We start from the raw sequence: 57,671 nt of genomic DNA, 5'->3' as shown, positions 1-57,671 counted from the left end.
TCCGGTAGCGATTTTCATTCGTATCAAAAGTTTAACAAAAAAATAAATTAAAGATGGATAATCAACACAAGGACTTAAAAAAGATTATTACAAATGATGGAAAGATTTGTTATCTGAAAATTGATCGACCTACATGTATAGGCGCTGGAAGTTGTGCTGCGCTAGCTCCTGCGACTTTTGGACTTGACGAGGAAAACTTGGTTTACCTCAAAGAAGACGGTACTCAATATGATAGTTTGGAAGATGTATTGGCTGGAGCTCAGAGCTGCCCAGTTTTTGCTATAGAAGTGTTTGATGAGAATATGCAAAGGATCTGGCCAGAATAATTCTCCAATATCTAGTATAGATAATAGATACAAATTACTGGAAAATTTAGTCTCTTAAGTGAATGTAAATCGTCGTAAATCCTTTTGTACAGCTTTTGTCCTCACAAATTCTTACATAATTAGCACCACCATTGTTACAGGCAATTGGAAATCCTGGTATGCAATTATACTTACCTCTTTGGATGTATCCATCGTGAGCTGCAAGAATGGCATTTCCTCTTGGTCCAACAATATCTATACCATCATGATAGTAACCTAAAGATGAGTTGGAATATTCTTGTGTCATTATAGGATTTCTAAGTTCAGGTAGTCCCAAAGTACCATTTCCATAATTACAAGTCATTCCGGCATTTGATACTATTCCACTAGCAGGTAAATATTTGCAAGGATTCACTTTTGTACCATTTAAGATGACAGTGAAATGCAAGTGTTCTCCAGTAGAGTTCCCAGTATTCCCTTGATAACCGACTATATCGCCTTTTTTCACTTCTGCACCTGAGACTATGACTTGAGAATTTATATAAGCTATAAGTTCACTTTCATATTGATTCAGTAGAGATTCGGCCTGTTTTTCTTTCTCACTTAGTACACCTTGTTGATTTGACGCAGTGCTAATTTGTACACCCAAAACTTCAATCTGATTTGCAAGAAAACTTTTTCTTTGTTCTAAAGACGCCTTTGCAGTTTCTAGTTGTTGCTTTTGATCATTTAGAGAAAAATTTACTTTCTCTTGTTCTGACTTGTTTTCTTGAATTTGAAAAGTCTTTTGGTCTTGCAATGTCTTAAGCCTTGATAGTTCTTCAATAATCAATCTATCTTTCTTTGTCAAAATCTCGTCAAAGCTTTTTGAATTCAGAAAATTATTTGAATCAACCATGTTCAGTATGCTAGTTGAACTGGTGACTTTTAATTTTTTGTAAATTTGTCTTGTTTGATATTCAGCTATTTGTGAAATTTTGTCAATTTGCTCATTTGTCAACTTGAGTTCCATCTCTGCAATTCCCAATGCCATTCCCAAGGTTTTCAAATTGTCTTCTGAGCTTGCAATTTGAGTTTGCAAAGATTCAATCTCCAGTTCTTGAAGTTCAATCTCTTGTGAAATAACATCAATCTGTTGTTCATTACTAGATATCTGCTTTTTATTGTTTGCAATTTGAGTAGTAAGAGATTTTTTTTGTGCTTCAATAATTTCTAATTCCTTTTTGTACTTACTTATCTGTTCTTCCAATTCTTCGATAGTAACGGCACTTACATTCTCTATATGCAATTTAAATACTAGGCTATTGAAAATAAGAAATGACAGTGATGTAGTTACAATAAAAAAAAGTTTTACTACTCGTGTTTTATAAGTCATATTATAATTTTTTTTCATAACAATCTTTGTATGATAAGATAAAAACATCTTCCTCTTTGATTATTCCACTTTTAAACTGAAAATCATATAACATTAGATTTTTTGCTAATCTACGATTTCCATAGTTCATTAAACTGTTCGCCCAAATAGCTAAGATATAATTGTAAAAATCTTTTTGTGAAAGCGAGACTCTAACTTTCCTAGCAAAATTAGCAAGATCTGCTTCTCGATATTCTAACAAATTTTGCGGTGACATTTCAAAGCTAGATGATAAGTATGATTGTACATTAGATTCATTAAGTTCCCTTTTATCATTTTTAAGCACAAACAGCTTTTTCATTTCGTTCAATATAGTAAATTTGTCATATCCAATATAATCAGTAACCTTTTGAACCATAGACAAGTCAAAGTCCAATTCAAACTTTAGGTTCAGTTTTGAAACAAGTTGCTTAGCTTCTTTAGCAGAATTTGTTGATAGTGGAAAAAAATATGTAGTTACTTTATTTTCCCATAGAGGATGCTCATTTTTTATAGTTACCTCCTCCCAAATTATTGCAATATTATCTACATCTTCTTTACTGTTGTTGTTTGCAAATTTATGCTTTAGCAAGTCATAAAAGATGCTAAAAAATTTTTTATCAAGATCTGAAATCCTTTTGAATATATAAAGATGCTTGTTCGAAAAAAACTCTTCTGAACTTTGGTAGATAGTATTTATGATAGATTCGTCTAGAATGTCTAAGTCGATAGATTTCAGAGTATACCCTTTGCTCTTTGCTGCCTTTTTCAGACTATTCAGTTTTACTATAGAATTGAAGTTATCTTCTCCGTGGATAATTATTAGCATAGGTACTAATTATTTTATATATCACATCAAAAACTTATTACTTCACCAAAATTTATATGCTGCTTCTTCTTGTGATCGAAACATCCATCTCCTTATTTTTCAAAACAACTCTATCTATATTCCATTTACCATCAAAAAGCAGAGTTTCAATATCTTCATGAATTTTTTCAAAATCATAATTACCTATACCTAGTGGTAATTTCCCAACTTTGTCACGAAAGTCTTTTATTGATAAGTCAATTGTTGCTATCTTACCACCATCTATTCGAAACTTACCCAGTGAATTCGTTCCTATATATGCATGTCCGGCGATGATATCTTTGACTTTTATTTCAACATCGATTTTCTCTGGAAAGATCTTAAGTATAGTTTCGGTTTTATAATTTCTTACCTTAATATCCTTTGATGAAATAAATGAATTTATCTCATCTTCTGTCAATGTTAGAACGATCACTTGATCATTGTTATTTGTAGCATTAGCAACTTTTGAGATGAAAGATGACAAATACTCGTTGCTTATATTGCTAGAGTCTTTTTTGAGAAATGGTAGGTCCAAGTTTATGCCCTGAAATTTCTGTTCTAAAGTAGGAGAAATGTTACTAGAAATAAAACTATCTACCTTTTCTTTGACAGATGGAAATTGTGTTGTTAAGAAGTATATAAATGCAAAAATAATGAATATAACAAGAATTATTGATGTTAGACACCCTGATAATGAAAATTTATGATTGACTAAGTCAATTCGAATGGGATCTTGTTTATAGGAATCATTGTTGATTTCCTTGTTTCGTGACTTATTTCCTTCTGAGGTTAAGACATTCTTGTAAGTAAATATAGAATCTTTGGCTTGAGGTTCTAATTCATGAAACTTTCTTATCTTTTCCTTTATTTCGTTTTTATTGCCATTGATTTCATTTGGATAAGTCATAATAAATTAAGCTTACCAAATAATCAAAATCAATTCAAGTTCCAAAGTTCAAGGTTGTAGTAAATACTCTGAGGAGAAACGAGATTATCAAGTGGCATAGTGAGTGCTTTATTAGATATTATGTTGATATTTGGCTGATAAAGAAAAATTACCGGTGAATCCTTGTCTATGATCTTCTCAAAATCTTTATACAACTTTATCCTTGTTTCTTTGTCCTCTATGCTTCTTGCACGATTCAAGGCATCATCAACCCTAGAAATTTCACTACCAGTTATTATATCTTGAACTTTTTCACTACTTCTGTAACTAGATATATTCAACCCATCTTGGGATATTTGACTTTCCAGCCAAAGTCGAGATCTATCTGGATCTATATATGTTTCTGTTCCGAGCAATACCACTTCAAATTGTTTTGTTTTGAGAATTTGATCATTCAAATGAGATGCATCCGATATTGGATCTGCTACTGCTTGAATACCTATACTTTTTAACTGTTCTATAATTAAGTTTATTACCTCGTTCGAGGTTTCGTTTTGGAAGTAAGTAATTTTGAACTCAAGTACTTGCTGGTTTTTTTGCCTTTTTCCTTCTACCATTAGCCATCCAGATTCATTTAATAGTGTATCGGATTTGGAATTATCAAACAAATATGGGTTACTATTCCCCAAATTTACCCAACTCAACTCTGAGAGAGCTCTTTGCATAGGCTGAGATTTGGTTGATATCGATGATGCTATTATTGATTTGTTTATCCCGAGATTTATCGCTCTTCGAACATTATTATCTTGAAATACTTTCAAAGTATCTTTTTCAGTATCATTCATAAGTGCCTCATCTTTTAGGTTAAAATAAAGACTCCAATATCTGTTTGCAAAAACATTTGATTCGTAATTTGTTAAATAGTAATTATCATTTTTCAAAACATCCCCATCTATTACTTTCAATTTATTTAACCTAATATTCTTTGTGAAAGTAACACTTTTGCCAAGTAAACTTCTCTCAAGTTGTGTTTGAGATTTGAAAAACTTAAATATATATTTATCAATTTTTATGTTTTCTGCACTTCTAAAAAATTCATTTTTTACCAACACATATTCTTTTTCGCTCGAAGAATTTTTTTTCATCGGTCCAGTTCCAATGGGATTTCTAGATATTTCAAGTCCAATAAATTTATCTGCGACTTTGTCAAGTTCACTTGCAGGCATTATGCCAAAAGATAAATCTTCAAAAAGAGTAGGTATATATTTGCCTACATCCAAAGTTATAGTGAAATCATCGGGAGCATCGTACTTCAACTCATCAAATATTGTTTTTGTAGCACTGTCATTAAATTTTGTTCTAATTGCATTGATAGTAGAAATAACATCGTTAGCAGTCATTGATTGACCGTTTGAAAACTTTATATTTTGTTTGAGATTGATTGTGTACTTGTAATTTTCTTGACTAAAATTTTCTGCAAGTACTGGAATTATATTTTCGTCTTGATCAACTCTGAAAAGTGGTTCATAAATCAAGCTAGATATAGATCTGTCAAGATCTGAAGTATTATAATTTGTTGGAAATACTCTTTGTATACCGATAAAGCTTTTGTCAACCAAAACACCTTCGGTAATCTCCTTTTTTAGGGAGAATAAATCCTTCCCAATGTTTCCTGAACTTATCACAGAATAAAGTATGAAAATTATCAATACTAAAGCTAAGAAAACGAAAGCGAGACTTCCATTTTTCAAAAATTTGTTTTTGCTGAATTTCAAATTCATTTATTATTCAAAAAACCGTGATATTCTAAATTATCAAATTTAGTTATCAAACTAAATCATCTTAATGTTTGTGGATGATTTAGGATTTCCTAACTATGAAGTAGAAGTAAGCTAGTTTTTACATCTACTTAGACTATATAACTAGAGATGCTACGCACAAAGCAACAAGAATGATTGCAGAAATCACTGTCAAATAATACAAGAACTTTTCAAGTCCTCTTCTAGACCTGTACATTTCACCTCCACCACTTCCTCCCCCAAACATACTACCAAGTCCTGAACCTCTTGCTTGTAGAAGAATAGAAATGGACAAGATTACCGAAATCGCAATGATTAAGTAGTTTAGAATTTGATCTGTTGACATAAAATTTGTTCTTTAAAAATTATTAAGTACTTTTGAGTTCGACATTGGTGGACGCGGCGAGATTCGAACTCGCTTCCAAAAGTCGTTTCCTAAATCTTTATAACATGCTTTTATAGATTTAGTTTCTATTTGAATGTCAATCTATAAAAGTATTTCAAATAGTATATGCTTCATAGTTTTGTACCTCTGAGCATATAAAAAACAGAGATATTACATATGGTGTTTTTGAAACATAGATCAATTCTCCACCATCAAGGAATTAATTCTATGGAAATGCATGGCATTTCTTCGCTCAATTATTATGCAAAATTTAGTAAGCCACTATAATATAGGGCACTTTTTACATTTTTTGCAAATTGAGCAAATTGTGTTTTGATGTTTGCATTTATGTATGCTAGTGAAAATCACTACCAAATTTATTTTGAAGTGTCAATAATGGTAAAACACTGCATGAGATTTTTGGATCAGTACTTCTGTCGAAATCCTTTCGCGCCCAATAAATCTTCTTCTGCCTATTTTTGGTTAGTTAAACAATTTGAAAAGTACTACACTATTGCCTTGTTTGTTGCTGTTTTATATAGTACAACCTTAGGTACCCCAATATAAGCTCGAGAAGAATTATAACACAATTTTTGAATTCTCTTTATATTTTGATAGAATTTATGACAAATAATGTTAAAATCATTTTCTGTTTATAACTCGTGGTAAACTATTTTTACTGTTACTAATTATATTAATTCATGTAATGTACAAATTATTACCTTATCAAACTTCATTTATAATGTAGTGAAGTGCTAAGTAGTTATATATAGTTATTCATTTAAATTGAAACGAATATAGATATGGACATATTACACACACTTATATATCAACCACTTTTCAATGTTTTAGTGATACTTTACAATACACTGGGTAGTAACTTAGGATTGGCAATAATCGCGCTTTCAATAGTTTTCAAACTTGTAACTTCCCCAATCACTAGTTTTCAAAACAAGATGGCAACAGGAAACAAAGAGCAAATGGATAAAATTAATGAAATTCAAAAGAAATATAAAGATGATCCAGATAAACTTGCTTCTGAGATGATGAAGTATCAACCTGCTGTTATGAAATCTGTAGGTAAGGGCTGTGCATTTACTATAATTCTGATATTGATGTTCGTTCAGCTAAGGCATGTGATTGTTGATTTTTCAGCTACAGAAGTCATAAATGAAAATAATCAAACTGTCGAGAGAAATATTGGTTGGAAAAATTTCAATAAGGTAGCTTATACTGATAAATTACAGCATGGAGACTATGATACTGTAAATCCTATGTTTCTTGGTTTGGATATAGGTAAAACTGCCAGAGACTTCATGGGTGGTGGTATCGAAAGTTTATTCACTATTCAAATTTTACCATACTTGCTTTTGGCTTTGCTGGTAGGTGCAACTCAATTTTGGCTAATGAAACTCTCTGTTCAAAATTCTGCCGATTTAGCCAAAGATCAGAAGCTCGGTATTGAAGATGCCGAAATAGTTAGTATTGCAAAGAAGGAAAAAAACAAAGATGGAAAGAAAAATTTGTCTGCGGTGGAATTGGACTCAACGAAACCAGAAGCGGTATCTCCAGAGAATATGGCAAATATATTTGGTGGACAGATGAATATAATGTTTTCAGTTCTGACAACAGTAACTTCACTTGGGTTTCTAGGTGGTGCACAGTTTTTCCCATCTGGCCTTAGTATATTCTGGACAATTCAGAATATTGGTAGTATAATCGAAAAATTATTCCAAAATAGGAAGAAATAGCAAGTTTGTTTACATTCAGTTTAAAAAATATTTAGGTGACGATAGCTCAAGTATTGCTGTATTTGAAATCAGTCACAATAACTTAAATATATGAAATCAAATACATCATTAAATCTTACAAATAGAGACATTTATACTAGATCAAACCGAGCCTTGAGAAAAGAAGGGAATTTACCAGGATCTGTTTATAGTGCAAAAGAAAAGTCAATATCTGTTGAAATGAATCTGAAAGAGTTTGCAAGTGCGTTTAAAGAACATGGATATTCTGGAGTTATCAAATTTCAAGTTGGGGATATTTTTTTTGATGGCATTATTCGCGAAGTTCAAATACATCCAGTCTCAATGGGGTTGACTTCGTTTGAGATTATGAAGCTTGATCAAGATAGGAAGATTAAGGTCAATGTTCCTTTTGAGATCACTGGGGTTTCATTGGCTGTTAAAAATAATTTAGGGTTTTTGGTTACCCCTATAGATAGTATTCCGCTTGAAGGTTTGCCAAAGAATTTGCCTGAAACCTTAACTATAGATATCTCTGAGTTGGATAATGTTGGGGAATCTATACTTATGAAAGATATCAATCTTCCTGAGGGTGTTGAATTCCAGCCAGGAACCGATATATATATTGCAATTGCAACAATAGTTCCACCACAAAAAGAAACAGCCACAAAAACTACTATTTCAGAAAATGTAGTTGAGCAATCGGATGGAAGCGTTGCAGGATCAAATGATGGACTGTCGGAATAGGTCTAGTTCGCATGTTTCTATATCTGTTGACATTTGCTTTTTATTTTGATAAAATGGTCAAGTTTTACATTCTAAATGAATGGAGTGTTAGCTTGTCTACTGGCAACAGTAGTCTTGTCATTGAATAAAAATAGTTTAAATTTTAGCTAAATTATAACTTTTATGAACAAAGGTAGAGTATCACTATCAACTTCTCCCCTTAAAGGTATTCAAAAGAATCTTTTGGAATCTCAATTTAAGTCCTATAGGTGGCTTAAGGAATTCGGCTTAAAGGCATTGTTCGAAGAAATTTCTCCTGTCGAAGATTATACAGGCAAATCATGGGAGATAAGTTTTGGTGAAATTCGTTTTGGTGAGCCTACAAATACTTTCAAATCAGCATTAAATAGAGGAGGCACTTTGGATATACCTGTTTATATAAAGGTATCCTTGCTAAACAAAAAAACGAAGGAAATCAAAGAACAAGAAATATATCTGATGGATCTTCCTGTGATGAGTGAGCGTGGAACATTCGCAGTTTCTGGTAATGAGAGATCTATAGTTCAACAAATAGTTCGCTCTGAAGGCGTTCTTTTCATTGAAACTAAAAACGATGGTCAAAAAAGTTTGTATGGAGTAAAAGTCATACCTCAACATGGTAAATGGTATACTTTTGAAACAAATAAACAAGGCGTAATGACAGTCAAATTGCTTGAAGGAAGACCTAGAATACATCTAACTACGATTTTAAGGGCCTTAGGATATTCAACGGATGATATGCAAAAGATGTTCAAAGAAGTTGATAATGGTGAAATTTCATTTATTGAAGCTACTCTTGCTAAAGATAAATCTAAATCATCGGAAGATGCTATTATCAAGATTTTTCAAGCTTTGCGCCCTGAAGATTCTATCTCCATAGAGTCAGCAAGGGCTTTTTTTAACTCTTTGTTTTTTGGCAAAAGAAGATTTTATTTAGGTAAAGTTGGTAGATACCAGATTGCCAAAAAATTATTTGGGAAAAAGCTTTCTTTTGATGAAATCAAAGACGAAGATTTGCTGATGAACAAAGGAGATATAGTTGCAATTGTCAGAGCTTTGATAGAGATGAATAATGGATATAGGAATGTTGATGATATCGACCATTTGTCAAATAGAAGAATCAGGGGTGTAGGTGAATTGATAGCTGAAGAACTAAGAAAAGGTGTTTTGAGAATGGAGAAAAATTTGAAAGATAAGATGGGTACATTTTCTACTGACGAATTGGTGACACCTTCTATGATTGTTAATGCAAGGCCAATATCAGCTGCAATAACTCAGTTTTTTGGAAGTTCAGAAATTTCAAGGTACATGGATCAGCAGAATATACTTTCAGAAATTGAAGCAAAAAGAAGAATTACAGCTGGTGGTCCTGGTGGATTGACTACTGAGAGTGCTACGATATCTGTTAGAGACATTCATTACTCTCATTACTCAAGAATTGATCCAGTCGAAACTCCTGAAGGACCTCAGGTCGGTATAGTTTCTCATATGGCATTGTATGCAAAGGTTAATGACTTCGGTTTTTTGGAAGCTCCATATAGACGAGTTGTAGATGGCAAAACTTATGAAGAAGTGTTGAAAAAGTCAAATAATAAAGTAGATACTAAAGTAGACAAAAACAAGATGTATGTTACTGAGGAAATAGTATATTTAGATCCAGAGGAGGAATTTGACAAAGTTATTGCTCCAGCTGATATTTCTATTTCAGAAGATATGTCTTTGCAAGATACTTATGTATTTTGTCGAACAAAGGGAAACTATGCGAATATGGCTGTCACATCGATCAATTTTATTGATGTCGTTCCTATGCAAATTGGAGGTGCGTCGATATCTATAGTTCCTTTTATTATGAATGATGATTCAAACAGAGCTTTGATGGCAGCAAATATGCAACGACAAGCAGTCCCACTTTTGAAAGCAGAATCAGCAATTGTTGGTACAGGAACCGAAAGATTGTTAGCTGAAGCTTCTGGTAGGGCAGTATTTGCTGAAGAAAATGGTGAGGTGAAGTATGTTGATGCAAAGAAGGTTTTTGTTTCATATGATAAGCCTGTAAGAGAATATAAATCAAACATTACAACAAAAAAACGTGATATATTGGAAGAATCGGATACAGATGTAGTTTATGAATTGACAAAGTTTTTGGGTACGAATCAAAATACTTGTTTTGACCAACAACCATTAGTTAAAGTTGGACAAAAATTCAAAAAGGGCGATATTTTGATTCAGGGACCTTCAATGCAAAACGATGAGATTGCTTTAGGTACAAACTTAGTGGCTGCTTATATACCTTGGTATGGATATTCATTTGAAGATGGAATAGTCGTATCAGAAAGATTGGTCAAAGAAGACCTTTTAACATCAATACATATAAGAGAATATTCGCAAGATATCAGAGAGACAAAATTGGGAAATGAAGAAATGACTAGAGATATTCCAAACTTATCTGATTTTTCACTGAGAAATTTGGATGAAGATGGCTTAGTAAGAGTTGGGTCTTATGTAAATTCAAGTGATATCTTGGTTGGGATAGTTGCACCAAAAGGTGAAGTAGAAATGAGTGCTGAAGAGAAATTGCTTAGGGTGATATTTGGAGAATCTGCAAAAGATGTTCGTGATAATTCATTAAGGTTACCTCATGGTGACAAAGGAATAGTAATGGATGTACAGGTTTTGGATAGAAACAAGGGAGATAAATTGGCACCGGGTGTTTTGAAGCAAGTGAAGGTGTTCGTTGCAAAGACACACAAAATTGGTGTAGGCGATAAATTGACAGGTAGACATGGAGATAAGGGTATAATCACAAAAGTGCTTCCACAAGAGGATATGCCATTTTTGGAAGATGGAACTCCAGTAGATATAGTTTTGAATACATTATCTATAGTGAGGCGTATGAATTTGGGACAATTACACGAAGCACATTTGGGTTATGCTGCTTCAAAACTTGGTGTCAAGGTCTCAGCTCCAATATTTAGTCCAATTGACACAGATCAAATATACGAAGAAGCAAAAAAGAAGGGTTATGATGCTTTACAAAAGGTGAAACTTTATGATGGAAGGACAGGAGAGCCATTTGATAATGATATAGTTGTTGGTATAAGATATATGATGAAGTTGGATCATTTGGCAGAAGACAAGATCCACGCAAGGTCTGTTGGAGCATATACAATCGTGACTCAACAACCATTGGGTGGTAAAGCCCAGTTTGGAGGACAAAGATTTGGAGAAATGGAAGTTTGGGCGCTTGAAGCTCATGCAGTTCCTTATCTTCTTCACGAAACGTTGACTACAAGATCTGATGATGTAGTTAGTAGGGTGATGGCTTATAGGGCAATAATTACAGGAGCACCTATTCCAGAATCTCAAACTACTGCCTCTTTTGGTGTGTTGCAAAAAGAACTTGCTGCTTTGGCATTGAATCTAACTCCACAGGGTGTCGTTCAAGACAAGATAGATGTAAATGAACTTGTTGAGACAGGTGGACTTTTGCAACAGGAAGAAAATGTAGCGAAGGCAACAGAAGAAAATCTAGGTGAAACAGAAGGTATGGAAGTGAAGGAAGGTATTGAGGAGATGGAGGCATTGTAACGGGTAAATTCTAAATTTTATTATAAGCATACATATTACTTACTTGTAAGATAGTGCTTATTAAATACATAGTAATTTGTCAGTAAATAAAGTTGTGTTGTATCAATCATAAAATTTTTGTAGTTAATTATAAAGAATACTTTTATGCTAAAAGATTTTTCATCCTTAAAAATTTCAATTTCATCGCCACAAGATATTCTTGCAAATTCACACGGTGAAGTTACTAGGGCAGAAACGATAAATTACCGCACTCAAAGAGCAGAACCAGATGGTCTGATGTGTGAGAAAATTTTTGGTCCTACAAAAAATTTTGAATGCTATTGCGGAAAATATAAAAAAATCAGATACAAAGGTATCATCTGCGATAAATGTGGAGTAGAAGTTACTCACAAAAGAGTTCGAAGAGAAAGGATGGGTCACATCAAACTTGCATCTCCAGTTGTTCACGTATGGTATGCTCATGGCACTCCAAACAAACTCGCTATTATTCTTGATATTCCTCCAAAAAAACTTGAGGGAGTGATTTATTTCTCAAGACATTTGGTAGTTGCAGTTGACGAAGACAAAAGAGTTGAAAAAATTGAAAAACTAGAAGAAAAACTACAAGAAAGACTTGCTGATATGAAAAGTAGTAGAGAACAGGATATAGAGAATTTGCGAGAAGAGTATGAAATAGAGTTGAAACAAATAAAAAAGGAAAAGAACGAATTGAAGTTGGTCCAAAAGAATGCAGAATTAAATAAAGAGATTGCAAATTTGAAAGCTGAATATGATATGCAAGAAAAAGATCTGAGAGATGCAAATTCAGCTATCAAGGAAATTTTGGAAAATATTTCTGTAGGTGATGTTTTGGCAGAAGATGAACTTGATCAAATAGAGTCAGCAAATGCAAAATTTTTCAAGACAGAAATAGGTGCTGAAGCTGTCATTACTATGTTGAAAAAAGTGCATGAAGATATGGATGCAATATTGAAAAACTTGGAAAAACAAAAAGAAAAGGCAAAGTCTGTCATAACTTTGAAAAAATTGGTAGATAGATATAGGATTTTGAAAGGAATGAAAGATTCGAACTTAAATCCTGAGTGGCTTGTGATGGAGCACCTTCCCGTGATTCCACCAGAACTTAGACCAATAGTTCAATTACAGGGAGGAAGATTTGCTACATCAGATCTGAATGATCTATATAGAAGAGTGATAAATAGAAATAATAGATTGAAAAAGTTGATTGACCTTGGAGCTCCTGAAATCATTATCCGTAATGAGAAAAGAATGCTTCAAGAATCAGTAGATGCTCTTCTTGACAACAACCATAGAGTCGGAAATCCCGTTCTAAATACTAGACAACAGCCATACAAATCTCTCTCGGATATGTTGAGAGGAAAAACTGGTAGATTTCGACAAAATCTACTTGGAAAAAGGGTTGATTACTCTGCTAGAGCTGTTATTGTTGGAGGTCCAGAACTCTATGTGAACCAATGTGGATTACCTCAAGATATGGCTTTAGAGTTATTCAAACCATTTATAATTAGAGAGCTTATAGCTCGAGGTATTGTGGCTAATGCCAAATCAGGAAAAACTTATATTGACGAAAAAAATGCAGAAGTATATGAAATACTGGAGGAAGTCATTCAAGGTAGGCCTGTATTGTTAAATAGAGCTCCTACATTGCACAAACAAGGAATTCAAGCATTTTACCCAGTTCTTATTTCTGGTAATGCTATACAAATACCTCCAGTAGTTTGCAAAGGATTTAATGCTGACTTTGACGGTGATCAAATGTCTGTTCATGTGCCTTTATCAAAAGCTGCAGTTGATGAAGCTATTGCAAAAATGATGCCTGATTCAAATGTTCTTTTGATGAGAGATGGATCTCCAATTATTTTTGCTGACAAAGATATGATTGCAGGCAATTATTACCTGACTCGAGATGCTGATACAGATAATGTTGTGGTAGTTTCAGATTATCTTGAACTTATGAAGATGTTGGATTTAAATCAAATAACATCAAACGCGAAGGTAAAGCTCAATTATAAAGGAGACTTGGTAGAAACAACTGCGGGTCGGATACTATTCAATGAATCTTTGCCTCAAGAATATGAATTCATAAATAAACAAGCTAACAAAGGGTTGATTTCTGATGTTGTTTCTGACATTTATTCAAAATATGGTGCAAATGTAGCTCTCGAAACAATCGATAAGATCCAAAAACTTGGATTCAAATGGTTGACAAATTCTGGCGTATCTATATCTATTTCCGACTATAAGCAAGCTCCGAATAGAGAAGAGATAATTGCAGAAGCAAACAAAAGAGAAGATGCTTTGAACAAACTTTTGGACAATGGTCTAGTATCTGCTAGTGAAAAACTTAGATTATCAGCTCAACTGTGGACAGAAGTGAACGATAATTTAGCAGAAATGACACTAAAGTTGTATGATCAAACCAATCCGATTACTCTGATAAATAAATCTGGTGCTATTGCCATAACCGAACCGCTCAAATCGTCTGCATCTATGAAAGGTTTGATCCTAGACCTTCATGGAAGTATTGTGCCATTGCCACTAAGGTCAAACTATGTAAAAGGCTTTACAACCTTTGAATATTTTGCATCTTCTAGAGGTACTAGAAAAGGAGAAGCTGACAAAAAGTTGAAAACTCCAATATCTGGATATATTACTAGAAAATTGTGCGATGTATCACAAGATATGATAACTAGAATTGACGATTGTGGAACTAAGAAAGGTATATATATATACAAAGATGTAAATCGTCGATTGAGTTTTGAAAGAAGGATATCTGGTCGGGTAGTAGCTGAGGACATCATTTTAGATGATAAGGTGATATTGAATTCTGGTGAAATTATCAATGAAGAATTATCAAAGTTAATTGCAGAAAAATTTGACAAGGTAAAAGTTAGATCAGTTTTGACATGTGAAGCCAAAGACGGTCTATGCACAAAATGTTATGGAGCAAATCTTGGAACTAGAAAATTAGTTGAAAAGGGTGTTGCAGTTGGTATCATAGCTGGACAAGCTATGGGAGAATCAACCACTCAATTGACTATCGACTCAAAACATACAGGAGCGAAGGCTGGAACGAAGGATATCACTCAAGGTATTCCTCGTTTACAAGAATTATTTGAATGTAGAGTGCCAAAAATGAAAGCACTTATAGCCGAGATATCTGGGACTGTAAAAATTTTGGAAGATGATGTTTCTGGTATATATAAATTGAGAATTGAAAATACCGAGGAAATTAATAAAGAATACAAAATTCAAGACGATGATGAAGTTCAATTTTCTAGGTCTAAGAAAGTGAAAAAGGCAGAAGTATTGATTATCAAGAAAGATGGAACGAAAATGGCTGCGCCAACAAATGGGGAAGTCAGTAAAAAAGATGGAGTAATGTATTTCACTGGTACTAAAAATAATGAGGTAGAATACAAATTGGATAAGAAAGTTATTTTGAGAGTGAAGGATGGTGACAGTGTAGTCCAGGGTCAACAATTATCAGAGGGCTCAATCTATCCACCTGACTTACTAAACTTTGGTGATTTGCAAAAGGCTGAGCAATACTTGATAGACAATATTCAAGAGGTATATGGAGTTCAAGGTATCGCAATTGATGATAAGCATGTAGAAATAGTGGTAAGAAAAATGGGAGGCTTAGTAAAAATAGTTGATGCTGGTGATTCATTTTTCATACCTGGTGAATTTGAATCATACAATACTATAAGGGACGAAAATGAGAAATTAAAATCAGAAGGTAAAGATCCTATCAAGTATACAAGGCAGCTTTTAGGTATATCACAAGTTGCAGTGAAGTCCGAATCATTCTTGTCAGCAGCATCTTTCCAAGAGCAAGTGCGTGTTCTTTCGGATTCAGCTTTGGTTGGTTCTGTAGATCACTTGAAAGGTCTTAAGGAGAATGTTATAATCGGTAGGGTTGTACCTCTAGGTAGCAATGTATGGTAATAATTATAAATAATATATGTCACGAATAAATCAAATACTCAGAAAACCACGAAAACTTAAGAGAGGAAGTGCAAAGTACAAAGGGATAGAATTTTCTCAAACAACAAAGTACAAACAATTGCAATTCAACTATAACTCGAAGAGTCAAAAATTTACGAAAGCAAATAATCCTTTCAAAAGAGGTGTTTGTATATCAGTAACAACAAGAACTCCCAAAAAACCAAACTCTGCTGTTCGTAAGATTGCCAAAGTTAGACTTTCCAATAAGCAGGAAGTTATTGCTTATATCCCAGGTATAGGACATAGTTTGCAAGAACATGCTGTGGTTTTGGTCAGAGGTGGTAGAGTCAAAGATCTTCCTGGTGTAAAATATCATATAGTTCGTGGAAAATTTGATGCAACTGGAGTTGCGAATAGAAAGCAAGAGAGATCAAAGTATGGTGCAAAACGACCTAAAGTCAAAAAAGATTAAATATACTTTATTAAAATTGATAAATAAAAATTATGAGAGGAAAAAAAGCTCCGGTTAGAAAAATAGAACCGGATTACAAATACAATTCAGTAGACATATCAAAATTCATTAATTATGTGATGTATGACGGTGAAAAAAGTGTGGCAAGAATTTTGGTATATAAGGCACTAGATAAACTTGCAGAATTCACGGGTGAAGGACAAGTAATTTCTTTTGAAAAAGCTATAAACAGTGTAAGACCGAATATAGAAGTAAGGTCTAGGAGGGTTGGTGGTGCTACATATCAAGTTCCGACTCCTGTGAGAGAAAACAGAAGTAAATCGCTAGCTTATAGATGGATCATAAATTCTGCTAGAGACAAGAGGAATAATACTAGACACGAAACATGGGAAACCTTGGCTCAAGAACTTCATGACGCATACAAAGGTGAAGGTAGTGCTATGAAGAAGAGAGATGAGATGCATAGAATGGCTGATGCAAATAAAGCTTTTGCACATTTAGCTTGGTAATTTTTTATTAATGAACCTGCCCTTACTGCCGATATATTTTTATGCCAGAAACAGATGTTTTACATGTAAATGTGTATCAAGAATTATCTGATGAATATATCGTCTTGTTAATGCGGCAATCCCGACAGGGAGGTAATTCTCCAGATAATTGTGAATACTGTTCAGTCAATCCACTTGTTGTTACAGAAATTACAAGGCTTGAGAAATTCTGTGGGAAAGTTCAGAAAGCTGGAGGTTATCAATTATTGAAATCGACAGATAGACGGTATGAGTTTATTGTTGGTTTTATGACCACAGGTCTAGCTCAAATACTAACTAAGGAAGAATACTGGAAATTGCATCGTGCTGGAGTGCCAAACAATAAAAGCAATAATTCATCATCAAAATAAAATATTATTGATCTACTATTTGGATATCTGCTCCTAGACTTTTCAGACTACTAACTAGGTCTGGATATCTTCTCATCAAAGATTCAATTCTATTCAAAGTTGTTTCCCCAGTTGCAGCAAGTGCCGCAAGTACTAGTGCGTGAGCTGCTTGAATTATTTCCGGACAATTTATGTTAGCTCCACGAAATTGACTCGGTCCTAAAGTTACCACGGTATGAGGATTGGAAAGATGTACCTTCCCATTCATTTTCATCAACTCCTCGATAAAAAACAACTGTGTTTCATACATGATTGAGTGAATCCTGATATTACCTGCTGCTGAGCAAGCTAGTACAATAGCTGGAGGGATGAGATCAACCGGAAAACCCGGCCAAACCTGATCTGGAATCTTGTCCATATCTCCTTTGAAATTTGGCTTGCAAATAAGCTCTTGATTTTTCGGAATCTTTATAGAATTACCTATAATTTCATATTTTAAATTTATTTTTTCAAAATATTGCAAAATTCCGATCATATGTTCAGGGATTGCGTCAGTTATTTCAATTTCTCCACCTGTAATTGCAGCTGCAATTATAAGTCCTCCAATATCCATATGATCTGAAATGATACTCCATTCAAAGTTTTCTGGCGCTATAAGTTCTTCTACACCATGTATCATAAGCTTATTTGAACCAATACCAGCAATCTTTGCACCACAAGCAACTAAAAAATTGCACAAGTCTTGAGTATGAGGTTCACAAGCTGCATTGTAAATCTCAGTTTCTCCGACTGCTTTAACTGCTGCTAAAATCAAATTTTCAGTTCCTGTAACACTTGCTTCTATCATCCATACTTTTTGTCCAACTAACTTTTCAGTTGAAAGTGAGTACTTCTTTGTTCCTTCAATTTTAACTCCTAAACCTTGAAGCCCTTTGAACATAGCATCAAGTGGTCGTACTCCAAGTTTGCAACCTCCAGAATCTCGAATTTCAGCTTTATGAAACCTAGAAACTAGTGGTCCAAGAAACATTAGACCAGCTCTTTCTTTACTGGCAAGTTCATCATCGATTGAGAACTTATTGAGGTTTGTTGAATCAAGTTTAACTACATTGTTTTCTAAATATTGGACTTGTCCTCCTAAATCTTTGAATATATCAAGCATAACTTTGACGCTGCTTGAATGGGGTACATTTTTCAATGTAACTTGACCTTGAATCAATACAGAAGCAGGAATCAATTTCAAAATTGAGTTTTTGTTTGCAACTGGTTTAATTTTGCCAGTTAGAGGAATTCCTCCTTTGATAATAAGTTTTTGCATGCTGTTTAATTAAAAAAGTGATTTTTGATAAATTTATATTCCCCTGAATCTTGAAGCCAGGAAAAATAGTTAGTAAGTTCTTCAAAACCTACAAATTTACAAGACAAAATTGCTAATGCACCAGTTTCTGTAGGCTTAAAGTCATAATCTAATGATGATTTATCTAATCTCAGTAAAAATCTAACTTGCAAATATTCATCAACTAGTTTATTTTCGTCAAATTGTTCAATTACATAATATCCGAATTGATACTTTTCTGTAAGATTAAACATTTCTTTTTCCATTCCAATTTCTTCATACAGTTCTCGTTCTAATGTTTGCAAATTTGTTTCAGTGTTGTCTACTGTACCACCAGGAAAATTAAATTTAGTTTTATCATCTACAATTAAAACTTTTGAATCATTTGAAATAATCCACGACCATACTTGATGAGTTTTTAGGTTTCTATGTTCATTATTAACCTGGGAACTTTGAAACCAATTTCTTGTATAAGTTTTCATAAAATTTATATTTTAATTTTCTCAACTTCGAACTCTTCAAAATATTTTCTAAACCAAGTATATTGCCTTTTAGCATAATTTCTATAGCTAACTTTCACTTTTTCTTTGCAAGTTTCAAGATCCAAAATATATTTTTGCCTAAATCTTGGAACTATTTCAACTTTTCTTCCTGAATTTAATATTTCTTGAGTGTCTAGATATTCAAGAATTTGTTTATATCCAGCACCTTGCAAAATTGCTGGTAAACCTCTTCGGTCTCGTTTATTGTCAAATAAGTTTTGCTTGACACCTTCTAAAGTAGAAGAGTCAAACAAATTTATTAAATGCCTTACTTCATCTACAAAACCCATTTCAAACATTTCTTCAACTCTATTGTTTATATTTTCATAAACTTGATTTCTTTCAATATCTGGAGTCAAAAACAAAATATTATCTTTACAAAACGGTTGTAAGTCATTTCCATATTCTCTATTATAAAGCAAAGAATCTATATAAAGTCCAGTTCCACCAATTATTATACAAACTTTACCTTGGCATTTGATTCGTTCGACTAATTCATAAGCTGACTTTTGCCACATTGAAACTGAATAATCCTCATTTGGTTCTAAAAACTCAGTCAAATGCAATTTTATGCCAAATTCTTCAAATATTTTATTATCAATACTTCCAGTTCCTATTTGACAACTTTTGTAAACTTGCCTAGAATCTGCTGAAATCGCTTCAACATTATTATTCAAATGCTTTGCAACTTCAAAAGCTAGTTTCGTTTTTCCTGAACTTGTCGGACCAAATATTATTATAGTTTTCATCTACAAGTACAGAATTTACTTTTCTGCTTCAATTGTGTCTAGTACATATTCACCATCATCCGTTACTCTGACAATTTTATATTCAATTCCACAAAATGGACATTCTACTACATCACCTGTGACATATACTTTTTCTGATAAATCAACTTCATTTTTGCACTCAGTGCAAGTGAATTTGTGTCCAGTTGTGATAATTTGATTTTCATTGATTTCAGCAATTGGAGTTTGTTGTGGTTGATCCATGGTATAAAATCATTTTCCAACCTTCTTGAGGTGAAGTTTGAAAAATCAAATATTTAAATATATTTGTAGCCATAATAGCTAACACGAAAAATTATACCACTTCAAAAAATACTTGACAAAAATTTCTGCAATAAATATAATTAGCAAAACTCAAACTTAACTGCTAAAGTTTGGGCTGAATCTTACTAAAATTCTTTTTGCTTCATTAAGTTTATAACTTAATGAAGGATCTTTAATCTATGAATATAAAACTTTTGAATAATCATATCTTGGTCAAACCAGTGGAACAAGAAAGCAAGGCTGGTTCTTTTTATCTTCCAGATACTGCAAGTAAAGATAGAAAACGAGTTGCTGAAGTTGTTGCAGTTGGTCCTGGAAGAATGAATGATGAAGGGAAAAGGTTGGAACTTGAAGTGAAAGTAGGTGATAAAGTAATGTACAAACATAGTGAATATGGAAGTGAAGAAATTGAAATCGAAAAAGAAAAATATGTACTTATAGAGGAAACTGATGTTTTGATGGTCTTATAAAATTAGCAACGCACTATTTAAATGGCAGAATGCATATTCGGTTAGGCATTCAAACTAATATTTAATATTTTTAATTCTAAAATTCTTATGGCAAAACAAATTATATACTCAACACAAGCAAGAAAAGCATTGAAAGCAGGAGTTGATGCTGCTGCGAATGCTGTCAAAAAGACTCTCGGACCAAAAGGTCGAGGAGTTGTTTTAGTCAAATCTTATGGGGCTCCTCATATTACAAACGATGGTGTTACCATTGCAAAAGAAATCGAACTTGAAGACAAAGCAATGAATGCTGGAGCGCAGCTTATCAAAGAAGTTGCTACCAAGACTGTAGATAATGTTGGAGATGGTACAACTACTGCAACAGTTTTGGCTCAATCAATTTTAACTGAAGGTCTTAGAGTTGTAGAAGCTGGTGCAAATCCAATCGCAATTCGAAATGGATTGCATAAAGCTGTAAATGTATTGGTGGATGAATTGAACAATATGAGTACAAAAATTGAAGGAAAGGAAGATATCAGAAGAGTCGCTTTGATTTCTTCAAACGGAGATACAGCAATTGCTGATGCATTGGCCGAGATATTTGACAAGATTGGCAAAGATGGAGTTTTGACAGTAGAAGATGGCAATACATTTGGAATTACTACTAAATATGTAGATGGTATGGTGTTTGACAAAGGCTATATCTCACCATACTTCATGACAAATACTGACAAAATGGAAGCTGTTGCAGAAGATGCATATATCATTATTACTGATCAAAAAATTAGTAATATCAAAGAATTATTACCGGTAATGGAGAAAATAGTTCAAGCTGGTAGTAAAAATATAGTAATAATCGCTGAAGATATAGATGGCGAAGCATTGGCTACATTGATTGTAAACAAATTGAAAGGAATTTTGAATGTAGTTGCTGTGAAGGCTCCTGCGTTTGGAGATAGAAGAAAAGCTATGTTGCAAGATATCGCGACACTTACTGGAGGGCAAGTGATAACTCCGGATATTGGCAAAAAGCTCGAAAATGCTGAACTAAATGATTTAGGTCGAGCTAAGAAAGTTATAGCTAAAAAAGATGAAACAGTTATAGTTGATGGACAAGGTGAGAAATCAGCTTTGGAAGAGAGAATACAACTTATCAAGCAGGAAATTGAAAATACTAAATCAGATTATGATAAAGAAAAATTGTTTGAAAGACTTGCAAAATTATCAGGTGGAGTTGCAGTTCTTCAAGTTGGAGCAGCTACTGAAGTCGAACAAAAGGCTATGAAAGATGCTGTGGATGATGCAAAATCTGCAGTTGTTGCTGCAATTGCTGAAGGTATCGTTGCTGGAGGTGGGGTCGCACTGCTTGAAGCAAGGGAAGTTTTGAAGACTTTAGAACTGATTGGTGATGAGAAAGTTGCATCTGAAATTCTCTATAGAGCTTTGGAAGAGCCAACAAGACAAATCGCAGAAAATGCAGGGAAAGATGGCGCAGTTGTTGTTATGGAGAAAATGTCAAAAGGTAATGGAATCGGCTATGATGCAAAAGCTGATAAATATGTAAATATGATGGAAGAGGGTATCATAGATCCAGTCAAAGTAACTAGACTAGCTTTGCAAAATGCGATTTCAGTTGTAGAAGTCGCTGTCACAACAGAGGCAATAGTCGTCGATCTTCCCGAAAAGAAAGAAGATACTCCAGTACGAGGTGGTGGTATGGGAGGCATGGATGATATGGATTATTAAAAATTTATATGGTCAAAAACCATATAAATTTGCACTAGGCGATAAAAGTAATTGAAATAGTCCCGCTTCAGCGGGACTAAACTTTCATGAATAATACTTTCATCCAACAAAACATAATTGACCATTATAAAAACCCAAGGTACTTCAATAAATTACATAAATACACACATCATTCAAAACTTACAAACTACTCATGTGGTGATGAAATTGAGCTTTGGCTGAATGTTGAAAATGGTATTATTACAAATATTGGTTTCCAAGGTAGTGGTTGTTCAGTTTCAATAGCTGCAACTTCACTGCTTTGTGAAGAATTAGTTGGTAAAAATATTTCAGAAATTGAGAAAATTGATGAAGTATATATAAAGAATCTACTTCAGTTTGAACCAAATCCGAGTAGAATGAAATGTGCAATGCTTAGTGCTGAATCATTGAAAAAGTTGGAGGCCACAAACTAAGTACCAAAGTAAAATTTGCTCAAAAGTGTTTCAATCCAAAATTACAAAAATCTTCAAATATCTAATCTTGAATTAGGAGATAGATTGAATCTTTTTGTTGCTGAAAATGGTTATGGCAAAACAAATTTACTTGAAGCGATTTACTACCTCACAAATGGGTTTGCATTTCGAAAAGTTTCAGATGAAGTAAGTATAAACTTGGACTTTGACAGTTCAATTTATACACATAAGTTTTTCAATGTAACTGGAGAATATTCTTCACACAATGAAGTAATTCAGAAACAAGTTTATTTTGAAAAGGGAGAAAGAATCAAGAAACTAACCAGAATAAATGAAAAGCATAAAACTAAATCCGAATTTAGATCAAAAATTGTAGCGACTATATTTTCTCCAGAATCAATTGATCTCATATCAGATTCAGCTGAAGTTCGAAGATCGGAAATTGATGATTTTGCAAAATTGTATTATCCAGATTACGAAGAAAAGTTGATAAAGTTTAATCTAACTCTGAGAAATAGAAATAAAGTTTTGAAACTTGCTTCAAAGTCAGATGTGCCAGAAAATTTCAGTAACGATATAAAATTTTGGACAGAACAATTTCTTGAGATTAGTGAAGAAGTTATCAAAACTAGGTTGCAAGTTTTGGACCTCATTAAACCAAAAGTTGGTGAAATTGCAAAACAAATTTATCATTTTGAAAATAACATTTTTGAATTAAATTATATTTCAAGATACAAAGCCGACAAACTTGAACTTAAAAAATTATTAAATACTTCAACAGAAAAAGAGAAAGTACTTGGACAAACTATGTATGGTCCGCAAAAAGATGATGTGCAAGTTTTACTTAATTCTCAAGATCTGCGAAGTTTTGGGTCAAGAGGACAAATGCGACTTGCAAGTTTTATAATCAAGGTTGCATTTTATGAGTTATTTCAAGAAGCTGGGTATAGCTCAATATTATTACTGGACGATTTGCCTTCAGAACTTGATGAAAAGCATTTGAGAAATGTAGAAGATTTCCTTCTAAATAACTTAACTTCGCAAGCAATCTTGACAGCGGCAAGTGGGATAGAATATTCAGATGAGTTTAAGAAAAGGTCTAATATACTTGTAATACACGGTATCTAAAAGGTCATTCTCTTACGAGTATACTTTTCGGACAAACATATAATTCAAAACTTACGAAGAAACCCTGTGCATGTTGTGAGTAAAATACTTGAAACTCTTTTTCCGAGTCAAGATGCACTGCTTGTTTGCCATATCCTCCGTCGTATACAGCAATCAACACTTGATCTATTCTAATTTCTCTAAGTAGATCTGTATAACTGCGATTTGCTCCGAATAACAAGTGTCTGCCATTTGTAGACACTTCAGTAGCATCAGTGTAATGATCTGAATTAGGCAAGGCTACATTAGGTTTATATCGATCAGGCGAATCTGGCATGATATTTTTCTCACGCAAAACGCAATATTTTGCGTCTAATTTAAATAATAATACAATTATCTATCTATCTATCTATCATGTCAAGTATTTTTTAGTTAAAAAACAAAGAATTGTGTTTTGATATATAGTAAAATTTGTTATGCAATTTACCTCAACTTTCAAAAAATTACTTCAAGTTCGAAATATTTCAGAATCTCAAGTTGAAGAATTTGTAAATCCAAAGTTTGAATTCCAAAATCCTTTCAAAATTCCAAATATGGAAAAAGCAGTTGAGAAAATTCAATCTCAAATACAAACCGGAGGTTGGATTTTCATACATGGAGATTTTGATGTAGATGGAGTTTGTGCAACTTCAACACTATTCAATTTCATATATTATGACTTGAATTACAAACAGATTTATCCATATATTCCTTCAAGGTTTGATGAAGGTTATGGTCTTTCTGAAAATTCCTTAACAAATATTTATGATATTTACAAAATTAAAGTTCAAAATGTAGATTTAAATAATAACCAAAAACCACTTTTGATTAGCGTGGATTGTGGAATCAAAGATGCAAAATTGATTGATGAGAAATGGCACGATTACTTTGAGTTTATAATTACAGATCATCATACAATTCCTGAAATATTACCAAAACAGGCAATTGTAGTTCATCCAAAATTGAAAGATTCAAAACTAGAGTTTCAAGAAATTTCTGGAACTACTGTAGTTTGGTACTTAGTGAGAGCGATGGGTGAAAGATTAAACCTCCCTGCCTACGGCGTCCCTCCTTACCAAGGCGGGCAAAAGTATCTTCCACTTGTTGCGCTTGCGACAAATTGCGACATAATGCCATTGATTGATGAAAATAGAAAAATTGTTAAATTTGGATTAGAGGAGATTAGAAATATGAATGTTTTAAACCTCCCTGCCTACGGCATCCCTCCTTATCAAGGCGGGCTTTTAGGTTTGTTTGAGCTTTGCAAAGTTTCTGGAGTTGAAACGAAGAGCATTAGTTCATATGATTTAGGTTTCAAGTTAGGTCCAAGGATAAATGCTGCTGGAAGATTGACTGCAGCAATTGATGCAGTTAGACTTTTCACCACGCTAGACCTAAAAGTTGCTAAACAAATCGCAATTGATCTAAACTCATTGAATTCAACTCGTCAGCAAATAACTGAAACTAGACTTCAAGAAGCAAAAGCTCAAGTAACTCCTCAAGTTAAAAATAATAATAAGATTTTGATTATAATTGGGGAAGATTGGGAAGAAGGAATTATAGGTTTGGTTGCGGGAAAACTTTGTGAGGAATATTTCAGACCAACTATAGTTTTATCGAAGTCAGAGTTGGACTCAGTTGGAAGTTGTAGATCAACGAAGCACCTAAATATTACTGAGACTTTGAATGAAGTTAGTTCCTTTTTAACTCGCTATGGAGGTCATGCTCAAGCTGCGGGACTTTCTATTGAAAATGATAAACTAGATGAGTTTCAAAATGCAATTTTGAAACTTGTAAATGAAAAACTAAGTGATGAACTTATAATTAAACCAGAAAATATAGATCTAGAACTTGAAGCAGATGAAATTACTCTTGAATTTGCAAAAGAATTGGAATTGTTTGAACCATTTGGAATGGGAAATTCAAAGCCGAAGTTCAGTTGTAAAAATTTGAAGATTAACAGTATTGAAACAATTTCTGGTAAACATTTGAAACTATATTTTGATAAGTTTTCTGCAATTGGATTCAATCTTGCAAATAGTAATTATTCAAAATTTAAACAAGGTGATAAAATAGACCTGAAATTTAATTTAGATATTGATACTTGGAATGGAAACTTAAAACTTAGTTTGAAAATTGTAAAGCAAGGAATTATTAATTCAAACGTGAAAGGTTCCTGCTAAAAGTATTAAAAGTATAGATTACAAAATATAATTTATGAATAATGTAAATTACCAAACTAAACCTAAAATTCTGATTTTATTTGGAGGTCCATCAGATGAACACGATGTTTCTATCTCGTCTGCTAAAGCAATTTCCAAAGAAATAGATTCTGATAAGTTTGATGTAGCTTATTTATATATTACAAGAGACTTAAAAGCAAAGCTATTTAATATTTTTTCAGATGAGATATTTGGTACTGAGATAAGAACCGGTTTTGAGCAATTACTTAAGGTCATAAAAACTTACAATTTAGCTTTCATTGGATGCTTGCATGGAAGTTTTGGCGAAGATGGTCAGATTCAGAAACTATTTGAAATGCACAATATTGCATATAATGGTTCAAACTCAATTTCTTCACAGCGTTGTATGAACAAGTTTCAATCATCAAGGGTAATTTTAAATTCTGACATCCAAAATTCTATTTCAAATTTGAAAATACCCAAATCCGCATTGTGCGAAAACATATACGAAATTGAAGATTTTTTGCAGTTAGCTAATTTAAGTTTTCCTGTTGTTATAAAACCAAATGATTCTGGCTCTTCGGTTGGAGTAAAAATATGCAACAATATTCGTGATGTTGAAAATTATTTCCAAAATGGATTAGAAAAGAAAATTTTGATTGAAGAATTTATAAATGGTATTGAACTTACTTGTGGAGTTTTAGAGACTAGAGAGTCTAGATTTATTAAGTTACCACCAGTTGAAATTAGACCGAAGTTAGGAAAATTCTTTAACTATAATTCAAAGTACAAAGCAGACGGATCAGATGAACTTTGTCCTCCAGTATCTATCTTAAAAGAGATGTCAGACGAAATCGCAAACATATCAGCTCAAATACACAAGAAGCTAAATTGTAAGTTGTACTCAAGATCAGATTTTATACTCAAAAATAACAAATTATATTATTTAGAAACGAATACTTTACCAGGACTTACTGTGACCTCATTATTGCCTAAGGAAGCTGATGTGATAGGATTGCCCTATAAGGAATTGATATCCTTTTTAATCGAGAATAGTTTATAACCAACTTTATGCCTCAAGATCAAAAAATAACGAAGCTTCTACGAGAAATAAATATAAAACTTGAAAACAATCAAGTTGCAAATCCTCACGATACTATTTCAAAAATTGCTAGAGTATTTGGAAAGTCTGTTGATGAGCTCTTGGATTTTTTGCCTAACTTAAATAACTATAAGTCATTAAATATAATAGAATTGAACTCAGAGCAACTAATAACTAACTTTAAAAACATTCAAAATCATTTAGATGGAAAGATCGTTTTCCCGGTTTTGAAATCAAATGCCTATGGTCATGGGATTACTCATACTTATAAAAAATTACAAGCCTATGTCATAAACACCTATGTTTGTGTAGATAGTTTGGCGGAGGCTTTTGAAATATACAAAATAAATAATCAGCAAAAAGTCTTGATAATGGGTTATGTAGATCCAAATAATCTCAACATAAAAAAGTTACCATTTGATTATGCTGTTTGGAGTAAATCGCAAGTAAAGCTAATTTCAAAATTTCAACCAACTGCCAAGTTTCATGCTTTCGTAGATACTGGTATGAACAGAGAAGGTCTCAAGATGTTTGAGGTGCAAAGCTTTTTGGATTCATTGACAAAATCAGAAAAACAAAAAATTGTAGGCTTGATGTCTCACTTTTCCTCTGCAGATGAAAATAATGACAAATCAACTGACTTGCAAATAAAAAACTACGCATTTGCAAAAGATTTATTTGTGAAAGAGTGTCTTGATATAAAGTACTTTCATATAGGTGCAAGTGCAGCAATTGAGAAGAAGCTAGCTTATGATATCTCGAATTCGTATAGAGTCGGCTTATTGTTATATGGCTATTCACCAATAAACTTAGTTTCAAAGATAACTTCACCTATTCTTGACTTGTATTCGTGTATAACCCAAATCAAATTTGTTTGGCAAGACGAACCAATAGGTTACAACTCTCAATACAAAGCTGATAAGAATACAGTAATTGCAACATTGCCAATTGGGTATAATGACGGTATTGATAGAAGATTGTCAAATAAAGGGTTTGTTTTTGTTCAAGGTGAAGCATGTCCTATTGTTGGTAACATTTCAATGAATATAATGACTGTAGATATTACAAAAGTTTATAAGGAATTTGATATTCAAATTGGTCAGAAAGTGAAAGTAATTTCTTCAAATCCAAACGAAGTAAACTCAGTAACAAATAACGCAAAGTTAATAGGCGAATCAGTATATGTCAATCTTGTTGGACTTAATTCATTAACAAGAAGAGAAGCAAAATAACATTCTTTTACTGTTTATCCTTAAAAAACTGGCATAACAAATTACACTTTCATTGAAAATAGTTTATAATTCATTATGTCAGACGAACAATTTCAACTTCTGCAAAGTATAGATAAAAAATTATCCAAGCTAACTTCTATCAAGAGGTCAATGTTAGATGCATTTATCAAAGCTGTACTTACTATTATTGGAACACTTGTGGCTTGGTCTGTAATATTTTATGTCGGTGCAATCTTTTTACAGAATTATACAAATGATATTTTGGATGCAATAAATAATTCAAATCCACTAAATTCGATTTTCAACAAGGAATAGTTATTATCCTCTAGCCAGTACAAGTCCATAAACTTTTGAATTCTTGAAATGTTTCTTAATAACTTTGCTACATTCTTCCATAGTTGTTCCAGTTGTATATATATCATCAACTAGGATAAAAGTAGGGTTTTCAATTAGTATTACAAAATTCCAAATTTTCTGATTTGATGTAAGGTCAAAAACATCTTGAAGATTTTTTATCCTTTCTAATTTATTCATACCAACTTGGGTTTTGGTATTCTTGGTACGGATAATTAGATCTATGTTTTGCAAATCTTTTTGTGTGTCAAATGGAGATAAAATTTGATTCCTCAATTCATCTACAATAAGTTTTGCTTGATTGAATCCGCGGGAATTTAATTTTCTTTTATGCAAAGGTACCGGTATAAACAAGGCGTTGGGGATGTTGTTTTTGACAATATCAACGAAAATCTTTCCTTGTTCGGATTCTTTTATCAAAGTAGCTATAGTGTTTGCAGTTTGTGTATGTCCGTGATACTTCAAATCCTGCACAATAAGTTCTATTGCTTTTGAGTATTTATATCCTACAAACAAACCGTCAAGATGTGAGAAATGCTTACAATCTTTGTGCATTATGTCAAAACAAAGCTTTTTGCATACATGGCATTCGTGCTTTTGTTGTTTGTTCAATAAACTTTGCTTACACTCTGGACAAATCTTGGATCCGACTTTATTGCAAATGACACAAACGGGAGGAAATAAGAAGTCAAAGAAGTCAAATGCTAGTAGTTTGTAAGTATTGTAGATTTTTGTCAACAAATACATTCTAAGATTTAGTATAATACAACTATATTCAGTGCAAGTATAAAATTACGAAAGTGAAGTTACATTTCAAAATATTTAACAGAACTTATCATGAATAATATCAAGTATAAACTCAAACTTCTAGATGCGACGGATGTTCTTGTCGCAATAAATATTTTGATGTTTGCACTAACGCTTTTGTACTCGCGAGGATTGCAGCCAAATACTCAAGCTCTTGTTGATTTTGGTGGGAATGCTACTTCATATATGAAGTATGGGCATGAGTATTGGAGATTTTTTACTTCAATGTTTTTGCATGCAAATATCATACATCTTTTGGTAAATATGTATTCATTGAAGATACTTGGTAGCACTGTAGAGAAAATATTTGGAAGACGGAACTTTATGATTGTCTACTTGTTTTCAGGTATCACAGGTTCGGCGGCAAGTTATCTTGTCAATACAATTATGAATGCAAATAGTCTCTCTGTTGGTGCAAGTGGTGCCATATTTGGATTACTGGGTTTACTTCTTTCTCAAAAATTCATTGAGAAAAGAAATATTATGAAAGGAAAGCTCAAAAGATATGTAAACATTGACTATAATAATTTGATCGTAATAATTCTTGTGAATCTAGTGATAGGTTTTTCAATATCAAATATTGATAATTCTGCTCATATAGGTGGTTTGATAGGTGGTTTTTTGCTAGGTCTAATACTATGAACAAAGCTATTGAATATTTCAAAAGATATTTCAGCACAAAGAACATGATTTATTACTTGCTGTTTGTTGACTTAGTGATATTTCTCTTGCTTCTCTTTTTTATGATTCAAAATATCCAGTTACTAAATTGGGATCAAGATTTCTATGCGCATCAATCGGATTTTGTCTCTACATTATCATTATCGCTAACGAAAACTGCCGCAACGAAAGTGAGCAATACTCCTGAGGTACAGTCAAACAATTCAACTAGCAGTCTGACTCAAGTTACAAGTAGTTCTATTACATTCACTTCAAGATCCGATGAACAATTGAAGTTTCCGATAGTGATGTACCATTACATAAATGATGAGAAAAATGACTATAAAACAGATCCAGTTGGTTATAACCTGACAACTCCTACATCTGCTTTTGAAAACGATATATCAAATTTGGTGAACAGTAACTATAAATCATACTTTTTGAAAGAGTTGAATTCCTTTTCAAATGAAGATAATCCTGTAGTCTTGACGTTTGATGATGGATACAAAGACTTTTATACAAACGCTTTTCCTATATTGAAAAAGTATAAGTTCAAAAGCACTATATTTATTATTACTGACAAGGTTGGACAAAATGGCTATATGACTTGGGAAGACTTAAGTGAACTTTCAGAATCAGGATTAGTCGAAATAGGATCTCATAGTATCTCTCATCCTGATTTATCAAAAACTTCAGAGAGTTTGCAAAAAGAACAATTATTGAAAAGTAAATCTGAAATAGAAACTAATCTAGGGATAGAAGTTGTATCATTTTGTTATCCATCTGGTAAGTATAATGAGACAACTCTGAGACTGTTACCCATAACTGGTTATAAGTATGCAGTTACTACGAGAGCAGGTTTGTATGAAAAAAAAGATGGAGTTTTTGAAATGAAAAGAATTAGAGCTGATCACGAAGGATTGACTAATAAAAATATTGTTAGACAGTAGACAGAAGATCCATTAAATCTAAAATTGTTGATTAGATACGAATTTAAATCCAATAAACCTCTTGAAACATACATTTCACTTTGTTACTATTTTTGTTGTTACTTGAAATGTAATAAAGCGATAAGTAATTATATTATTTTTTAGTCTAGAGCAATATTTGTTAAACTTGCTAGATTTTGAATAAATATGAATATTAAAATCATCTAATGCTTACATGAAAATATATACAAAAACTGGAGATAAAGGGCAAACATCACTTTTGAATGGAGTAAGGGTAGACAAGTTAGATGTCAGGATAAGGTTACTTGGACAAATTGATAAACTAAACGCTTATGTTGGTATGAATATCGCAAACTTTGATGAGATTGATATTGCAAAAGAAAATTTGTTGAAGCAAGTGAAATTGTTAAGACAGATTCAAAACTTACTTTTTGAAGTTGGGACAGAGATTGCTAGATCTAATTCAGAAGCTATTAATTCTAACATAGTAGATAATATTTCATATACTACAACTGATATGGAAATTCAGATAGATGACATGAGTTTATCAACTTCTGAATTGAAAAACTTTATCCTTCCAGGTGGAACCAAAATAGCAAGTTTTGCACATTTGACAAGAACTATAGTAAGAGAAATTGAAATTTTCTTCATAGCACACGGAGATACTTTTGAGATTGAAGAGTTTAATATTTTCTTAAATAGATTAAGTGATTACTTTTTCTCGCTCGCAAGATATCTAAATTTATTGGGAGGTCTTGAAGATATAGTTTGGAAACCATAATTTCATATTTAGCTAACATTATAATTATTCTTGTCTTGATGACTTTATTAGGAATGTTGCAAAAGTTATATATATAGCATGCCATCACAAAGCCAACAACCACAAATTTTACAATGCCAAACATGTAATGCTACTGGGAAAGTTGGATCTGGAATTTGTAACGAATGTTTGGGCGTAGGGTATACCGCAACTGATGGAACTTATGAATATTATCTTGAAATACAAGGTGAGAATGTTGCAATTTTTGATATAAAAAATCCTGTACAGTATAGGGGTGCCTTGAAACAACAAGCCCAGTTTTTGCAAAACATCCAAGCAAATAGTTCAAATGCCTCTCAACAGGTACCACAATTCAATCAACAAAATGTTGCTCAGGAAAGAAAACAAAAAAGGGAAGTAGCTCAAAAAGTGAAAAGCCTTACTCAAGAAGAAGTGAAAGCAATTACTACGAAATTTATGTCAAATCTTGCTTTATTCATTATCCTTTTTACCTTGCTTGGTTTGCTGCTTGTTTACTCTTTCAAAGTTTTTGGCCATGTTTTCACAGAAAGTAGGATAATTTACTTAATAATAGTTATGACCATAATTTTGTTTATATATTTATTTTTCAGAAGCAGATTCGCTCGCTCGATCAAGATATACTTAAGTGGATTACTTTCAACTCCAAGTGATTATAGGAAGTGGTTGAATGATAAACGAAAACATGAGGATTAATATAATCACAGCATTTCCAAAGATCTTTGATTCTTTTTTTTCTGAATCAATTATTAGTAGAGCTCAAAAAAAAGAATTACTAAGTATAAATATATTGAACCTAAGGGACTTCACTTACGATAATCATCAAACAATAGACATGAGACCTTTTGGTGGCGGGCCAGGAATGATACTCATGGTAGAGCCAATCTATAAAGCTCTGCTCAGTATTTACCCTGATGCAGTTAATGATGTCAAGAAGTTTCGAAATAGAGATAGAAACAAGATCGTTTTAACTTCACCTAAAGGTCGGAAATATCACCAAACTATAGCTATGGACTATTCAAAACTAGATACTTTGACCATAATTTGTGGTCATTATGAAGGTGTTGATAGTAGAGTATCAGAAAATTTTGTTGATGAGGAGGTTTCTATAGGTGATTTTATTCTTTCAGGTGGAGAAGCTGCGACCATTGTGATAGTTGATAGTATAACAAGATTGTTACCAGGATCACTTGGAAATCCGAATAGTCTAATGCACGAAACTGATCAACAGAAGGGTATCCATGAATATTCGCAATATACAAGGCCACAAAAATTCATAACAAAGGACAAGAAGACCCTCAGTGTACCAAAAATTCTACTATCTGGAAATCATAAAGAAATCGAGAAATGGAGGAACTTCGATAGTGCAAAGGCTTCTAACTAGATAGGTTCTATAGCTGGATTTGCAAGAGATTGATATGAACTAGATTATTTGTTAATATAGATAAATCAACATTATCAATGTCAAATATAGTATCAGACTGATATATTATGCTAAATAAGATTTCTCATAAATTATCTTTCATAAGTTCACACAAGTTTATAAATACTATTACAGTATCTTTGGTATTGTTTAACTTACTATTTCCTTTGGTAGGTTTGCCTAGTGTAAATGCTGGAAATATTTCTCCAAACGGCTTGATTTCATTGACTAATCAAGCAAGAAGTAATGCTGGACTTGCTACACTGTCATACAATTCAGCTTTGACAAATGCAGCTTGTGCAAAGGCTGATGATATGTTTGCAAAAGATTACTGGGCGCATTTCGGACCAAACGGAGAAACCCCATGGCAGTTTATAAGAGGTGCTGGATATAATTATTTGTATGCAGGTGAAAATCTCGGCAAAGGTTTTTCTTCGGATTCTGCATTATTTAATGCTTGGATGGGAAGTAGTTCACATAAAGCAAATATAATGAAACCCGAATTTAGAGATATAGGCATTTGTGCAAAAGATGGCATTTTGCTTGGGGAAGAGACTACTTTGGTTGTCCAAATGTTTGGAGCATTACCAGGTTCTCAGACAACGGTGACATCTGCTACTGTAAGTTCGCAAGTCACAAGTGCAAATGCTGTGGTAGTAACACAACCTCAACCATTATCTCAAAATACATCCAAAACAAATGTAACTACGAAATCTACTGCAAGTATTGCACCAGTTATTGTGAAAGATACAACTCCCCCTGATAAACCGAGAATCAATTCTCCGATACCAGGAACATATACAAACAATGAAAATATCCCAATTATTGGCACAGCTGAGGCATTATCAAAAGTTCAAGTTTATCAAGATGAAAGAAAATTAGGTGAATCTATAGCGGAAAATGGCACTTGGATATATGATCTCCATGAGGAGTTTGTTGAAGGCGTTGTAAATATTTCTGCAGATGCAATTGATAAGGCAGGAAATCTATCAGAGAAATCAGATATAGTTTCATTTTCACTTGATAAAACAATTCCATTTGTAGAATTAGCTAAACTTGAAGTTTTCGCAAAAGATGGATGTGAAAGTTGCTCAATATATTCAATTCGTGTACCAGTTGGTGATAATATGAAGCTTGAAAAGATTGCAGCTACCCTAAATAATGACCCTTTGGGTGAATTGCTAGACAATAATTTTCAGTTCTCATACGATCTGGAAAATGGATTCGATGTGGAAATCAAACTTTCTGATGCAGCTGGCAATCAAAATACAGTCGTACTTGAAAACAGTGTTTTGAAATCAAAAATCCTTGAGTATGAAAAGAAAATGCTAAATATGATTAATTCGATTGAATTAGAAGATGAAACAAATATTACCGGTATTTTGTCAAGCATAGGATTGGATCTTAGGGACTTAATAATGCGAGTTCAAGATATCACTTTTCAAAACAGAGTAAATCTTTTAGTAGGAATGTTTTTGGTAGTAATTTTTCTTCTTGACGGGACGATAGTTTATTCTGGAGGTTTGAAGACTGGTCGAAGCAAATCAGGGGTACATTTCACCAAGTTATTCTTGGTGCTTATTGTAATAACCTTTTCTGGGTTTGGAGGAAGTATATTGACTGGATTATAAATATATTTTTAAGTTAAAACAAGATATTCAATTTGAATTAATGGATCATATAGTATATAATTCACAAAATTCGTTTTAAGTCTCTATCAAAGGCAAGAATTTGGGAAGAAAAGTTTAAACACTTATTAGAACCTGACAACAAACAAGTTGTAAAAATGAAAAAGTCTGAAACATTCAGAGAATCAGGACGGTACGAGTTAAAATTTTGACTCCCTGCATTAGATAATTTCTAGTGTGGGGAGTTTTTTAATAATTTGGTTAAAATTAAGAATTAAAACAAGATTCAGATATGAAACAAATAAATGTTATGAAAAGTATTTTCATACTTTGTGGATGTCCAATGACTGGAAATACAACTATTATGTTAAGTTTAGCTTACATCAAACAAGCTGGAATTGTCAGTGGATCACTTCGACCAGTTGCAAGAAAGCTTGAATTAGAAGATCATGGTGAAGAATTCGACAAATTAATGGGTTCGAAGTTAGCTGAACTAATTGACCCAATAAATGATAAGTACTTGATTGAAGCTGCGAAATTAAGTCAAGAAAAGTATAAAAATGCAGTTATTGAATCAAAACCCGGAGCAAGATTTAGAAAATATAAGTCAGATCTAAATAATGAACAAAATCTTAATTTAGATTTTGGAGAAAGTTCAACTGCAATATTTCTTTTCGCAAATTGGAAAGTTATACAAAAAAGGGCTGAGATAAATGGGAGAACTAAAGATTTACTTAAGCAAAAGGAGCGAATGGTATCAGATAATTCTCATTACTTGACAAATTATAATTTTGAACCGTATGAGTTTCGAGATTGGAGTAGGTATGTAGATATACCGATAAACAATAGTGATATTTCAGTTAAAAGTACTTTAGAAGTTATATTTAAATACTTGAATTATGAACTTACTGCAGAAGAAAAAGAAAGATTGGATTGGATTCATAGTTTATATGGTGAAAATGCGGAAAATGCAAAAGTTGCAGGAGAGGTGATATTACAAAAGCTAAAAAGTAATGATCAGTTTTTTGATCCAGATTGGATTTCAGATAATGTAGTTAGGGAACTTGAAGAAAAGTATGGGGTTACAAGAGATAATTATCAAGGTTATTTTGAGAAATGATATCTTGGGCAAATTTTTTCAAAACGCAAACAGATGAATTCTATCAGAGCTTAGGTTTCGAAATTGTGAAAGTCAATATTGGAGAGCAAAAAAGTAGAATTTGCATCCATGAAGATTTCTACCATATTCAAGAAAATCACTCTGAAATATTTGAGTGTCCTCATGGTCAAGTGAGAGATAAAGTTAGAGATATACTAATTCAATATCAAACAGATTTGTTGAAAGTACGGCTTAAGGCATTTGATATATGTGAAAGGTTGGATATAGACAGTGAAACATTTCTAAATATCAAGACAAACAGTCTAGAGTTGCTACATACTTTGGTAGCTTTGCCTACTCACTTTGATAATGATGGGCTATGGCAAAGTTTTCCAATTGATTTTACTGAGTATATAGAACAAATGAAGTATGTAAAAATTTCAAGTGAAGGTAGGATTTTGGCTTCAGATAAATTTAGAAGTTTAAAGTATATTGAAACAGACAAAGACGGAAAAGAATATTGGGATCCAATAATTGACGGAGTTAGAAGAGGACATGACTATTTTTCTTATGCAAAGTGCTTAGTAAGTTCTGGTCATTTTAATTCAGTAAATACTTTAATGAATTCAAAAGTAAATCATGAAGGATTGCATGATGCTATAGATGATCTACTATCTTGGGAATTAAAAATATATATAAATGGAGGAGTTGAAGATTTTCAAAAAAGTAAGGATTATAATTATACGTCCTTTATTGATGAATGCTTGTCGAAAGTTTTCGACTCAACCGCCAATAAAATTAAACTTAGCTATAATTTATCTTTGGAACAGTTAAACAAATATGTAAAAATGCCGCAACAACAAAATTATGATGTAAATTATGTATATGGACCTAAAGTATTGGAGAACATTGCAAAAAGCTATTTTGATACTGCAAAATTATTTATTGATATTGATAGAGATGAAATATTCGAGTTTTTACGGTTCTTGTTTGATAGTGCAAAAGAATTTAAGCACAAATCAACTGCAAAAGATGATTTCTTAAAGCAAATAGAGTTTTTGCTTTACTTAGATAAAATATCACACAAATTTTAAAATGTCAAAACAAATACAATTACCAAACAAAACATTACCGGAAATAGAAGCTGAAGTTACTAAATTCTGGAAAGAAAATCAAATTTTTGAGAAAGTTACAAAACTGCGAGAAAATGCTCCGAAATACAGGTTTGTAGATGGGCCGCCTTTTCCTAACGATGTTCCACATTATGGTCATATGCTTTGTTCGGTTGCAAAAGATGTGATACCTCGCTACCAAACTATGAAAGGTAAATCAGTTCGACGTGTTTTTGGTTGGGATTGTCATGGACTTGCTGTTGAAGAAAAGCTAAATTCTAAACTTGGCATCAAGGGAGAAGAGTCAAAAGACAAAATCGAAAATGAAATAGGTATCAAAAACTACATACAAATGTGTCGTGACTTTGTAGGTACGAACATTGATGCATGGAGGTGGTATATGGACAAACTAGGTCGATGGTCTGATATGGATCATGCATACAAAACTATGGATCAAAAGTTTGGAGAATCTGTAGTTTGGGCATTCAAACAACTTTGGGATAAAGGATTAATTTATAAAGGCAAACGAACTTCATTATATTCTACGGATTCAGGTACCCCAGTTTCAGAATTTGAAGTAAATATGGACCCTGATAATTATCAAGAAACTGAAGATGTGTCAGTTTATATGAAATTTAGATTGATCAATCCATTTGAGTTATCTAGTAAAGTTTTCGAAAGAAGTAATGTTTTTGTTTTGGCTTGGACTACAACTCCTTGGACACTTTATGCCAACTTTGCTTTGGCTGTGAATGAAGCTGAAGATTATCTTTTAGTCAAATATGATGAGAATAAGGAAGAACACTTGGTACTTGCAGACAAATTATTTGATCAATTAAAACAAAGTTTATCAAAAGAATTCGTAAATCCTCAAGTTATAGATAAATTCAAAGGAAAAGAACTGCTGAATTTAAATTATGAGCAATACTTGCCTGATATTCCAACTCAGAATTCTAATGATTTCAAAATCTATCATGGAGATCATGTGTCAATGGAGGATGGGACCGGTATAGTTCATATAGCACCAGCATATGGTGCAGAAGACTTCGAAATGGGCAAAAAGTTTGAACTAAGTGACTATGGATCTATAGATAATACAGGACATTTACTAGTGGGAAGTTATAAAGGTAAATACCTTCGGGATGCAAATTTGGAAATAGCAAAAGAATTACTTCGAGATGAAAAAGTCTTGAAAATCAAAAGTTACAAACATAGACTTCCTTATTATAGAGGTGTAAATCCACTTATTTACAAAACTCAAGATGCTTGGTTTATAGATGTACAAAAAATCAAACCAAGAATGCTTGAACTTATAGATCAAACGAATTGGATTCCAGAATCCATAAGGGATGGTAGATGGAAAAATACCATAGAATCTTCCCCGGATTGGTGTATTTCTCGTGAAAGATACTGGAATACGATTATGCCAATTTGGGTGAACCTAGAAGATGAAAATGATATGTGGGTAATAGGTTCAATTCAAGAAATGATGGACAATTCAAATGATCAAATATACAAAAAGGATGATAAATATTACCTTCAAGTAAATGACAACGAGGTAACTATGCACCGGGACATATGTGACGATATCATTCTACATAGAGATGGAAAACATTACAAAAGAATCTCTCAAGTACTAGATAATTGGATGGATGCCGGGTCAGTTCCATTCGCTGAGTACCATTATCCGTTTGAAAACACAGAGGTTTTCAAATCGAAGCCATCAGCTGACTTTATAGTTGAGTATGTTGGTCAAGTTCGAGCGTGGTTCAATGTTTTATATAGGATGTCAGTTGGAGTTTTTGATGATATTGCTTTTGATAATGTGATTTGTACAGGTGTAGTTGCTGGAAATGATGGAAGGAAGATGAGTAAAAGCTACGGGAATTATCCAGATAGTACAAAAGTTTTAAATGAAGTAGGTGGCGAAGCTGTTAGACTATTTCTCATGAATTCACCTTTACTTCTTGGTGGAGATGCAGAATGTAAAGAGGAAACAATTAAAGATCAAGTCAAGATCATTCTCTTGCCACTTTTGAATAGTTTAAAATACTTTGTTTTATACGCGGAAGATTTCAAATATGATGGGAACTTTGTTTCAGATAACTTTTCGGACACGTGGATTTTGACAAAACTATCACAGTTAATTGTAGGTACTGATACAAACTTGTCAAATTACAACATACCAAATGTAGCAAAAGATTTGCAGACATTTATAAATGAACTGTCCAGTTGGTACATCAAAACAAACAGGGATAGATTTGTATCGAAAGATAATTCAGCTTTGCAAACGCTCTACAGAGTGCTGTTGAATCTGACTTTCAGTATGTCGCCATTGATTCCTTTTGTAACTGAGTATAGTTGGCAAGTTTTGAAAGATTACCAAGATAAATTTAACTTTGAATCAGTTCATATGGTTGAATGGGAGAATATTGAAACGACTACAACCTTGCAGGCAACTTCAACAGTGGAGCAATTCCCAGATGTTTTTTCTAAAATGGAAGAGGTTAGAGATATAATTTCAGCTGGTTTGAAGATTCGAGATGAAAACAAAATCCCTGTTAAACAGGTATTGTCAAGTGTTGAAGTAAGCAAAAAACTAACTAAAGAACAAATTGAGCTAATTAAGCAAGAATTAAATGTGTTTGAATTAGTGAATGACAAATTAAATGATGATTTGAAAATTAAACTTGATTTAAATATCACAAATGAACTCAGATTATTGGGTTTGGTTAGGGAGATTACATCTTTCTTTCAGCTTGAAAGGAAACAAATTGGACTTAACTTGGAAGATGAGGTCAATATACTTTACAATGGTTCCAATCTTGTTTTAGACTCAATTGAAGCAAATTTGGAGCAACTTTCATCTAAGATTAAAGCACAAAGTATGAAGAGAAGCTCCTCGAGAGAGTTATTGCAAAGGAAAACTTTTGGAAGTGAAGAGCTTTGGTTCGCTATTTCCAAGGTTGACTAAAGTATTTCTAGTTGGAGGCGAGTATAGCTTTGCTTCCAACTTTTGGATGAAAAACAATCCAAACTGTAAAAGTATTTTTATCTAGCAAGGAAAATCATTCCCCAAAGTAATAATTCAAAGCTAATATATTCAACGATTACTCTTTTAGTCAGACTTTCGTCCAATTTGTGCCGTAATATTGATATCATGAGGTAGAAAGTACTAAATATCAATATACTAATCGCAAGCATATTTAAGTTAAAGCTTATAAGTAGTAATGAAATAATTCCAATTAACAATCCTGCAAGTATTGAAACTAGTTTCAGATCCGTATACTTATTTGACTCTTTTGAACTTCTTTGGATTGATGATAATAGAGCTAGTGTTGAAACTGTGAATACACTAGCAATAAACACGATTATATTTACAAAACCCAAAGTATAAAAATGCAAAAGATTGTATATCAGCAAAAAGTAAATTATTGACTTTACTAAATCATAGACAACATGAGTCTTCGCTTCTAGTTGAAATTTGTTGTCATAATAAGCAAAAATATTTGTTAGTAAAAGATAATGTAAAGCAGAGGTAATAGTAAGAATGATCAATTCAAAAGGTCGATCATAATCAATCGCAACAAAGGAAATTTGAACGAGAACAATGATAATTGGATACAAATAATGCTTTGTCATTTGAATTATATATCCCTTTTTATCAAACAAAAGCAAAGACCTCATATCTACATTCTTTTTTCCAATAACTGACACAAAGTGATAGATCAATATAGTCAATACTATGAGGAATAGAGAGTAAAGTGCTAAATAATTATGAAAGTATGGTAAAAGTATAGTTAAAACGACAATAGGTGTAGTAAGTATTGGAATAAGTAACTTGGACATTTATTTTGGTGTAGTCATAAAATGATTGAATTTCTCAAAAAGATATGGTATATGCAAAGCTGTTTCTTCAATAGAATTGCTTTTCGAAAACTATGAATATAATGTATCAAAAAATTTCTCAAATTGCAAAAAATCAGGGATATATAACTTTTAGCCAATTTCTAGATGTAATCCCATATCCAGAAGAAAATTTAGAAGAGTTGGACAGTTTGATTAGTCAATTAAATAAATCTGCGTTTGAAATAATCGACGATCCAGAACGAGATTTTACAGATTACAAAGACAAAGACTTGACTACTAGAGAAAAATTTAAAATTCTTGAACAAATACGGTCTCACTCTTCTACTGATCCATTGCGTTCATATTTGCACGAAATTGGCAAAATCCCTCTGCTAAACAATGAAGAAGAGGTAATTCTAGCCAAGAGGATAAAGAAAGATGATAAAAAGGCATATGATCTACTTGCCATAGCCAATCTAAGATTGGTTGTTGCTATTGCTAGAAAGTATGCTCATAGAGGTCTAGATTTTCTGGATTTGATTCAAGAAGGGAATATCGGATTGATGAAGGCTGTTGAAAAGTTTGAATATGACAAAGGGTTCAAATTTTCCACTTATGCAACTTGGTGGATAAGACAAGCAGTTACAAGGGCTATAGCGGATCAAGCAAGAACGGTGAGAGTTCCTGTTCATATGATTGAGACTATAAATAAGTTATCAAAAGTAACTAGCGAACTTGCAATAAAGCATGGTAGAAGACCTACAACAAAAGAAATCGCAAGAGCTATGAAACTAAGCATTGATAAAGTAAATGAAATCGTTCAGATAGCTCAAAGACCACAAAGCTTGGATATGAAAATTGGAGGTGGAAAGGATGGAAACAGTGATACTACACTAGGTGAACTTGTTGCTGATGAATATGCAGAAAACCCAGCTGAAATGGCAAACTTAAACTACTTAAAAAAGCAGTTAGATGAAATTTTGTCTGGACTTACAGATCGCGAAAGAAAAGTGGTTGAACTTAGATTTGGGCTTAAAGATGGCGTTGCAAGAACGCTGGAAGAAGTTGGTGCTGAATTCAAGGTGACTAGAGAAAGAATTAGGCAGATTGAAGCCAAAGCTATCAGAAGGTTGAAATCACCTGAAATAGAGGCTGCTTTGATGGATTATCTGACCTAATTAACTACTAGAGCCTACAATTTAAATTATGAAGATATCCTTTTATTACTCAGTTATTTCAATTATTACTCAACTTACTCAACCACTAACACTCTTGTTTTGAATAGACGATTTAGTAATAGCAATAATATCGCAATTACAAATAAGTTTATACCAATATATGTATTACTAATGTTATTTCCTGTAACTGCCAAGATATTTCCGTTTTTTAGATTCAATTTTAAATTTACTTCGACTGAACTAATGGAAATGCCATTTATAGACTTAGCTGTTGCATAGGCAACATTAGTAATGCTTTTGTTTTTTACATCATCTTGTGTCACAAAATATTCACCATTGCACACTACGGATTCGTTTACAATCAACGCAACTTTTGGACATTTTATATCTAAGATTTTGTTATCAAAGACTTTCAAATCAGAAATATCATAATTTCCTAAATTTGTAACCTTGTATAGATAGTCCAGTTTATCACCTGATTTTGTGAAGTAAGATTGGTTACTAGTCTTTTCGATCTTCAAATTATTTGATATGTAAGTATTGGTGACATTACATTTTGCAATTTCACCTGGCAAAATTTCAAATTCATTTCCATAAGTAGTTATTCTAGTTGTGAAGACTAACTCTTCATCTTGATCAATATAATTGCCAATTGTACATACATAAGTTGGATTGTAGTTTACTGCATTATTTTCATCAATCGTATAATTTCCACCAACGATTTCGATTTGCTCATCAATATGTATGTTTTTCGGATTAACAATTGTTTGAGTATCTATAGAATTTGTTAGATTGAAACTAAAGTCATTTGGTAAATTTGATCCCCCAACAACTTGTTTAGTAAAAATTATGTGTGCTGGGTTAAATGTATTTGTTAGATCACAGCTAGTTGTGCTATTGGCCTCTAAGATAGGCAGATCGTAAGTTGACTCAAAAGTATTTACGCCAAATATATCTTCTTCACTTGACCAAGCTTCATACTCACTTGAGTTCGAACAATAAATAGAACCAGTATAATTTGAATTTGTGGTTTCTACTAATTTCCATTCACCAACTGGCAAGTAATAGAGTTGTCCGCTGATTATATTGACTTCTTCAGAAGTTATATTGTTCACTAGTTTCAATGGAAAATTAGTTACATCCAAAGTTCCAAGGCTACCATTTTCAACAATTTTATTTATCGTGATTTTTGGCTGATTGAAAAAACCAAAATCAACAGTAAGGTTTGATGTACTATCATTATCATGACCTAACAATATAGGGACTCCATTAAGCAAAGTATCTTGATCGTTTACAGGCTCATTTCTAAGAGAAAGATTAATTGCATTTGATGAATAATTTGGCATAAATGTGGTTCCAAATAGTCCGTTGTTATCATTGTTTATATCATTATCTGAATCAGTGAAAATTGAGCTAATGCCATATTGCATAGGTACGGTCGATTTATCTATGCTTACTATGTAGTTTCCACTCAATAAATTTTCAAACAAATACTTCCCGTTTGAATCAGTTTGTATTGAACTCACTAAGTTTCCATTTAAATCACTTGCGATCATGTCTGCTGAGCTTATGGAGTTTGAATTGTCCAAATCATTATATAAATTTAAAGTAACTCCAGGTATTCCTAGTTCACCTGATTCATAAATGCCATTATTGTTTGTATCATTCCATACCTGATTACCTACACTATATCCACAATTATTCGGAATCATTGGACCTATAAAAGAAAGCCTCTCTGAGTAGCCATTTCCACCTACATCATCGTCACCAACTACAACTAATACTTTGTAAACATTATCAGAAGGTAAGCTCCAAAATCCTACAAATCTAGTTGTAGAATTACCACAACCTACAAATGATCCTCCACAGCTACCAGGTACACCAGATATAGATGTATCTGCTGGAATAGCATGGTCAGGTCCAATTTGATTTCCCGCATTGTCAAATACTCTGATAATAGCCTCAGTACCTAAGTTACTAGTCTCAAGATCGCCAAACCAAGCACCAAATCCTCTGATAGGTGAAGTGAATTCAAATAATACTGCATTTCTAGTAGTTGCATTACCTGCTGTATCTGCCCAGTAAGGTGGTTGAGATGATGTATTATAAAAATTGGCGGGTCGTGGTGAATTTGACTGTAAAGTAGCGCTAGTGAAAATATCTACATTATTTCCTAAAGTGCCATAAAAATTATCATTTTGATTTCTTGTCGTAATAGTCATGGGAATACCATTTGAACTTATATTCATAGTATTTCCTATAAATGGACTTGAAATACTAGCTGGCCCAATATCGCATCCTAGCCTATCTGCTTCACTGCTCCATGAATTCATCAGGTTTTGAGTTTCCAATCTAGATGTAGTGCTATTTCCTCCAACTTCTCCTGAAATAAAGTAATTTATTGCAGCAGAGGCATTAACATTAAAAAAAACAAACAAAAGTATCAATGTCATAATAATATCTGATGATTTTTTTATCGTTCTCATGGTAATATATTTGGGTATTTTATACTTAACTAGTATAAAATTAATGATGTTAATGTTTTATTAGATGAAAATTTTAGAAGAAATTGCAATTCACTTCAAGGAGAAAATAATTGAAGAATGGATAAAAAAAATCATTTAGATAAAAATTATGAAGGAATAGTTGAACAGATAATTCGACCTACCGGTCTTCTTGATCCCGAGATTGAGATTAGGCCAATTGATTCTCAAAACTTTTCCACTTTGAGATTTGAAATAGAAAATTCTACTTTGATAGAAAATGTAAAACATAGAATTATTAAACCTCAAAGAGACTTGTTTTCACAAATCATTGACTTAATATCTGAAATTACTTTAGTTGTAGAAAAGAAACAAAGGGTGTTTGTAACTACTTTGACCAAAAGAATGTCAGAAGAATTGACAGAATATTTGAAGGAGAAGAATATCAAGGTTCAGTATCTCCATTCTGATCTAGATGCAATAGAGAGAGTTGAAATTTTACGAGATCTTAGGTTGGGAGTATATGATGTGGTTGTTGGGATAAATTTGCTCAGAGAAGGGCTGGATGTACCTGAAGTTTCATTAGTTGCAATTTTGGATGCAGACAAGGAAGGGTTCCTTAGGTCAAAAACAAGTCTGATTCAAACTATAGGTCGTGCTGCAAGACATGAGTCGGGCAAAGTTTTGATGTATGCAGATCATTTGACAGATTCGATGATCTTTGCGATTAATGAAACTTATAGAAGAAGAGAAATTCAAGAGAATTACAATATTCAGCATCATATTGTTCCAAAGTCAGTTATGAAGGAAATAAATTCCACTGCGATTTTGACTCGATCGGAAAATCCTGTAGACATTGAAGCAAAAGTGATGAACATCGATCCGAATGAAATTATAGCTAAGTACAAGGTTATGAATAACAAGGAAAAGAGGCTTTTGAAAACCGAATTGAAGTTGCAGATGGAGCTTTTTGCTGATCAAATGTATTTTGAAAAAGCAGCCATACTTAGAGATGTCTTGAAAGAAATGTAATTGTCAAAAATTAGCTTTTGTTGATTTGATATAATTAGTCAATACATTAGTAGATGAATATAATCATCTAATTTGACAATTCTAAGAAATGGAAACTAAACAGCAAGAAAAAACAAACTTTGATGAATCTATCTTTCGTAACGATAGAGGTTGGATAGTTCTTTTTGCTATCATAGTGGTGATGATGTTTTTGATGTTTTTTTTTGGTAATAAAAAATCTGACTCTATGATTTTGGTAAATAATGCTATATCTTCTATGAATGCTGATTTGCCGAAATCGACTGATAATAACGGGGTTACTGTTACTGTAAAAGAAGCAAAGCTGATTAAACAAGATACATTGCAAATAGTGACAGTGATCCAATCAAATGGTGTAGATATAAAAAGGGAAACTTTGGAATCAAATAAAGAGCTACTTGCAAAAACAGTGAAATTAGATACAAATCTAGTTTCAATACGCGACAAAGATATGAATGTTGAATATAGGTATGAAGATGAGAATGGGAATGAATTGGCAACAGTTTTGATAAAAAAGGAAGATTATAGATAGTTGGAGTGCTAAATTCTCAAAATATTTCAAACACAGATCACAAGAATGGCTATATTATCGATTGATTATGGAAAAAGAAAAATTGGAGTTGCATTTTCAGACGAGGGTGAAAGCATTGCTTTTGTTGACAAAGATTTGCATATAGTGAATGATAATAATTTATTTGCAAACTTGAAGGAAATTGTAATTGAAAAAAGAATTGATAAATTGTTAGTTGGACTTCCTTATAATAATGGAAGTGAAACTGCATTCACTCACGAGGTTCGTAAGTTTGCAAAAGATTTTGCAAACTTTATCAAGCAACAATATGCAATTACATTACAAGTAGATTTTGTTGATGAAATTATGACAAGTAGGATTGGGAGTCAATTTATAGTGCAGAAAAGAGGTAAGAATAAGAAAGTCAAAAAGTTTGATACGAAAGATGATAATTTCGCAGCTTGGGTGATGTTGTCTGCGCAGCTATAAGCTTTAGGTATTAAAACATGCTGTATAGTTTAGTGTTTTATTATAAAAACTTTGCAAGACTTAAATTTCCAAACAGAATATAAAGAAGGCTTTTCTATGCCTGAAAATTATGTCTATAAACCTGAAAAAGGTTTGTCTGAAGATATAGTTAGAAAGATTTCTGGAATGAAACAAGAACCATCTTGGATGCTTGAATATAGATTGAAAGCTTTTGAACATTTCACAGCTCGCCAAATTCCAAGCTGGGGTGCTGATCTATCTGCAATTGATTTTGAAGATATTTATTACTATATCAAGCCAACTGATGCACAGGTTGGCAATTGGGATTTACTTCCAGATGAAATAAAAGAAACTTACGAAAAGTTGAAAATTCCTCAAGTTGAAAGAGAAATGCTAGCCGGAGTCAAAGCTCAGTATGAATCTGAGGTTATTTATGGAAGTTTAATGAAAAAACTGAAAGATATTGGTGTTGTTTTTTTAGACACTGATTCAGGGTTGAGAGAACATGAAGAATTGTTCAAAAAGTATTTTGGAACTGTAATTCCTTACTCAGATAATAAATTCGCAAGTTTGAATAGTGCAGTTTGGTCAGGAGGAAGTTTCATCTATATACCAAAAGGCGTTAAAGTTGAATTGCCACTTCAAGCATATTTCAGAATTAATGCAAAGAATATGGGACAATTTGAAAGAACTTTGATAATTGCTGATGAAGGTTCGGAATTGCATTATATAGAGGGATGCAGTGCACCAGTTTATAGTTCAGATTCTTTGCACGCAGCTGTAGTAGAAATAATTTGTCTACCAAATAGTAAAGTTCGATATACTACAATCCAAAATTGAAGTAAAAATGTATATAATCTAGTAACAAAAAGGGCTTTTGTTTACGAGAATGCGAAGATGGAATGGATAGATGGAAATCTAGGTAGTAAAGTTACGATGAAATATCCAAGTTGTGTACTCCTTGGAGAAAAGGCTCATGGTGAGGTTTTGAGTTTGGCAATTGCAAGAGGTGAAATAAAAAATAATAATATAATAAATAGACAGATTTTAGATAATGGTGCAAAGATGATTCATGCTGCTCGAAATACTAGCTCAATCATAAATTCAAAATCAGTTTGTTTGCTTGGAGGTAAAACAAGCTACCGAGGACTTGTTAGAATAAATAAAAATGCAGAAAATGCTAAAGTTAAAGTAAATTGTGACGCACTTATACTTGACAATATTTCAGAAACTGATACTTATCCAAGTATGAAAATCGATAATGATACTGCAACTATTGCTCATGAAGCAACAACTGGAAAGGTAAACGAAAGTCAGATTTATTACCTGATGTCACGAGGATTATCTGAAAAAGATGCGCAAAATCTGATAGTTGCAGGATTTCTTGAACCAATTACAAAAACTCTCCCTATGGAATACGCTGTTGAACTAAATAGGTTAATTGAACTTAGTATGGAAGGAAGTGTTGGATAAATTGCTTTTTTTATTACAAATTACTGTTATTTTGAAAAAGTTATTACAAAAGTATTATAATTTTTGTATGTTTGATTATAAATTTTACAAAGAGATAGTTGTTACTTATCAGCATGATGCAACAGATATGTATGACAAAGGCTTCAAATATACTAGAAAAGCTCATGGTCTGATGCAATCTACGAAACTTTTACGAATTGATTTATCTAAGTTTACTTTCACTTCTGAAAATCGAAGAATTTTGGCAAAGTTTCCTGATACGGAAATGAATCTAATAAAATTACCTTACCAAAGCTATGATTATAGTCTCGGAAAATGGATGAAAGATTTCTATTTGACAAAGTTTGGAGAGAATTTATTCTCAGTTCAGGTTATAAAAAAGTTATTTCAAGGGCAATTAAATATGAATTCACTTATTCTGTTTACAAATGCCAATAAAATTGCTGGAATGTGTCTATGTTTTGAAAACACGGAAATATTACACTATGCATACCCTTTCTATGAGCAAGGGTTAGTAAATACATCTTTTGGAATGTTTATGATGACAAGTTCCATAAAGTTGGCACATCAAACAAAAAGAAAGTACTTTTATTTGGGGAGTTATAGCTCGAAAAAAGATAATTATAAATTGCAATTTAAGGGTTTGGAATGGTGGAACCCAAACCATGATGCTTGGGAATCTGATATAAACGCTTTAAAAATGACAGATTAAATTTACAAAATATACAATATTTGAGCTTGTTATTATATATCTATCTTTGCTATAATAACTCGGTTAAATCAAAAGTATTCAATCTACTTAAAGTAAATTTACAAAGATCAACACTATGGCAAATACAAAATCAGCGAAAAAAGCAATAAGAGTTTCTGCTAGAAAAAGAAACATAAATCTAGCAAGAGCAAAAAAAGTCAAGGCAGCTATAAAAGATGTCAGAAATTTTGAAGGTACAAAAACTGAGAGCTTAGTCTTGAATTCAAAACTTCAAAAGGAATTAGACAAGGCTGTGAAAAAAGGTTTCTTGCATAAAAACACTGCTAATAGAATGAAATCTAAAACTTCAAAAAACTTGAAATCGCAAGTTTCATAACTTTAAAATATTTTTATTGATGATAAATTGATTCTGGCAATTTATCCAAATTTTGGATAATTCAGAATGATATTTCAAAAAAATGTCAGGACACAGTAAATGGGCAAAAATTAAACGATCAAAGGGACTAGCAGATGCTAAACGTGGTGCAACTTTCACAAAGATAGGCAATCAAATAACTATAGCGGCAAAGCAAGGTGGTGGAGATCCGTCGATGAATTTCATATTGAGGCTGGCAATTGACAAGGCAAAAGTTGAAAATATGCCAAAGGACAATATTCAAAAGGCAATTGATAGAGGTACTGGGAAAGGAGGTGAAAATATAGTCTTTGAAAATGCTAGTTATGAAGGGATGATGGGCGGAGATGTTATGTTTGTTATAGATACTTTGACTGATAGCAAGAATAGAACAGTAGCTGAATTGAAGAAAATCATTGAATCATCTGGAGGTACATTGGGTGCAGTAGGTTCTGTTCTATGGCAATTTGATCAATATGGTAGAGTCAATATTTTTTTAGCCAAAACTGAGAAATCTGAAAAGTATGGTGGTATTGATACTTTGAAAAGAGACAATGAAAATTTAGACGATATCATTCTGCAGATTCTAGATATTCAAGGAGTGCATGATGTAAAAGAGACAGAGTTTGAGTTTGATGGTCAAGATGATTTGAAAAATGATGGTAGCTCAGAGTACAAGGGTCTTGAGATATATACGGATCCTGCGGCACTTTCTCAAGCTACAAAATCAGTTGAGTCTTTGGGTTATAAAATCGAAAGCTCTGAGCTTGTTCAACTGCCAAAAAATCAAATAGAGATTGGTGGGGAGAGAATTAATAAACTAGAAAATCTTTTGGGAAATCTGGACGAACAAGATGATGTTCAGAATGTATGGACGAATGTTGCTGGGTATTGAAATTACTTTCTATATTAGATAAGATTACTTTTACTTATGAAAGTTAATAGTACACAGCAATTTAGAAAAATTAAAATTAGATATATATTTATCTTTATCCCCATATTACTATCGTTTGTGATTCTGAGCTTCTTTTTAACTTCATTTTTTCATCTTTCTAACACAAATGCCGATGAAAGCTTGTTTTACTCAATAAGTACATCACTATCTTCAACTACTTATCAAAACAATGTCAATTCTATCTCAGCTTATGACACATCTGCCAGTTCCACAAATGAGGTACTAGGGCTTGATATAGATTGTGCATTGATAAATCTCAATGTTGACAAAGAAATTGGATTAGATCCAAAGTTTGTACCTTCAAATTTAGTAGAATTAGTCGAAGTGAAAACAAACAAAGCTATACTTATCAAAAAAGAGCTAATTTCTGATCTAATTGCTTTGTTTGCAGATGCAAAAAAGCAAGGTCTTGAACTTCAAGTAATATCAGGCTATAGGTCCTATGAAACACAATTAGAGCTATTTTCAAGTTATGTTCAACAAGAACAATCTAAAGGTTTAAGTTATAAAGAAGCTATCAATGTAGCCAACATTTACTCTGCAAAGGCTGGACATAGCGAACATCAATTAGGAACAGTAGTTGATCTTGCTAATACTTATTCTACAAATCCTTTTGATTTAGTTGATGCAGAAAATAAAGAGTTATTTAGGTACCTTGAAAAAAATGCCAATAAGTTTGGCTTTTACATAAGTTATCCGGAAAATAATAATAAAGGATACCAGTATGAACCATGGCATTTGAGGTGGTTTGATTCTGCTTGTATCTGATTTTCAACTTAATTCTTCGTTTTTCATTATAATTGTTTTGTGTATTTAATGTTTAAAGAACTGATCTCCAAAATTGAAGAAATTATCAAAAAAAAAGATTTTGATAAGTTAAATATTGAGCTGCTAAGTCTTGAAAAGCAAACCTTGGAGTCAAACTTTTGGTCAGACCAATCTAAAGCTAGAAAAGTAAATCAACGAATTGCGGAGATCAACTCTGAACTTAAGACACAGGGGATTTTGAATGAGCTAAATAGTTTGCAAGAGTTGGAAGATCTGAATAAAGATGTAGATGACTCTTTGCTCCGGGAACAAATTCTTGAAGATTATCAACATTATGTAAGTTTAGTAAGTAATCTTGAAATTGAGACTTACTTATCAGGTAAATTTGACAATCTTCCAGCATTATTTTCTATCCATGCAGGTCAGGGAGGAACCGAAGCATGCGATTGGTCTGCAATGCTTGAGCGAATGTATATAAAGTATTTTGAAAAAAAAGGTTTTAAATATGAAATTGTTGATAAGGTCTATGGAACTGAAGCAGGAATTAGTTCAGTATATTTTGAAGTTTATGGAAAGTTTGCTTATGGATTACTCAAAAATGAGCTTGGTACTCATAGGTTAGTTCGCGTATCACCATTCAATGCACAGGGACTTAGACAAACGAGTTTTGCTGGAGTGGAAGTCGCCCCATTGTTCGACGAGGATAACTCTACAGAAAATGATATAGATATTCCAGAGTCAGACATAGAATTTAGTGCTGTTCGTTCCGGTGGAGCAGGTGGTCAGAATGTAAACAAGGTTGCTACTACAGTGAGATTGATTCACAAGCCAAGTGGTATAGTTGTCACATGTTCAACAGGTAGATCACAACTAGCAAACAAAAAATCAGCAATGGCAATGTTGAAAGCAAAGTTATTCCTACTGGAAGAGCAAAAAAGGCAGGAGGAACTATCAGGAATCAAGGGTGAGCATAAGATAGCTGGTTGGGGCAATCAAATAAGAAATTATGTTCTACATCCTTATAAATTGGTCAAAGATTTGAGAACTGATGTAGAAACTAGTGATGCAGAATCTGTGCTTGATGGAGAATTGGATTTGTTTGTGGAAGCATTAGTCAGAATGTAAAAGTTATGCAAGTAATTACGAGTACACAAAACTCAGAGATAAAGGATTTAGCAAAACTTAAACAAAAAGAATATAGAGATAGTAAGAAGCAGTTTTTGATAGAAGGGTATTGGCTAGTTAAATTGGCTATAGAATCAAATTTTCCAATTTCTAAACTTTATATCTGCAAAGAGTTATTTCATAAAAAGTTTGATAATGAAAGTTTGATAAAACTTGTCATCAATCAAAATGTCGAAGTTCAGGAAATAAGTACGCAAGTGTTCCAAAAGCTAAGTACAATCCAAAGCAGTATGGAAGGACTTATGGCACTTGCTAGCAAAGAAGTGAGTGATATTGATGATATTCAAGTTACAGACAACTCAATTTTCATTGTTGCAGAATCAATTGAAGAAAGTTCAAATCTAGGAGGTATTTTGAGGCTCGCTGATAATGTTGGTGCAGATGGTGTGATAGTAACTGATATAAGAACAGATATTTTTTCTCCAGTTGTTATCCGAAGTAGCCTGGGTGCATTTTTCACAGTAAATTTCTACATTGATTCAAGCGTGAATTTTATTGACTGGGCTAGAAAACAAAATGTCTTGACAGTCGCAACTTCACCAAATGCTTCAGAGTATTATAATGACATTCAATATCCAAGGCCACTTGCTGTAATGGTTGGTTCTGAATATCAAGGATTGAGTCGAGTTCTGATTGATGGTGCGGATCGTATAGTCAAAATTCCGATGAAGGGCAAAATAAATTCGATGGGGATAATACCAAGTTTGGCAGTGATGATGTATATGTTGTAAAGACAAGTGCTACTTTCATAAAAAAATTAATCATAGTAGAAGGAATAAAGTTTTGAATTAGAGTATCGTCATAAATCAAGTACATCAATAGTTGGAGGGTTGAAAAGTCTTGCAGGAATTCCAAATTCACCTAAACCACAAGTTATAAATAACTTGTGAGATTTATAATAACCTTTATCAAACTGAATCCCATCATTATTTTCTACGTGCAAAATCATCTTATATAAAATTGGTAACCTGATTTGTCCGCAATGTGTGTGGCCTGCAAGTGTAAGATCAACATTATCCAAACTTAGATAATCTCTCACTGAATCTGGGTTATGAGCTAAAACTAAAACTTTATCTTCAATAGTCAAAGTATTCAAAATAGTAGAATGATTATTTCCTACATATCTATCCCCAAGTCCAACAATTTGGATGTTTTCAAAGTCAAGAGTTTCATTAGTCAAAACATTCACTTTATTACTTTCCAAAACCTCGACAATCTGATTTTTCATGTCTGCTGCACTTCCAAGTACATCATGATTTCCCACAACCGCAAAAGTTGGATATCTTATCTCGGATAACGGCTTGAAGTATTCTGACAGCTTAGTATTGTCTTGTTTATAAACAAAGTCACCAGCTATAAGCACAGCATCAACATTTTCTACGCTATTTATTTTCTTTACTACCAAAGCCAAGTAACTTGCATCTTTGAATTTACCTAAATGTAAGTCAGAAATCAAAATAAACCTCTTCTCAAAACCTAAGTTTATTTTTGTATATTGAATTTGGGTATTGAACCTTTCAATATAAACTGAGTAAAATATAATGATCAAAACTAGTACAAATAATACTCCAAGTGCTTTCAAAATTATTTTAGCAAATTTATTAATTAGCATTATTTAACTTTTTAATCAAAATATCAATCATTCCTCGAAATGGTTCCGAACCCATAAATAAAACTACGTGATTTTCACTTATAGTTTCTATTTTACTCAATAAACATTCAATGAATTTGTCATCTTCCTTTTCGACTTTCACCTTGTTTAGATTGAGAAACTGTGCAAAATAATTTTCACTTGCATAAGTTTCACTATCTTCTGCAATTTTTGTACTCCAACGAGGAATTATAACTTCGTCAATAACTACATTATCAAATACTCCTTGATATTGACTTAAACTAACTTTTGTAATATTTCCTAGATTTGGCAATATTATGCAAGTAATTTTATGATCTTTGAATTTATCAGCAACTGCTGAAATACTTGCTTTGAATTTTTCAGGATTATGTGCAAAATCATCAATTATAACTAAATGATTGTCTAAACTAGTTTGAGATTTGATTACATTATCAAATTTTATTTGAAGTCTGCGAGTAGGTCCAGGGTAAGTATTTATTGAATTTATAATTGAGTCGATATTAGCTTTCAAAAAATCATTATCAAAACATTGTTTCAAAAGTTCTAAAGCTAAACTTATATTTTCGAGATTATGTTTACCAAATATTTTAGGGTTTATAGGTTTATCTAGAAATATTAAACTATTAGTGTGTGTTTCTAAGTAATTACTTAAATTTGAATAAATAATTTCTGATTTTATACTTTGATCTTCTTGCAACTTAGAAAATTTAGAATTTTTTAAAAACAATTCATCCTCGGCGTTGACTATAATAATTCCACCTTCTGGAACTGATTGCATCAAATTCAAAAAATTGACTTTATAATCTTCTTCAGTTTTGAAAATATCTGTATGATCCCATTTCACTGAAGTTACAATCAGATACTTCGGATGATAATAAAAAAACTTTGATTTACCATTTTTTTCAGCTGGATATTCATCACCTTCAATGATACTCCAATCTGAGCTTGTAATTTTCACTGACTCAAGTTCTGGAACTTCACCACCAATCATATAACTTGGATTTAAACCTAGGTCAGTAAATATTTTAACCAATAAACCCGTTATAGTAGTTTTTCCATAATTTCCGGTTATAACAATCGAATTTTTTTTGATCACAAACTTTTCAAGTAATTCAGTTGGAGAACAAGTCTCAATATTCAACTTTTTTGCTTTTATAACTTCAATATTATCTTCACCGATTGCAGCACCATAAGTAACTAAATCTGGCAAATTATTTTCATCTAAATGTTCTTCTTTATAGCCAACCAAGATTGGCAAATTATTCTTTTCAAGCAAAGTTGACATTGGTGGATAAAATGCTTTGTCAGAACCTGTAACTTCATGACCTAAATTCTTCAATTCTATTGCAAGTCCTGCGTTGAGTTTTCCACAAATACCGATAAAGTGAATTTTCATAAATTTAAAATTAATATAAACTTGTTGCTACTATAAATCTTCCATCGACTAAATTTTTATCAATATCTTTATTTTCTGAATAGTATCTATGTGAAAATGTAAGTTTGTTTTTTGCAGATTCGTAAGTATCAACCTCATATACTTCAATATTATCTGGACTTATACCAGCATCTAAATATTGATTAATAACAAAATTCAATATATCGACTTCAAAGTAATCCCCCTCTTTTGAAATAAAACTGCCCCAAACTTCAGCTTGAATATTTTCTAAATTTTGAGATTTATAATTAACTTTACTTATACTTGGAACAATTCCAATTTTTATAGTTTCAAGATTTACATTTTGTTGCTTTACCAAACAATCAATTGACTTCTTTGCAAGTAAAAGTTCAGCACTTCTACGACCAGTATGAACAATTCCAGTAATTTCTATATTATCAAAAGTTTTTGCATATAAAATAGCAGTAGTACAATCAGCAACACGAATTGAAATTGGTAAAGCTTGTATATTTGTAAAAAGTGCGTCACAAGAAATTGGAATACCGATTTTACCTTTTGGAAATAAATCAAGATTTCCCTCATTGACAAATACAATATTATCCTTATGTCCATCAGGCAATAACACTAAAGAATCTTCAAGTTCTGTAAGTTCAATTGAATCAAAGAAATATTGGATATTCTTCTTTGCATTGCTATTCTTATTTTTTGAAGACATATTTGCTTGATTTCCCCATGAAAATCCATGTTTAACAAAATTATTCAACCTAGGGAAATATCCAATATTTACCTTTAAGTATTTAATTTCATTCAAAATATTTGATTGACTAGGACTATTCATTTATTACTTTGAAAAAGAAAATAGTTATAATGGTTCCCAAAAGTATCAATGCTCCTATCAGATATGTAGAAGTCAAATTCATTCTTATATTTATCAAAGAATATACAACTATAAAATAAAAAAATATCATCCAAGTGAAAATTTTCCAAAAGTTCTCAAATGGTGTTTTGATAAGTCCAACAAACTTTGAGTTCATAAGTTTTGTTGCTGATTTAGGAGAAATTTGTTCGGAATTGAATTTGAGTGCTTGAAAGAATCTAATTCCAATTATTCCTGAGAATACAATCAAAATAATCAACAAAGAAAAGGTATTTACTTGTACAAGGTCAGGTAATGTAGGAAAAGAAAATCCAGCTGAGAATATCTTGAACTGTTCTGTATCATGAAAAATGGTGTAATTCACATTCAAAATTTCAGATAATCCTATAAGTGTAATTACTCTAAGCGTAAGTAATAAAGCCGCTGGAGACCAAATAGCCTCAATAATTTTTGATAATGCAGAATTCATTAGAAGATTATAGCAAAAGATTTTTATATATTCGGTAAATATACGGTTTCTTCTATACCATCATCGTGCACTATATAAGTAAACAAACCTATCTTTGTTTCATCTATTACATTGCTAAATATTTGTGGATTTACAATTGGTTTTATTTCTATAGCCATGAGATTAGGAGAGCTTTTTATGTGTATTCCTGGCATTGATAGTATAAATTGGGCATTTGGAAGGTTTTGTTTTGCAATCTCAATGAACTGCAATAGAGATAACTCATATTTATCACCAAACTTCTCCAAGATGCTAACTATTTCATCTAGTTGACATACATATACTCTAGAAGAAGAAGCATTATTTACTTCCTTCGATAATTCTTTTAGCATGTTCTCAATATTCAAATCTCGGAAGTGTATCCCCTCTATTACTGGTGCGAAATAAAATTCACTTTGAGGGTTGTTAGCGGACCTAAAATGCAATTCATTCATTATCGAACTTTTGCCAACTCTTTTATCCCCACATAAGAATACAAATTGATACTGCTCTAAAGCCTCAAATATTTCTGCAATTTCACTTTCGCGTCCAAAAAAATACTCTCCACTTACTGGCACATTTAACAATCTAATTTCAGTGTATTCACCTGAAGGTCCTTCTATTACTAAATGCTTACAGCCACGCTGAATGGTCTTTTCAAGCAAATATAGCTCTTTTAGATCTTTTGGAGCTCTTGTTTCTTTTACTTTAAGATCTATTTCTCTTATTTCAGGAACTATGCTTGTTGTGCATGCTTCACCTTTATTTGTCATAAAAACTTATAATTTGTTTCCATTTTTTGCAAACAAGTGGTTTTGGAATCTAGCCAGAATTTAGTTAGTATGTTTAGTCAAATTTTGAAAGTATTGTACTGATAGTTACTGATGAATTGATAGGATAAATAATTTTATCATAAATCAAGTATATGATACTAACTAATTTTCTCTTAATGCCTGTTGTACGAGAGTGAATGTAGCAAAGTAGAGTGAAAAGCGTAGTCGCCCCTTGAGTTGAAAACTAGCGTCACTATTGATTCAAAAGAAAAATTTATTCGAGAAATAACTTACTATATTGAAACTTGCTTAGATTACTTTCAATATCTTCATATGATTTCCC

54 protein-coding genes, 1 other RNA gene and 1 pseudogene (1 of these 56 only partly in view) are annotated in these 57,671 nt (G+C 32.5%); 36 read left to right on the top strand and 20 right to left on the bottom strand.

Features of this window, described 5'->3' with window-relative positions; translation table 11 throughout:
- Positions 1 to 53 precede the first annotated feature (53 nt).
- Positions 54 to 326, top strand: a complete 273-nt coding sequence (locus IPJ91_02250) for a ferredoxin (GenBank protein QQR93260.1) — start codon at positions 54 to 56, stop codon at positions 324 to 326.
- Positions 327 to 372: 46 nt separating this feature from the next.
- On the opposite strand, the gene IPJ91_02245 is transcribed toward IPJ91_02250, so the two are convergent.
- The 6 genes from IPJ91_02245 to ssrA all read right to left on the bottom strand — a co-directional run bounded on the left by IPJ91_02245 (position 373) and on the right by ssrA (position 6,074).
- Positions 373 to 1,680: a peptidoglycan DD-metalloendopeptidase family protein gene (locus tag IPJ91_02245; protein QQR93259.1), complete on the bottom strand. Its 1,308-nt coding sequence runs from the start codon at positions 1,678 to 1,680 to the stop codon at positions 373 to 375.
- Position 1,681: 1 nt separating this feature from the next.
- Positions 1,682 to 2,527, bottom strand: a complete 846-nt coding sequence (locus IPJ91_02240) for a hypothetical protein (GenBank protein QQR93258.1) — start codon at positions 2,525 to 2,527, stop codon at positions 1,682 to 1,684.
- Between the two features lie 52 nt (positions 2,528 to 2,579).
- A complete protein-coding gene (locus tag IPJ91_02235) occupies positions 2,580 to 3,455 on the bottom strand; it encodes a hypothetical protein (GenBank protein ID QQR93257.1) in 876 nt (291 codons plus the stop codon).
- 29 nt (positions 3,456 to 3,484) lie between these two features.
- Positions 3,485 to 5,215, bottom strand: a complete 1,731-nt coding sequence (locus IPJ91_02230) for an ABC transporter substrate-binding protein (GenBank protein QQR93256.1) — start codon at positions 5,213 to 5,215, stop codon at positions 3,485 to 3,487.
- Positions 5,216 to 5,348: 133 nt separating this feature from the next.
- Positions 5,349 to 5,579, bottom strand: coding sequence for a preprotein translocase subunit SecG (gene secG, locus IPJ91_02225; protein ID QQR93255.1), 231 nt, complete (start codon positions 5,577 to 5,579; stop codon positions 5,349 to 5,351).
- 45 nt (positions 5,580 to 5,624) lie between these two features.
- Positions 5,625 to 6,074, bottom strand: a transfer-messenger RNA (tmRNA) gene (gene ssrA / locus IPJ91_02220).
- 347 nt (positions 6,075 to 6,421) lie between these two features.
- On the opposite strand from ssrA, the gene IPJ91_02215 reads away from it, so the two are divergent.
- From IPJ91_02215 to IPJ91_02185, 7 genes are all read left to right on the top strand, one after another.
- Positions 6,422 to 7,369, top strand: coding sequence for a YidC/Oxa1 family membrane protein insertase (locus tag IPJ91_02215; protein QQR93254.1), 948 nt, complete (start codon positions 6,422 to 6,424; stop codon positions 7,367 to 7,369).
- Positions 7,370 to 7,459: 90 nt separating this feature from the next.
- Positions 7,460 to 8,113: a 50S ribosomal protein L25 gene (locus tag IPJ91_02210; protein ID QQR93253.1), complete on the top strand. Its 654-nt coding sequence runs from the start codon at positions 7,460 to 7,462 to the stop codon at positions 8,111 to 8,113.
- 162 nt (positions 8,114 to 8,275) lie between these two features.
- Positions 8,276 to 11,719, top strand: a complete 3,444-nt coding sequence (locus IPJ91_02205) for a DNA-directed RNA polymerase subunit beta (protein ID QQR93252.1) — start codon at positions 8,276 to 8,278, stop codon at positions 11,717 to 11,719.
- A gap of 144 nt (positions 11,720 to 11,863) precedes the next feature.
- The gene (rpoC, locus tag IPJ91_02200; protein ID QQR93251.1) at positions 11,864 to 15,691 is read left to right on the top strand and encodes a DNA-directed RNA polymerase subunit beta'; all 3,828 of its coding nucleotides are present in this window, start codon (positions 11,864 to 11,866) and stop codon (positions 15,689 to 15,691) included.
- 16 nt (positions 15,692 to 15,707) lie between these two features.
- Positions 15,708 to 16,163 carry a 30S ribosomal protein S12 gene (gene rpsL, locus IPJ91_02195; protein QQR93250.1) on the top strand — a complete coding sequence of 152 codons (456 nt, stop codon included), beginning with the start codon at positions 15,708 to 15,710 and terminating at the stop codon, positions 16,161 to 16,163.
- Between the two features lie 32 nt (positions 16,164 to 16,195).
- Positions 16,196 to 16,672: a 30S ribosomal protein S7 gene (gene rpsG, locus IPJ91_02190; GenBank protein QQR93249.1), complete on the top strand. Its 477-nt coding sequence runs from the start codon at positions 16,196 to 16,198 to the stop codon at positions 16,670 to 16,672.
- A gap of 41 nt (positions 16,673 to 16,713) precedes the next feature.
- On the top strand, positions 16,714 to 17,061 hold the full coding sequence (locus IPJ91_02185) for a hypothetical protein (GenBank protein QQR93248.1): 348 nt from the start codon (positions 16,714 to 16,716) through the stop codon (positions 17,059 to 17,061).
- Positions 17,062 to 17,065: 4 nt separating this feature from the next.
- Here IPJ91_02185 and IPJ91_02180 read toward each other — a convergent pair whose 3' ends face one another.
- The 4 genes from IPJ91_02180 to IPJ91_02165 are packed head-to-tail and all read right to left on the bottom strand — an operon-like array spanning position 17,066 to position 19,910.
- A complete protein-coding gene (locus IPJ91_02180) occupies positions 17,066 to 18,358 on the bottom strand; it encodes a UDP-N-acetylglucosamine 1-carboxyvinyltransferase (protein QQR93247.1) in 1,293 nt (430 codons plus the stop codon).
- Positions 18,359 to 18,363: 5 nt separating this feature from the next.
- Complete coding sequence (locus IPJ91_02175) at positions 18,364 to 18,858, bottom strand: NUDIX hydrolase (protein ID QQR93246.1); 495 nt, start codon at positions 18,856 to 18,858, stop codon at positions 18,364 to 18,366.
- Positions 18,859 to 18,863: 5 nt separating this feature from the next.
- Positions 18,864 to 19,667 (bottom strand): hypothetical protein, encoded by an 804-nt coding sequence (locus tag IPJ91_02170; protein ID QQR93245.1) that lies wholly within the window; start codon positions 19,665 to 19,667, stop codon positions 18,864 to 18,866.
- A 15-nt stretch (positions 19,668 to 19,682) separates the two neighbouring features.
- Positions 19,683 to 19,910 (bottom strand): hypothetical protein, encoded by a 228-nt coding sequence (locus IPJ91_02165; protein ID QQR93244.1) that lies wholly within the window; start codon positions 19,908 to 19,910, stop codon positions 19,683 to 19,685.
- A gap of 239 nt (positions 19,911 to 20,149) precedes the next feature.
- On the opposite strand from IPJ91_02165, the gene IPJ91_02160 reads away from it, so the two are divergent.
- The 4 genes from IPJ91_02160 (at position 20,150) to IPJ91_02145 (ending at position 23,748) form a co-directional block, all read left to right on the top strand.
- Entirely contained in the window at positions 20,150 to 20,440 is a 291-nt protein-coding gene (locus IPJ91_02160) for a co-chaperone GroES (protein QQR93243.1), read from the top strand.
- 87 nt (positions 20,441 to 20,527) lie between these two features.
- A complete protein-coding gene (gene groL, locus IPJ91_02155) occupies positions 20,528 to 22,165 on the top strand; it encodes a chaperonin GroEL (GenBank protein QQR93242.1) in 1,638 nt (545 codons plus the stop codon).
- An 86-nt stretch (positions 22,166 to 22,251) separates the two neighbouring features.
- Positions 22,252 to 22,620, top strand: a complete 369-nt coding sequence (locus IPJ91_02150) for an iron-sulfur cluster assembly scaffold protein (GenBank protein QQR93241.1) — start codon at positions 22,252 to 22,254, stop codon at positions 22,618 to 22,620.
- 15 nt (positions 22,621 to 22,635) lie between these two features.
- Positions 22,636 to 23,748, top strand: coding sequence for a DNA replication/repair protein RecF (locus IPJ91_02145; GenBank protein ID QQR93240.1), 1,113 nt, complete (start codon positions 22,636 to 22,638; stop codon positions 23,746 to 23,748).
- A 4-nt stretch (positions 23,749 to 23,752) separates the two neighbouring features.
- Here the strand turns inward: IPJ91_02145 and IPJ91_02140 are convergent, their stop codons facing one another.
- A complete protein-coding gene (locus IPJ91_02140) occupies positions 23,753 to 24,064 on the bottom strand; it encodes a hypothetical protein (GenBank protein QQR93239.1) in 312 nt (103 codons plus the stop codon).
- Between the two features lie 139 nt (positions 24,065 to 24,203).
- Here IPJ91_02140 and recJ point away from each other — a divergent pair, with 139 nt between their 5' ends.
- From recJ to IPJ91_02120, 4 genes are all read left to right on the top strand, one after another.
- On the top strand, positions 24,204 to 25,949 hold the full coding sequence (gene recJ / locus IPJ91_02135) for a single-stranded-DNA-specific exonuclease RecJ (protein QQR93238.1): 1,746 nt from the start codon (positions 24,204 to 24,206) through the stop codon (positions 25,947 to 25,949).
- A 34-nt stretch (positions 25,950 to 25,983) separates the two neighbouring features.
- Positions 25,984 to 27,012, top strand: coding sequence for a hypothetical protein (locus IPJ91_02130; protein QQR93237.1), 1,029 nt, complete (start codon positions 25,984 to 25,986; stop codon positions 27,010 to 27,012).
- Between the two features lie 8 nt (positions 27,013 to 27,020).
- The gene (gene alr, locus IPJ91_02125) at positions 27,021 to 28,283 is read left to right on the top strand and encodes an alanine racemase (protein ID QQR93236.1); all 1,263 of its coding nucleotides are present in this window, start codon (positions 27,021 to 27,023) and stop codon (positions 28,281 to 28,283) included.
- A gap of 75 nt (positions 28,284 to 28,358) precedes the next feature.
- Entirely contained in the window at positions 28,359 to 28,598 is a 240-nt protein-coding gene (locus IPJ91_02120; GenBank protein ID QQR93235.1) for a hypothetical protein, read from the top strand.
- 3 nt (positions 28,599 to 28,601) lie between these two features.
- Here IPJ91_02120 and IPJ91_02115 read toward each other — a convergent pair whose 3' ends face one another.
- A complete protein-coding gene (locus IPJ91_02115; GenBank protein QQR93234.1) occupies positions 28,602 to 29,192 on the bottom strand; it encodes a ComF family protein in 591 nt (196 codons plus the stop codon).
- Between the two features lie 282 nt (positions 29,193 to 29,474).
- Between IPJ91_02115 and IPJ91_02110 the strand changes: the two genes are divergently transcribed.
- The 9 genes from IPJ91_02110 to IPJ91_02070 all read left to right on the top strand — a co-directional run bounded on the left by IPJ91_02110 (position 29,475) and on the right by IPJ91_02070 (position 40,089).
- Complete coding sequence (locus tag IPJ91_02110) at positions 29,475 to 30,086, top strand: rhomboid family intramembrane serine protease (GenBank protein QQR93233.1); 612 nt, start codon at positions 29,475 to 29,477, stop codon at positions 30,084 to 30,086.
- Positions 30,083 to 31,054 (top strand): polysaccharide deacetylase family protein, encoded by a 972-nt coding sequence (locus IPJ91_02105; protein ID QQR93232.1) that lies wholly within the window; start codon positions 30,083 to 30,085, stop codon positions 31,052 to 31,054. Before IPJ91_02110 ends, IPJ91_02105 begins: the two co-directional genes overlap by 4 nt.
- 214 nt (positions 31,055 to 31,268) lie before the next feature.
- Entirely contained in the window at positions 31,269 to 31,835 is a 567-nt protein-coding gene (locus tag IPJ91_02100; protein ID QQR93231.1) for a cob(I)yrinic acid a,c-diamide adenosyltransferase, read from the top strand.
- Between the two features lie 78 nt (positions 31,836 to 31,913).
- Positions 31,914 to 32,549, top strand: coding sequence for a hypothetical protein (locus IPJ91_02095; protein QQR93230.1), 636 nt, complete (start codon positions 31,914 to 31,916; stop codon positions 32,547 to 32,549).
- On the top strand, positions 32,539 to 33,237 hold the full coding sequence (gene trmD, locus IPJ91_02090; GenBank protein QQR93229.1) for a tRNA (guanosine(37)-N1)-methyltransferase TrmD: 699 nt from the start codon (positions 32,539 to 32,541) through the stop codon (positions 33,235 to 33,237). Before IPJ91_02095 ends, trmD begins: the two co-directional genes overlap by 11 nt.
- A gap of 107 nt (positions 33,238 to 33,344) precedes the next feature.
- Positions 33,345 to 34,907, top strand: a complete 1,563-nt coding sequence (locus tag IPJ91_02085) for a hypothetical protein (protein QQR93228.1) — start codon at positions 33,345 to 33,347, stop codon at positions 34,905 to 34,907.
- Positions 34,908 to 35,196: 289 nt separating this feature from the next.
- Positions 35,197 to 36,024 (top strand): hypothetical protein, encoded by an 828-nt coding sequence (locus IPJ91_02080; GenBank protein ID QQR93227.1) that lies wholly within the window; start codon positions 35,197 to 35,199, stop codon positions 36,022 to 36,024.
- Positions 36,021 to 37,097, top strand: coding sequence for a hypothetical protein (locus IPJ91_02075; protein ID QQR93226.1), 1,077 nt, complete (start codon positions 36,021 to 36,023; stop codon positions 37,095 to 37,097). Before IPJ91_02080 ends, IPJ91_02075 begins: the two co-directional genes overlap by 4 nt.
- A 1-nt stretch (position 37,098) precedes the next feature.
- On the top strand, positions 37,099 to 40,089 hold the full coding sequence (locus tag IPJ91_02070) for an isoleucine--tRNA ligase (protein ID QQR93225.1): 2,991 nt from the start codon (positions 37,099 to 37,101) through the stop codon (positions 40,087 to 40,089).
- 77 nt (positions 40,090 to 40,166) lie between these two features.
- Here IPJ91_02070 and IPJ91_02065 read toward each other — a convergent pair whose 3' ends face one another.
- Positions 40,167 to 40,964: a hypothetical protein gene (locus tag IPJ91_02065; GenBank protein ID QQR93224.1), complete on the bottom strand. Its 798-nt coding sequence runs from the start codon at positions 40,962 to 40,964 to the stop codon at positions 40,167 to 40,169.
- A 92-nt stretch (positions 40,965 to 41,056) separates the two neighbouring features.
- Between IPJ91_02065 and IPJ91_02060 the strand changes: the two genes are divergently transcribed.
- Positions 41,057 to 42,142 carry a sigma-70 family RNA polymerase sigma factor gene (locus IPJ91_02060; protein QQR93223.1) on the top strand — a complete coding sequence of 362 codons (1,086 nt, stop codon included), beginning with the start codon at positions 41,057 to 41,059 and terminating at the stop codon, positions 42,140 to 42,142.
- Positions 42,143 to 42,216: 74 nt separating this feature from the next.
- On the opposite strand, the gene IPJ91_02055 is transcribed toward IPJ91_02060, so the two are convergent.
- Complete coding sequence (locus IPJ91_02055) at positions 42,217 to 44,628, bottom strand: hypothetical protein (GenBank protein QQR93222.1); 2,412 nt, start codon at positions 44,626 to 44,628, stop codon at positions 42,217 to 42,219.
- A gap of 117 nt (positions 44,629 to 44,745) precedes the next feature.
- Between IPJ91_02055 and IPJ91_02050 the strand changes: the two genes are divergently transcribed.
- The 10 genes and pseudogenes from IPJ91_02050 (at position 44,746) to IPJ91_02005 (ending at position 52,893) form a co-directional block, all read left to right on the top strand.
- Positions 44,746 to 45,657 carry a hypothetical protein gene (locus tag IPJ91_02050; GenBank protein QQR93221.1) on the top strand — a complete coding sequence of 304 codons (912 nt, stop codon included), beginning with the start codon at positions 44,746 to 44,748 and terminating at the stop codon, positions 45,655 to 45,657.
- An 88-nt stretch (positions 45,658 to 45,745) separates the two neighbouring features.
- Complete coding sequence (locus IPJ91_02045; GenBank protein QQR93220.1) at positions 45,746 to 46,207, top strand: hypothetical protein; 462 nt, start codon at positions 45,746 to 45,748, stop codon at positions 46,205 to 46,207.
- Positions 46,208 to 46,252: 45 nt separating this feature from the next.
- Positions 46,253 to 46,675, top strand: a complete 423-nt coding sequence (ruvX, locus tag IPJ91_02040; GenBank protein ID QQR93219.1) for a Holliday junction resolvase RuvX — start codon at positions 46,253 to 46,255, stop codon at positions 46,673 to 46,675.
- A gap of 39 nt (positions 46,676 to 46,714) precedes the next feature.
- Positions 46,715 to 48,148 (top strand): annotated as a pseudogene (gene sufB, locus IPJ91_02035) (Fe-S cluster assembly protein SufB).
- Between the two features lie 67 nt (positions 48,149 to 48,215).
- Positions 48,216 to 48,860, top strand: a complete 645-nt coding sequence (locus IPJ91_02030; GenBank protein QQR93218.1) for a hypothetical protein — start codon at positions 48,216 to 48,218, stop codon at positions 48,858 to 48,860.
- A gap of 115 nt (positions 48,861 to 48,975) precedes the next feature.
- Positions 48,976 to 49,236 carry a 30S ribosomal protein S20 gene (locus IPJ91_02025; GenBank protein QQR93217.1) on the top strand — a complete coding sequence of 87 codons (261 nt, stop codon included), beginning with the start codon at positions 48,976 to 48,978 and terminating at the stop codon, positions 49,234 to 49,236.
- A gap of 82 nt (positions 49,237 to 49,318) precedes the next feature.
- A complete protein-coding gene (locus IPJ91_02020; protein ID QQR93216.1) occupies positions 49,319 to 50,149 on the top strand; it encodes a YebC/PmpR family DNA-binding transcriptional regulator in 831 nt (276 codons plus the stop codon).
- 36 nt (positions 50,150 to 50,185) lie between these two features.
- Positions 50,186 to 50,977, top strand: a complete 792-nt coding sequence (locus IPJ91_02015) for a M15 family metallopeptidase (GenBank protein ID QQR93215.1) — start codon at positions 50,186 to 50,188, stop codon at positions 50,975 to 50,977.
- A 48-nt stretch (positions 50,978 to 51,025) separates the two neighbouring features.
- On the top strand, positions 51,026 to 52,102 hold the full coding sequence (gene prfB, locus IPJ91_02010) for a peptide chain release factor 2 (protein QQR93214.1): 1,077 nt from the start codon (positions 51,026 to 51,028) through the stop codon (positions 52,100 to 52,102).
- A 5-nt stretch (positions 52,103 to 52,107) separates the two neighbouring features.
- Entirely contained in the window at positions 52,108 to 52,893 is a 786-nt protein-coding gene (locus tag IPJ91_02005; GenBank protein QQR93213.1) for an RNA methyltransferase, read from the top strand.
- A 68-nt stretch (positions 52,894 to 52,961) separates the two neighbouring features.
- Here the strand turns inward: IPJ91_02005 and IPJ91_02000 are convergent, their stop codons facing one another.
- The 6 genes from IPJ91_02000 to IPJ91_01975 all read right to left on the bottom strand — a co-directional run.
- Positions 52,962 to 53,774: a metallophosphoesterase gene (locus IPJ91_02000; protein ID QQR93212.1), complete on the bottom strand. Its 813-nt coding sequence runs from the start codon at positions 53,772 to 53,774 to the stop codon at positions 52,962 to 52,964.
- Positions 53,764 to 55,191, bottom strand: coding sequence for a hypothetical protein (locus tag IPJ91_01995; GenBank protein QQR93211.1), 1,428 nt, complete (start codon positions 55,189 to 55,191; stop codon positions 53,764 to 53,766). Before IPJ91_01995 ends, IPJ91_02000 begins: the two co-directional genes overlap by 11 nt.
- Before the next feature lie 10 nt (positions 55,192 to 55,201).
- Positions 55,202 to 56,029: a polyphenol oxidase family protein gene (locus IPJ91_01990; GenBank protein ID QQR93210.1), complete on the bottom strand. Its 828-nt coding sequence runs from the start codon at positions 56,027 to 56,029 to the stop codon at positions 55,202 to 55,204.
- A complete protein-coding gene (locus tag IPJ91_01985) occupies positions 56,022 to 56,537 on the bottom strand; it encodes a hypothetical protein (protein QQR93209.1) in 516 nt (171 codons plus the stop codon). The genes IPJ91_01990 and IPJ91_01985 overlap by 8 nt, the downstream gene beginning before the upstream one ends.
- Positions 56,538 to 56,560: 23 nt before the next feature.
- Positions 56,561 to 57,328 carry an ATP-binding protein gene (locus IPJ91_01980; GenBank protein QQR93208.1) on the bottom strand — a complete coding sequence of 256 codons (768 nt, stop codon included), beginning with the start codon at positions 57,326 to 57,328 and terminating at the stop codon, positions 56,561 to 56,563.
- A 274-nt stretch (positions 57,329 to 57,602) separates the two neighbouring features.
- Positions 57,603 to 57,671, bottom strand: the end of a protein-coding gene (locus tag IPJ91_01975; GenBank protein ID QQR93207.1) for a hypothetical protein. The gene runs 456 nt beyond the window's last position; only the last 69 of its 525 coding nucleotides appear in the window; its start codon lies beyond the right edge, outside the window; its stop codon occupies positions 57,603 to 57,605.

Source organism: bacterium (genome assembly GCA_016699595.1).
Lineage (GTDB): Bacteria > Patescibacteriota > Dojkabacteria.
Note: the sequence above shows the minus strand (reverse complement) of the source record. Positions and strands in the feature narration are given on the sequence as shown.

Bases quoted from the DNA above. Each gene is read 5' to 3' on its own strand.
- IPJ91_02055 (QQR93222.1), bottom strand. From the start codon at position 44,628: ATGAGAACGATAAAAAAATCATCAGATATTATTATGACATTGATACTT.
- IPJ91_01980 (QQR93208.1), bottom strand. From the start codon at position 57,328: ATGACAAATAAAGGTGAAGCATGCACAACAAGCATAGTTCCTGAAATA.
- IPJ91_02215 (QQR93254.1), top strand. From the start codon at position 6,422: ATGGACATATTACACACACTTATATATCAACCACTTTTCAATGTTTTA.
- IPJ91_02250 (QQR93260.1), top strand. From the start codon at position 54: ATGGATAATCAACACAAGGACTTAAAAAAGATTATTACAAATGATGGA.
- IPJ91_02130 (QQR93237.1), top strand. From the start codon at position 25,984: ATGAATAATGTAAATTACCAAACTAAACCTAAAATTCTGATTTTATTT.
- IPJ91_02180 (QQR93247.1), bottom strand. From the start codon at position 18,358: ATGCAAAAACTTATTATCAAAGGAGGAATTCCTCTAACTGGCAAAATT.
- IPJ91_02205 (QQR93252.1), top strand. From the start codon at position 8,276: ATGAACAAAGGTAGAGTATCACTATCAACTTCTCCCCTTAAAGGTATT.
- IPJ91_02140 (QQR93239.1), bottom strand. From the start codon at position 24,064: ATGCCAGATTCGCCTGATCGATATAAACCTAATGTAGCCTTGCCTAAT.
- IPJ91_01995 (QQR93211.1), bottom strand. From the start codon at position 55,191: ATGAAAATTCACTTTATCGGTATTTGTGGAAAACTCAACGCAGGACTT.
- IPJ91_02245 (QQR93259.1), bottom strand. From the start codon at position 1,680: ATGACTTATAAAACACGAGTAGTAAAACTTTTTTTTATTGTAACTACA.
- IPJ91_02065 (QQR93224.1), bottom strand. From the start codon at position 40,964: ATGTCCAAGTTACTTATTCCAATACTTACTACACCTATTGTCGTTTTA.
- secG (QQR93255.1), bottom strand. From the start codon at position 5,579: ATGTCAACAGATCAAATTCTAAACTACTTAATCATTGCGATTTCGGTA.
- IPJ91_02235 (QQR93257.1), bottom strand. From the start codon at position 3,455: ATGACTTATCCAAATGAAATCAATGGCAATAAAAACGAAATAAAGGAA.
- IPJ91_02160 (QQR93243.1), top strand. From the start codon at position 20,150: ATGAATATAAAACTTTTGAATAATCATATCTTGGTCAAACCAGTGGAA.
- IPJ91_02100 (QQR93231.1), top strand. From the start codon at position 31,269: ATGAAAATATATACAAAAACTGGAGATAAAGGGCAAACATCACTTTTG.
- IPJ91_02165 (QQR93244.1), bottom strand. From the start codon at position 19,910: ATGGATCAACCACAACAAACTCCAATTGCTGAAATCAATGAAAATCAA.
- IPJ91_02115 (QQR93234.1), bottom strand. From the start codon at position 29,192: ATGCACAAAGATTGTAAGCATTTCTCACATCTTGACGGTTTGTTTGTA.
- IPJ91_02105 (QQR93232.1), top strand. From the start codon at position 30,083: ATGAACAAAGCTATTGAATATTTCAAAAGATATTTCAGCACAAAGAAC.
- IPJ91_02020 (QQR93216.1), top strand. From the start codon at position 49,319: ATGTCAGGACACAGTAAATGGGCAAAAATTAAACGATCAAAGGGACTA.
- alr (QQR93236.1), top strand. From the start codon at position 27,021: ATGCCTCAAGATCAAAAAATAACGAAGCTTCTACGAGAAATAAATATA.
- prfB (QQR93214.1), top strand. From the start codon at position 51,026: ATGTTTAAAGAACTGATCTCCAAAATTGAAGAAATTATCAAAAAAAAA.
- rpoC (QQR93251.1), top strand. From the start codon at position 11,864: ATGCTAAAAGATTTTTCATCCTTAAAAATTTCAATTTCATCGCCACAA.
- IPJ91_02075 (QQR93226.1), top strand. From the start codon at position 36,021: ATGATATCTTGGGCAAATTTTTTCAAAACGCAAACAGATGAATTCTAT.
- IPJ91_02025 (QQR93217.1), top strand. From the start codon at position 48,976: ATGGCAAATACAAAATCAGCGAAAAAAGCAATAAGAGTTTCTGCTAGA.
- IPJ91_01990 (QQR93210.1), bottom strand. From the start codon at position 56,029: ATGAATAGTCCTAGTCAATCAAATATTTTGAATGAAATTAAATACTTA.
- recJ (QQR93238.1), top strand. From the start codon at position 24,204: ATGCAATTTACCTCAACTTTCAAAAAATTACTTCAAGTTCGAAATATT.
- IPJ91_02045 (QQR93220.1), top strand. From the start codon at position 45,746: ATGGAAACTAAACAGCAAGAAAAAACAAACTTTGATGAATCTATCTTT.
- IPJ91_02000 (QQR93212.1), bottom strand. From the start codon at position 53,774: ATGCTAATTAATAAATTTGCTAAAATAATTTTGAAAGCACTTGGAGTA.
- IPJ91_02230 (QQR93256.1), bottom strand. From the start codon at position 5,215: ATGAATTTGAAATTCAGCAAAAACAAATTTTTGAAAAATGGAAGTCTC.
- IPJ91_02120 (QQR93235.1), top strand. From the start codon at position 28,359: ATGTCAGACGAACAATTTCAACTTCTGCAAAGTATAGATAAAAAATTA.
- IPJ91_02095 (QQR93230.1), top strand. From the start codon at position 31,914: ATGCCATCACAAAGCCAACAACCACAAATTTTACAATGCCAAACATGT.
- IPJ91_02080 (QQR93227.1), top strand. From the start codon at position 35,197: ATGAAACAAATAAATGTTATGAAAAGTATTTTCATACTTTGTGGATGT.
- IPJ91_02110 (QQR93233.1), top strand. From the start codon at position 29,475: ATGAATAATATCAAGTATAAACTCAAACTTCTAGATGCGACGGATGTT.
- IPJ91_02170 (QQR93245.1), bottom strand. From the start codon at position 19,667: ATGAAAACTATAATAATATTTGGTCCGACAAGTTCAGGAAAAACGAAA.
- IPJ91_02060 (QQR93223.1), top strand. From the start codon at position 41,057: ATGAATATAATGTATCAAAAAATTTCTCAAATTGCAAAAAATCAGGGA.
- groL (QQR93242.1), top strand. From the start codon at position 20,528: ATGGCAAAACAAATTATATACTCAACACAAGCAAGAAAAGCATTGAAA.
- IPJ91_02185 (QQR93248.1), top strand. From the start codon at position 16,714: ATGCCAGAAACAGATGTTTTACATGTAAATGTGTATCAAGAATTATCT.
- IPJ91_02070 (QQR93225.1), top strand. From the start codon at position 37,099: ATGTCAAAACAAATACAATTACCAAACAAAACATTACCGGAAATAGAA.
- IPJ91_02175 (QQR93246.1), bottom strand. From the start codon at position 18,858: ATGAAAACTTATACAAGAAATTGGTTTCAAAGTTCCCAGGTTAATAAT.
- IPJ91_02210 (QQR93253.1), top strand. From the start codon at position 7,460: ATGAAATCAAATACATCATTAAATCTTACAAATAGAGACATTTATACT.
- IPJ91_02150 (QQR93241.1), top strand. From the start codon at position 22,252: ATGAATAATACTTTCATCCAACAAAACATAATTGACCATTATAAAAAC.
- trmD (QQR93229.1), top strand. From the start codon at position 32,539: ATGAGGATTAATATAATCACAGCATTTCCAAAGATCTTTGATTCTTTT.
- rpsG (QQR93249.1), top strand. From the start codon at position 16,196: ATGAGAGGAAAAAAAGCTCCGGTTAGAAAAATAGAACCGGATTACAAA.
- IPJ91_02005 (QQR93213.1), top strand. From the start codon at position 52,108: ATGCAAGTAATTACGAGTACACAAAACTCAGAGATAAAGGATTTAGCA.
- IPJ91_02050 (QQR93221.1), top strand. From the start codon at position 44,746: ATGGATAAAAAAAATCATTTAGATAAAAATTATGAAGGAATAGTTGAA.
- IPJ91_02030 (QQR93218.1), top strand. From the start codon at position 48,216: ATGTTTGATTATAAATTTTACAAAGAGATAGTTGTTACTTATCAGCAT.
- IPJ91_01985 (QQR93209.1), bottom strand. From the start codon at position 56,537: ATGAATTCTGCATTATCAAAAATTATTGAGGCTATTTGGTCTCCAGCG.
- IPJ91_02085 (QQR93228.1), top strand. From the start codon at position 33,345: ATGCTAAATAAGATTTCTCATAAATTATCTTTCATAAGTTCACACAAG.
- rpsL (QQR93250.1), top strand. From the start codon at position 15,708: ATGTCACGAATAAATCAAATACTCAGAAAACCACGAAAACTTAAGAGA.
- IPJ91_02240 (QQR93258.1), bottom strand. From the start codon at position 2,527: ATGCTAATAATTATCCACGGAGAAGATAACTTCAATTCTATAGTAAAA.
- ruvX (QQR93219.1), top strand. From the start codon at position 46,253: ATGGCTATATTATCGATTGATTATGGAAAAAGAAAAATTGGAGTTGCA.
- IPJ91_02015 (QQR93215.1), top strand. From the start codon at position 50,186: ATGAAAGTTAATAGTACACAGCAATTTAGAAAAATTAAAATTAGATAT.